Raw genomic sequence first — 57,671 nt, forward strand, 5'->3', positions numbered from 1 at the left:
CCGGTCGCCCGGCCCGTGATGCCGGATCTCTCCGGCGGCTGCGGTTGCGTGGTGCGGATCCTTAGGGTCCGGCTAAGACCCCTCACCTTCCACGCGGGTGCGGACAAGGTCCGCAGGAAACAGGCCGCAAGGGCCAGCTTCCATTTTCTGCAATCAGACCTTCTCGACTTGAGCGTATTCCAGCTCGACCGGCGTTGCGCGGCCGAAGATCGACACTTCCACCTTCAGGCGCGAACGTTCTTCGTCCACATCCTGAACCGTGCCGTTGAACGAGGCAAACGGACCGTCGGAAACGCGGACCTGCTCGCCGATCTCGAAGGTAATGGAGGCCTTCGGCCGCTCGACACCTTCCTGAACCTGACCGAGAATGCGCTCGGCTTCATAATCCGGAATCGGAACGGGCTTATTGTCGGAGCCGAGGAAACCTGTGACCTTCGGCGTATTCTTGATCAGGTGGTAGGCTTCGTCGGTCAGATTGGCACGAACCATGACATAGCCCGGGAAAAACTTGCGCTCGGAATCGACCTTGCGGCCGCGACGCACTTCCACCACCTTTTCAGTCGGCACGAGGATCTTCTCGAACAGATGCTCAAGCCCCTTCTGGCGAGCCTTGTTCTCGATGTCTTCAGCCACCTTCTTTTCAAAATTTGAATATGCGTGGACGATGTACCAACGTGCCGCCATTTTCATCTCCACCCGTATCAGTTGCCGGTATTCAGCACGAAGCTCAGAGCCCAGCCGATCAGCTGGTCAGCGGCAAAGAAAAACAGCGCGGCGAAAACCACCATCACCAGCACCATGACCGTCGAGATCATGGTCTCGCGGCGCGACGGCCATGTAACTTTCGACGTCTCGGAGCGAACCTGCTGCAGAAACGCAAACGGATTGGATTTGGATGCCATCGACTGCCCACGCAATTACGGCGCGTAAAGCTGAAACTATCAGCCCCACGCACCGCGTGTCTGTTGAACCCTAAATAAACACCGATTTCCGAATACACAAGGGGGAAACCGAAGTTTAACGAAATTACTTACCACCAATCAATCCCCGACCGGAAATGCCGCGAGCATGTCCGCGCTGTCCCGCATCCAGGAAAATGGCAGGGGCAGTAGGGCTCGAACCTACGACCTGCGGTTTTGGAGACCGCCGCTCTACCAACTGAGCTATACCCCTTCATACAGATCATTCAGCGCCAGGGCCAAGGCCCGCAAATCGCTGCTGAAAAGCATGGCGCTCCCTTTAGGACGACGGCACGGGATTGGCAAGCACGATTTTCGATTTTCAAAGCCATTCTCCTGATATGCGAGCGATCGGCCTTTCAATCGGGTAATCACGATCCGTTTAGACCTTCACGTACTTCCGCCAATCGTGCTCCTCCTTAAAGCCCAGCACATCGCGGATCTTGCGGTTGGAGAGCAATCCCTCATATTCGCCGATCTCGCGGGTGAAGGGCACGTTCGGAAAGAATCGCTTCGCGAGTTCCTTCGACGGCGTATTGGCCGAGACGGTATCGTTGGCGGCGTTGAAGACCTGGTAGCCGAGACCGTCCTTCTCGATGCAGAGATGGCAGATCTGCCCGAGGTCGCGGGCATCGATATAGCTCCAGGCGATGCGCTTGCGCATCTCGGGATTGGCGAAATAGGTCGGAAACTTCTCGTATTCGTCAGGCTCGATGACGTTGCCGATGCGCAGCGCATAGATGTCGAAGCCCGAACGTTCGGCAAAGGCGCGCGCCGTCTTTTCGTTGACCACCTTGGAAAGGCCGTAGGAATCCATCGGATTGACGTCATAATCCTCCTCCAGCGGGAACTGATGGAAATCGCGATGGCCTTCGGCGAAGCAGACGCCGTAAGTCGTCTCGCTAGATGCGACGATGACCTTGCGGATGCCGAGTTTCACCGCCGCCTCGATGACATTATAGGTTCCCATCGTGTTGATGCGGAAGGTTTCGTTGTCGGGCTTGATCAGGATGCGCGGGATGGCGGCGAAATGCACGACGGCGTCGAAGGGCTGCACGCCCCTGCCGGCGTCGAGATCGGGAAAATCGCGATGCATCGAGAACGCGTTGAAGACCTGGCCGCTATCGGTGATGTCGGCGATGAGATTGGTGACGCCGGGGCTATCCAGCGGCACGAGATCGAGGTTGTGAACCTCGTAGCCGGCATTGACGAGCCACGGCACCGCATGGCGACCTGCCTTGCCCGAACCGCCGGTGAATAGAATACGTCTCTTCATGGAATATCCTCCGCGTCATGAAATCGGAGGCATAGATAGACGCTTCCGCGCGAAGAGCAAGCGAGCGTCCCGCAAGGGTTCACCCCCGCGTCGCCAGGAGCATCCTATCCGGGAGCACCTGACCGCGTACTTCCGATCACCGCAGAACCCTGCGATGCTCGGCAAAGGTCGTCACTTGACGACACTTACCTCGCCAATCTGCACGACGGCAGACTGAACAACTTCTTGCGGAATTGCAGCGATGAAAAACATCGTGAAAACATACATCGCGAATATCGTAGCAGCGAATGTGGCCTTTGGAATCATCCGGGCTCTCCTCTTTGCAAGAAGGAGTCTGGACTACAATGGTCCAATCACAAACCGGTTTCTGAACGTGAGATGAACAAAATACTGTGACAGGGCAATTTAACGATATTTTTACAACACCTGTTAAACCTACAGGAAGCCATGAAAATGAAAAACCCCGCTGTTTCCAGCGGGGTCTTCATAATTGCGGATAACTCGAAAGTTACTCGACGATCGACGCGACGATACCGGCGCCGACGGTGCGGCCGCCTTCGCGGATGGCGAAACGCAGCTTTTCTTCCATCGCGATCGGAACGATCAGCTCGACCGATACCGTGACGTTGTCGCCCGGCATGACCATCTCCGTACCTTCCGGCAGCGTCACGATGCCCGTCACGTCGGTCGTGCGGAAGTAGAACTGCGGACGATAGTTGGTGAAGAACGGCGTATGACGGCCACCCTCTTCCTTCGTCAGGATGTAGGCTTCAGCCATGAACTTCTTGTGCGGCTTGACCGAACCCGGCTTGCACAGGATCTGGCCACGCTCAACGCCATCACGGGTAACGCCGCGGATCAGCGCGCCGATGTTGTCGCCAGCCTGGCCCTGATCGAGCAGCTTGCGGAACATTTCAACGCCGGTCACCGTCGTCTTCGTCGTCGGGCGGATGCCGACGATCTCGACTTCTTCGCCAACCTTGACGATGCCACGCTCGACGCGGCCGGTCACAACCGTGCCGCGGCCAGAGATCGAGAACACGTCTTCGATCGGCAGCAGGAACGGCAGGTTGATCGGACGCTCAGGCGTCGGGATGTAGGCGTCGACAGCGGCCATCAGTTCGCGGATCGCGTCTTCGCCGATCTTCTTGTCCGAATCTTCGAGAGCAGCAAGTGCGGAACCCTTGACGATCGGGATATCGTCGCCCGGGAAGTCGTAGGACGACAGCAGTTCGCGCACTTCGAGCTCGACCAGTTCGAGAAGCTCGGCGTCGTCAACCTGGTCAACCTTGTTCAGGAACACCACGATTGCCGGAACGCCGACCTGGCGGGCGAGCAGGATGTGTTCGCGCGTCTGCGGCATCGGGCCGTCAGCAGCCGAGCACACCAGGATCGCGCCGTCCATCTGGGCAGCACCGGTGATCATGTTCTTGACGTAGTCGGCGTGGCCGGGGCAGTCGACGTGGGCGTAGTGGCGCGCCGGCGTCTCGTACTCAACGTGGGCCGTCGAAATCGTGATGCCACGCGCCTTTTCTTCCGGAGCCGCGTCGATCTGATCGTACGCCTTGTACTCACCGAAGTACTTCGTGATCGCTGCCGTCAGAGACGTCTTACCGTGGTCAACGTGGCCAATCGTGCCAATGTTGACGTGCGGCTTGTTGCGCTCAAACTTACTCTTTCCCATTTGAATGCTTCCTGTGAACGAAAATGGTGGCCCCGGCGAACCGGTTTAGTGCCGCCGTTTAAGGCTTTCGGCGACATTGCGCAAGACTTAATTGCAGACGCCAAACTTGGCCTGACAGCGCATATGGGAGACAATTCGCCGCCTGCAAGGCGATTCGCCGAAGCCCCCTCGAAAATCGCTGAAATCTTAGAGAAAATCGCATTGACCGCCAGAGACGCGCTATAGACGTTCGGCGTCGAGCGCCCTTCCCTACCAGTCGATAATCGCAATCGTCAGCTTCTCCGCCAGCGCCGGAGATATCTCGGGGACTATCACAGCAGCGGTCGAATAAAGTAGCGTAACGGAAACTGGAGCGGGTAGCGGGAATCGAACCCGCGTATTCAGCTTGGAAGGCTGCTGCTCTACCATTGAGCTATACCCGCGGGGTGGTCCGATCCGATGACGAATGGTGGAGAGAGTTGGATTTGAACCAACGTAGGCTGAGCCAACGGATTTACAGTCCGTCCCCTTTAACCACTCGGGCATCTCTCCAGTTTCGTCCGGATCGCAAGACCAAGTTCGTCAGACTTCGAAGCGTTGCCGCCCGTCGTCTGCGCCGCGTATATGACCGGAGCATTTCAGTCTGTCAACACGATGACAACGGAAAAAACACGAAAAATTTCATTCGCCACCGAAAGCCGGCATATGAAAGAAAGCCTATGCGGCAGCGAGCGCCATGGCTATAAAGCTGCATGAGCAAAGACAACAAATCCGGCGGCAAGACCGCGACAGACCCATCCGCCAAGGATACGCATTACGCCACTCTGCGGCGCGCCCACCGCGACGCCAAGCGCGAACGCGGGGAGATTCCGACACCTCAGCCGCAGAAGCGCAAGCGCGGCGGCGATGACTGGAAGCCGCCGGCGCTTGCGCCCGACCAAGTGCATCTCTATGGCCTGCATACGGTGCGTGCAGCGCTCGACAATCCCGAGCGCAAGAAGATCAAGCTGTTCGTGACGCAGAACGCGCTGGCGCGCCTCGAAGTCGACGTCGAGGCGCTCGGAATTCCCTTCGAGATCGTTTCGCCGCAAGAGATCGACAAGGTGCTCGGCCCCGAGGCGATCCATCAGGGCGTCATGCTGGAAACACGGCCGCTTCCGGTACGCCGGCTCGAAGCACTGAAGGAAAGCCCTCTCCTGCTCGTCCTCGATCAGGTGACCGATCCGCACAATGTCGGCGCGATCATGCGCTCGGCCGTCGCCTTCAATGCCGGCGCGGTGATCACCACGCAGCGACACAGCCCGACCGAATCGGGCGTGCTCGCCAAGTCCGCCTCCGGCGCGCTGGAACTGATACCTTATATACAGGTCACCAATCTCGCCGATGCGCTCGGTGAATTGCACAAGCTCGGTTTCTCCACCATCGGCCTTGATTCGGAAGGGCCGGCGCCACTCGAAGGCACCTTCTCGGGCGAGAAAGTGGCGCTCGTGCTCGGCTCCGAGGGCAAGGGACTTCGGCAGAAGACGCGGGAAACCGTCAACGCACTTGCCCGTCTCGACATGCCGGGCTCGATCAAATCGCTCAACGTCTCGAATGCAGCTGCAATCGCGCTTTATGCGGCGCGGCTCCACCTGAAGGCATAGGCTGACCCGCAGGCAATCATTCAAAGTACTACAACGTCCTTGCGCGTCTGAAGAGACGCACGGCGCTGTCGTCGCGACAAAGGGGAATTGTCATGATCCGTTTTATTCCCGGGCTCGCGGCTTCGGCAGCACTCCTTGTCTGCGGTCTCGCATACGGGCAGGATATCGATCCCGATATTCTCAAAGCGCAAGCCGGAACTTATCTCATTGCCCCGGAAGACGGTGCGGCTGGATGCCGGCTGACGCTGGAAACCGACGAAGCGATCGGCGGCTATTCGCTCTCCGGACAGGACTCCTGCATCAAGCCGCTGCCGGCACTTGCGGAAGCCTATTCGTGGAATTTCGACGGCAATGGCGGCGTTATCCTGATCGATGCGACGCGCAAGATGCTCGCCCGTTTTGTCGAAAACGAAGGCCAGCCGATGAAGACGGAGGGTGATGCGCCGTTTTTGCTGATCGCGGCCCCTGACGGCTTCGATCGCCTGCCGACCGTCACCAGCCTTGCCGGGACATGGACGATGCAAAGACCGGACGGCGAAAGGCTCTGCGGCGTGACGCTCAACGGCCATGTCGATGCGGACGGCAACGCGCCGCTATCACTTTCCGAGGATTGCACTGCCAATGTCGCCAGGCTGAAGCTCGCAGTCTGGCACATCGAGGGTTTCGGGCTGACGCTGATGGGCAGTGACGGTTCGTCGCTTGGCTTCGACATGCGCGCCGACGGCATTTTCGACAAGTCGAAAGAGGAAGGCGGCAAGCCGCTTTCGCTCGTCCGCCGCTAACCCGCAGCCAGGCTTAGATGTCGGAAAAATCTACTTTTACCTTGGAATGACGCCCTGGAGCACTATGATCGGGCGATGACCGGTTGTTGCCACCGGCTCAGAAGCAAGAAGGAACGATCCCTATCATGGCCATTCGACCGCTGATTTTCGGTATCCTCTTCATCGCGGTCTTCGTCGTGATTATCCTCAGCATCATCTGGGTGGACACCTCGCACCCCGTCCACCAGCCCGATCCCCTGTCACCGATGGTGCCCGGCCCCGCGACGCCGGGACCGGTGCAATAATTCTGGCAGGAACGCGGACGGAGATCAGGATCGAGGCGAGCGTCAACGAGCCCGTCACTTACTAAAGTAACGGCCCGGATGATCCGGGCCGTTATCGTCAGCTGCGATAGAGCCAGAACGGCATTCCGCGATCGCGATCGCGCCACTCGCGGCGCTCCTGCCAACGCTCGGCACGCCACCGCCGCCAGTGACGGCGATTATCGCGCCAGTCGGACCGGCGCCAATCGCGCTCATGGCGCCAGCCACGTTCGTCACGGTCGCGATCACGTCGCCAGCCACGATCGTCACGGTCGCGATCGCCTCGCCAGCCATCACGAATTTGAACGATATCGCCCTGCGTCGACACCGTCGGCCGCTCGCCCGACATGGCAGCTGCCGGTGCGACGGACGCAAAAGCCGCACCGATGGAAATGGTTGCGGCGAGAAAGAGATGAGCGAGTTTCATGGCTGTTTCCTCATTGATGATGAGGCGAAGATAGGCGGGCGCGGCTGAATTGGCGGTGAAGCAGCCCTTCACGCGCGGTTCATCGAACGATATGAACCTTCTGAAAGATCTGCTGGCGCGATTGATCGGAACAGCGTCGAACCCAGGCTATGGTTTAGAAAGGCGGTATCGTGGGGAAAGATGGTGCAGCTGACCGGATCATTCTGGAACCAGTCCGCCTTCGTTCCTGACGGAACTACGACGCGACAGCCTCCGCTTAGCTGCTCTCTTCGGCTCGCCGAGCCGAAGCTCACGGAGCGTAGGCTGGTGCCCCCGCCAGGGTTCGAACCCGGGACCCCCTGATTACAAATCAGGTGCTCTACCAACTGAGCTACAAGGGCGTTAGTTGCCCCAACTAGCAGATTCTATAATTCTGTAAAGGGAAAATCCGTGTCTGCGCGGACAGCTCGGCTGCAGCTCAAAACGCTTCGCAATAGAAAACGTCCTTGTCGCGCAAGGCCTTTATCCTTTAGCTAGGGCAGCATCATAAAGGGCATTGCATGGGCCGTTCATTTCAGACGCTTTCCTTTCTCGCCTCACCAACGACGGAGGCGCTTGCCGCGCGCGAGGAGTTGATTGGCATCTATGGCGACGTCCCGGCTGACGAAGCCGACGTCATCGTCGCGCTCGGCGGCGACGGTTTCATGCTGCAGACGCTGCACAACACCATGAATTCCGGCAAGCTGGTTTACGGCATGAATCGCGGCTCGGTCGGTTTCCTGATGAACGATTATCGGACCGACCGGCTTCAGGAGCGCATCTGCGTCGCCGTCGAAAACGTCTTTCGGCCATTGCAGATGACGACGGCCAACGCCGACGGCACCAACTCGACGGCGCTCGCCATCAACGAAGTCTATCTTTTTCGCCAGTCCTATCAGGCCGCTAACCTGAGGGTCATGGTGGACGGGCGCGTCCGTCTGGAGGAACTGATCTGCGACGGGCTGATGGTGGCGACACCTGCCGGATCGACGGCTTATAATCTTTCCGCCCATGGCCCGATCCTGCCGCTCGAGGCGCCGCTACTCGCCATGACGCCGGTCAGCGCTTTCAGGCCGCGGCGCTGGAGGGGCGCTCTGCTGCCGAACAAGGTGACCGTCGATATCGACATTCTCGAGCCGGAGAAGCGGCCGGTGAACGCAGTGGCCGACAATACCGAGGTCAAGTCGGTGCTGCATATCCGCATCGCCCAGTCGGAGCATGTGACGGCGCGCATCCTTTCTGATCCCGACCGCTCCTGGTCCGACCGTATTCTCGCCGAGCAGTTCAAGGATTGAGACGATGGCAATGCGACGGATATTGATGACCAGCCTCCTGCTTGCGGGATGGAGCATTGCAGCGGAGGCTACTCCGGCGCAGGATACCCTCCTGCCGGCATCGGTGATTTTCGCGACCAGCACCGGCTATTGGGAGGACGACGGCAACGCACCTGATGTCGAGCGGGCGCCGACGGGCGCCGAGGGCGTTGCCAACCCCGAAGGAGAAGGGACGCCGCGCCACGGCTACTACAAGCTCTTTGCCGTGCGCCAGCCGGACAGAACCTCGAAGGTCTATCTGCAGCAGATTGCCCAGACCGAGACCGGCCCGGCGATCGCCTCGACCATCGAGTTGCAGGAGTTCAGCGACCTGAAGCCTTACGTGACCGATATCCGCCCGGAGAATTCGAACGGCATCATCAAGCAGCCGGGGCTCTTCGCCACGGTCTATCTGAAGACAGACCCTGCCGCGGAGCCGGATGGCTGGACCGTGCTGATCGACGAATTCGGCGACATCACCGTCGAGAAGGCGACGAATTGAACGGCTGGGACGTGTTCACAGGGGCATCCAAGAGATGAAACTGGGCTTTCGCGACGGCGTCCTCTACGACGAGAAAAGGTCGAACTGGGACGCCGCCGGCCCCAGACCCATCAACTGGTCTCTCTGGTACCCCGCCGCCGATGACGCGCAAAGCGACGTCCCGGAAAGAAGCTGGTTCCAGAAGGCGGCCGTCGCCCGCGATGCCCCCATCCGGCCGGAGGCCGGGCCCTATCCCCTCGTCCTGTTGTCGCATGGCACCGGCGGATCCGCGGCTGGACTGGAGTGGCTGGCGCGACGCCTGGTCGATCGCGGATTTGCAGCGCTCGGCGTCAGCCACCACGGCAATACCGGCATCGAGCCCTATCGCGCTGAAGGCTTTGCCTGCCTTTGGGAGCGGGCGCCGGATCTAAGCTACATGCTCGACCATTGCGATGCGTGGCTCAGCGATCTCTCAGGCCATATCGATACGAACAGTGTCTTCGCAGCCGGATTTTCGGCCGGAGCCTATGGCGTGACGCTGCTTCTTGGCGCTGTCGCCCAGTTCTCGCAGTTCGAACCGTCCAGGATGAAGCCGGGTGGCGCGCGCGGACCGAGGGAATTTCCCGACCTTGCCGATCATATCCCGGCATTGCTGCGCACCAGCGATGTGTTTCGCAATTCGTGGTCCCGCATGTCGAAGTCCTACCGAGACGACAGAATCAAGGCCGCACTCCTTTGCGCGCCGGGCCGGTCCGTTCTCGGCTTCAGCGAGGAAAGCCTGAAAGCCGTCGATGCGCCTGCCCTTATCCTGGTCGGTGATGCCGACCAGGCGGCACCCGCCGAAGAATGTTCATCGTGGCTGCATGCGCGGCTGCGGCGCGGCGCTCTTAAAATCTTCGGCGGCGGCCTTGGACATTATGTCTTCGTGCCAGAGGGCACGGCGCTCGGCCTCGCCTTTGCGGCAGAACTCTTTACCGATCCCCCCGGCATCGAGCGCGCAGCCATTCATGACGAGATTGCCGATCTGTCGGCAGCGCTGTTTCAAGACAGCGGCATTACAGCGCCGCGCGTCTTTTCAGACGCGCAAAGGACGCTGTAACATTTTGAATTGCTGCATAATGGTTTGAGCAAAAAGGAAAGCCCCGTCTCCGGGGCTTTCCAACTCAATCCATTGTCAATCCGATCAGTCGACATCCTCGACGACCGCGTCGGCGGCGCCGCTGATGCGGTGGGCAAGTGCTGCTTCCATGAACTCGTTCAGGTCGCCGTCGAGAACGTCGTCCGGCGCGCTGCTGGCGACACCAGTGCGCAGGTCCTTGACCATCTGATAGGGCTGCAGCACGTAGGAGCGGATCTGGTGACCCCAGCCGATCTCCGTCTTGGAAGCGGCTTCGGCACTGGCGGCGTCCTCACGCTTCTTCAATTCGGCTTCATACATGCGGGCACGCAGCATGTCCCAGGCCTTGGCGCGGTTCTTGTGCTGCGAGCGCTCCTGCTGGCACTGTACGACGATACCCGTCGGGATATGCGTGATGCGCACGGCCGAGTCGGTGGTGTTGACGTGCTGCCCGCCGGCGCCCGACGAACGATAGGTATCGATGCGGCAGTCGCTTTCGTTGATCTCGATCTGGATCGAGTCATCGACAACCGGATAGACCCAGATCGACGAGAAGGAGGTGTGCCGGCGCGCATTGCTGTCGTAGGGCGAGATGCGCACCAGCCGGTGCACGCCCGATTCCGTCTTCAGCCAGCCATAGGCATTGTGGCCCTTGACGAGCAGGGTCGCGGACTTGATGCCCGCCTCTTCGCCGTCATGGACTTCGAGAAGCTCGACCTTGAAGCGCTGGCGTTCGGCCCAGCGGGTGTACATGCGCAAAAGCATGTTCGCCCAGTCCTGGCTTTCGGTGCCGCCGGCGCCGGAATGGACTTCGAGATAGGTGTCGTTTCCATCGGCTTCGCCGGAGAGCATGGCTTCCACCTGGCGCCGCGCGGCCTCGGCCTTCAAAGCCTTCAGCGCGTCTTCGGCTTCCTTGACGACGCACTCGTCGCCCTCTTCCTCGCCAAGCTCGATCAACTCGATATTGTCATTCAGCTGCTGCTCGAGCTGTTTGACGCCGTTGATGCCGTCATCGAGCTGCTGGCGCTCGCGCATCAGCTTCTGCGCTTCGGAAGCGTCGTTCCAGAGGTTCGGATCCTCTGCCTTGTTGTTCAACCAGTCCAGCCGTCTTATCGCCTGGTCCCAGTCAAAGATGCCTCCTCAGCAGGGTGATAGCCTGCTTGGTTTCATCGACCACGTTTTCGATTTCCGCTCGCATTTTCCTGCTTCTCTGTCTCGGTCTTCTTCAGGTGCTGGTGACATAGAGACGCCCACCGCGGATGTAAAGGGCCGCGGCGGGCGTGTGAAATTCAGGCCTCAGTCAGAACAGGCCGGGCGTGCCGGTCTGGACGGCCTGGTTCGCCTGCGGCGACGTTTTCAGGATTTCCTCCGGCGCCATGGTGCTGTCCATTCCGATGACGGAGAAGCTGTCGGCCGGGCCGGTACCGGGCTTGAAGGCCTCGATGATGGTGTTCGGATCGCCGTCGACGGCGGCCATGCCGGTCTTGCGGTCGATCGGGATCAGGTTCATGCCTGATGGAATGACGAATTTCGATTCCGGCGTGTCCTTGACGGCCACCTGCATAAATTCGTTGAAGATCGGGGCGGAGAGACCGCCGCCGGTGCCGCCGCGGCCGAGCGGGCCCGGCGTATCGAAGCCCATATAGAGGCCTGCGACCAAATCCGGCGTGAAGCCGACGAACCAGGCATCCTTCTCGTCGTTGGTGGTGCCGGTCTTTCCGGCGACGTCGCGACCGCCGAGATCGATCTTGCCGGCAGCGGTGCCGCGCTGGATGACGCCCTGCATCATCGAGGTGATCTGGTACGCGGTCATCGGATCGAGAACGGTTTCGCGATTGTCGACGACATTCGGCTCTTCCTGGTTCTGCCAGTCGCCGGCGTTACAGCCCTCGCAGAGACGCTCCTCATGCCTGAAGATCGTCTTGCCGTAGCGGTCCTGGATGCGGTCGATCAATGTCGGCTTGATCTGCTTGCCGCCATTGGCGATGACCGAGTAGGCCGAGACCATGCGCAGCACTGTCGTGTCGCCGGCGCCGAGCGACATGGAAAGAACCGGCAGCATGTGATCGTAGATGCCGAAGCGCTCGGCATATTCGGCGACGATGTTCATGCCGAGATCGTTGGCGAGGCGCACCGTCATCAGATTGCGCGAATGCTCGATGCCCGAACGCAGCGTCGACGGGCCGCCGGATTCGCCGCCGTAGTTTTCCGGCCTCCAGACTTGGCCGCCCGAGACGATTTCGATCGGCGCATCCATGATGACCGAGGCCGGCGTATAACCATTGTCCATCGCCGCGGCATAGACGAAGGGCTTGAACGAAGAGCCCGGCTGGCGCATCGCCTGGGTGGCGCGGTTGAATTCGGACTGGGCATAGGAGAAGCCGCCGACCATGGCGAGCACGCGGCCGGTCTTCGGATCCATGGCGACCAGGCCACCCTGCACCTTCGGCGGCTGCTGCAGGCGATAGGAGGTCGACGCGTCATCACCGAGCTTTGCGACATAGACAACGTCACCGGGGGACACGGCGCCGACCGGCGATTTCGTGGTCTTGCGGGCGCCGTCGGCCGAACGGAAGGCCCACTGCATGTTCTTGGCGTCGATCGTGCCGCGCTGGCGATCGGCCGCAACCTTGCCACTGCCATCCTTGGCCGGCTGCAGGCCGATGTCGACGGTGCTGTCTGACACGGCGAGTACCACGGCAAGCCGCCATTCCGGCACATCGGACAATGCGGGGATATCGGCTAGCGCCTTGCCCCAATCACCGCTTGCATCGATCTGCTTGATCGGGCCGTGGAAACCGCGGCGCTCGTCGTAAGTGACCAGACCGTCCTGCAGCGCCTTGCGGGCAGCGACCTGCATCTGCGGATCAAGTGACGTGCGCACCGAAAGGCCGCCCTCATAGAGGACTTTTTCGCCGTACTGGTCGATCAGCTGGCGGCGCACGGCTTCGGCGAAATAATCCGAAGCAAAGAGCGAGGGGCCGGTGGTGCGGGCGGTGACACCAAGCGGCTGCTTCTTGGCTTCCTCGCCGTCGCTCTGGCTGACATAGCCGTTCTCGACCATCCGGTCGATCACCCAGTTGCGACGCTCGAGTGCAGCTTCCGGATGGCGGAACGGATGATAATTGGCAGGACCCTTCGGCAGCGATGCCAGGTAGGCGGCTTCGGCGACGGTCAGTTCGGTGACGGATTTGTTGAAATAGGTGAGTGCTGCGCCGGCGATGCCATAAGAATTCAGACCGAAGAAGATCTCGTTCAGGTAGAGTTCGAGGATCTTGTCCTTGCTGTAGGCCTGCTCGATACGGAAGGAGAGGATCGCTTCCTTGATCTTGCGGTCGATCGTCTGGTCCGAGCTCAAAAGGAAGTTCTTGGCCACCTGCTGGGTGATTGTGGAGGCGCCGACCGGGCGGCGGCCGGAACCGAAATTCTGCAGGTTGACGAGGATTGCGCGGCCGAGACCGGTCAGATCAACGCCCGGGTGATTATAGAAATTCTTGTCTTCGGCCGACAGGAAAGCCGCCTTCACACGGTCGGGAACCGCCTGGATCGGTAGGAAGAGACGCTTTTCCTTGGCATATTCGGCCATCAAAGCGCCGTTGCCGGCATGGACGCGGGTCGTCACCGGCGGCGCGTAGCTGTTCAGAACGGCATAGTCCGGGAGATCCTTCGCGACATTGGCGAGATAGATGGCAATACCCGCCGCCGCGACCAGAAACAGGACGCAGGCCATTCCGAAGAAATATCCAAAAAGTCTAACCATATTTCAGCTACCGGTCTTTTCGATCTTCAATCGGCGCAGACGCAACGATTGTAAAGATCAAGGCAATTTGCACGTTGCGCGGCTTACTCCATGAGCGCTACCGCCACAAGCCGATTCCGCGCTCAAGGCTTACGAAACATAAGCCGGAGTAACGGCGCGAATGTGAGCAAAATAGGGCTGTCTGCGCCGCATTCACCGCCGCGGCCGCGTTTCATTAGAACTGTCACATCCAAGCAACGCCTGTTCCCGCCGCCAATCTGAGGTGTCTTGCTCAGAATTTGATTCATGCGGCGCACTTAAATCTTTGTTTTTATGAATCTTTGTTTTATGCGGGCCGCCGTGCCGCAACCACTACAGATTTTTGGACGGCGGCCGTCAGCCGCCATTCGCCATGACGGCGGCGCGGTATCGCTTGACTGCGTCGGTCAAGAGACCGGCGATCCTGCCGCGCCAGGCCTCGTCGAGCAGCAGTTTCTCGTCCTCGGCATTCGAGAGGAACCCGATCTCGAGAAGGATCGACGGCACGTCAGGGGCCTGCAGCACGCGGAAGCCGGCATGACGGTGCGGATTGTTGATGGTGGAGACCTGATCCTTGAAAGAATTCAGCACACTCTCGGCCAGCGAGATGGAGAAAGCCTGGGTCTCGCGCCGCGTCAGATCGAGCAGGATGTCGGCGACCTCGGGCGGCTCGGCGACCGCCTCCTTGCCGGCGATCTGATCGGAGAGGTTTTCACGTTCGGCAAGGTCGGCGGCCAGCTTGTCGGATGCCTTGTCGGAGATCGTGTAGACGGTGGCGCCGCGGATATCCTTCTGCTTCAGCGTATCGGCATGCAGCGAAATGAACAGGCCGGCATGGTTCTGGCGGGCGATCAGCACACGCTGCGAAAGCGACAGGAACTCGTCATCCTCGCGCGTCAGGAAAGCCTTGATACCCGGCTCCTTGTTTAGCCGGTCGGTCAAGGCCTTGGCGAAGGCGAGCGTTACCTGCTTTTCCTCGGTCTTGGTGTCGACGCCGATCGCGCCAGTGTCGATGCCGCCATGGCCGGCGTCAACGGCGATGATGAAATCGCCAGGAGCAGCCTTTTGCGGTGCCGGAATAGCGCTCGTCGTCTGAGCCGCCTCAGACCGATCGCTCCAGGATTGCGTCTTCACCAGTTCGGCAAAGGCCTTCTTGTCGATCATCTCCGCATCGAGCACGAGGCGATGGCCGTTGCCCGTCTCATCGGCCTGCACCTTGGCAAGCGCCAGCTTCACCGGCCCTGCCGTCGTCAGCACGATGCGGGCGCTCTCTTCGTCCATCTTGCCGTAGCGGATATCCTTGAACAGGCCGCGGGCGGCAAGATCTTTCGCCGGAAAACCGAAGGCGGTCGCCGGCAAGTCAACGACGATGCGTTCCGGATTGGCGATATAGTGGACGGAGAAACGCGGCTCGCGATCGAAATCGATGACGATGCGGGTCCTTGCGTCGTCGCCGACGATGCGCGCGCCATAGGCAAGCAGCGGATCCCTGGCCTCGACAGAGCTGGCAGCGGCCGGCAGGAGACTAGCAGTCAAAAGCGCCGCCAGAACCCGCCTTGCGAATGTCGATCGCCGCGCTGCGGATTTCGCCGCGATCCGAGCCCTCTTAAACAATAAACCGCCACACCCTATCTGTATTGCGATGGACCCGACGCGGCTGCGGCCAACGTCCTGTGACGAAACACCCGCTTCAGCCTGCCGAATCGCGATCACTTTATCCCAGCTTGTATGCGTTGCGAAATCCATCAATATTATGGCACATTTGGCTTTCCCCTTGCTATTGTGACACAGAAAACATACAACGAATTTCAGGGTAAAGTGTTGACGGGATAGAGTCGCCGCAAAGGCTGCCAGCCAGATCAGGACCTGGCGCCACACCGGTCATCGTCCGCCGTCTCATGTGCTTAATCCCTAGAACTCGATCCTGATTTTCCGGCTTATTGTCGGAATTCATTGGTGGATCAGCCACCACGCTCTCAGGGAGCAAACTCATCGGACCCGAACGGGTCTTCGTATTTGTCGATCACGCTTGGTTGTTGATGGTTTCGCAGCAGGTTTTATCTGAAGTGTACAGGCCCCGGACCGAAATGGTTCCGGCTGCGGTCTGGCTGCTGCCCTCCCCCTCGCATCAGGCGCGACTTTCATTATCCGGCGCGGCTACAGTGGACCGCATTCTTTCTGTCTCAACAGCAGTCGGGAATGCGCTCTCGCGGCCACGCCGAGGAGCACAGCTTTCATGGCAGACAAAATGCTTATCGATGCGTCTCACGAGGAAGAGACGCGCGTCGTTGTCGTTCGCGGGAACCGCATAGAAGAATTTGACTTCGAGTCCCAGCACAAGAAGCAGATCCGCGGCAACATCTATCTTGCAAAGGTAACGAGGGTCGAACCCTCGCTGCAGGCCGCCTTCGTCGATTACGGCGGCAACCGGCACGGCTTCCTGGCCTTCGCCGAAATCCATCCCGACTATTATCAGATACCGCTTGCCGACCGTCAGGCACTGCTTCGGGCCGAAGCCGAGGAGCATCGCCGCGACGAAGATGTCGAGCATGTCGAAACCGCACCGATGGTCGATCTTTCCAAGCAGGATCAGCCGGATGTCGGCATCGTTCCGGCAGAGGCGCCGGAAACGGCTGCCGTAACGGAAGAGACCGCAGCGGTAGAGGCCGCGGCATCACCCGAGGCCACCGAGGAAGCGCCGGCCAAGAAGGCAAGGCCGCGCCGCAGCCGCAAGAAGGTCGTAGAACCGGTTACCGAAACGACCGCGACCGAGGATGCTGTTCCCACAGACGTCGAAGCCGAAGGCGCTTCGAGCGTCGACAATGAGGATGACGGTTCGACCGGCGGCGCGATGGCTGCGATGGTGGAAACCGACTCGATTTCCGAGGACGTCGATACCAGCAAGCGTCGCCACGATGACGACGACGACGATGACGATCACGGTGAAGAGGAAGTCATCGAATCCGTCGGCGCCGAAGACGCGATGGAAGAAGTGCCGGACCGCGTGCAGCGCAAGCCGCGCAAGCAGTACCGCATTCAGGAAGTGATCAAGCGCCGCCAGATCCTGCTCGTGCAGGTCGCCAAGGAAGAGCGCGGCAACAAGGGTGCAGCCCTTACAACCTATCTCTCGCTCGCCGGCCGCTATTCTGTGCTGATGCCGAACACGGCGCGCGGCGGCGGCATTTCCCGCAAGATCACCAACCCTGCCGACCGCAAGCGCCTGAAGGAAATTGCGCGCCTGCTTGAGGTGCCGCAGGGCATGGGCGTCATCCTTCGCACCGCCGGTGCCAACCGCACCAAGGTCGAGGTCAAGCGCGACTTCGAATATCTGATGCGCCTCTGGGAGAATGTGCGCACGCTGACGCTGGCGTCCACGGCTCCCTGCCTCGTCTATGAGGAGGGCTCGCTGATCAAGCGTTCGATCCGCGACCTCTACAACAAGGATATCAGCGAAGTCATCGTTTCCGGCGAAGAAGGCTATCGTGAAGCGAAAGACTTCATGAAGATGCTGATGCCGAGCCATGCCAAGGTGGTTCAGCCCTACCGCGACATCCATCCGATCTTTTCGCGTTCCGGCATCGAGGCTCAGCTCGACCGCATGCTGCAGCCGCAGGTGACGCTGAAGTCTGGCGGCTACTTGATCATGAACCAGACCGAAGCGCTGGTCTCGATCGACGTCAACTCCGGCCGCTCGACTCGCGAACATTCGATCGAAGACACCGCGCTGCAGACGAACCTCGAGGCTGCAGACGAAGTCGCCCGCCAGCTTCGCCTTCGCGACCTTGCCGGCCTGATCGTCATCGACTTCATCGACATGGAAGAGAAGCGCAACAACCGCGCCGTCGAGAAGAAGCTGAAGGAATGCCTGAAGAACGACCGCGCCCGCATCCAGGTCGGCCGGATCTCGCATTTCGGCCTGCTCGAAATGTCGCGCCAGCGCATCCGCGCTTCGGTTCTCGAATCGACCACGCAGGTCTGCTCGCATTGCGGCGGTAGCGGCCATGTGCGTTCGCAGTCCTCCGTCGCCCTGCATGTCCTGCGCGGCATCGAGGAATATCTGCTGAAGAACACCACGCACAACATCACCGTGCGCACCACGCCTGACATCGCGCTCTACCTGCTCAACCACAAGCGCCAGACGATCGTCGATTATGAGAGCCGCTTCGGCGTCGCGATCATCATCGATGCGGACGGCTCGGTCGGCGCGCAACATTTCGCGATCGATCGCGGCGAGCCGGTGGAAAACCCGGTCAAGATCGAAACCCTCTTCAACTTCGCAGCCATTCCTGAGGATGACGACGACGATATCGTCATCGAAGTGGATGAGGAGGAAGACGAGGAACTCGAGGAAAAGCCGGTCGTTGCCGAGCGGCCCGTCGCGGCACGCGCGGAAGGCGAAGCTGACGGCAACCGCAAGCGCAAGCGCCGCAGGCGCCGCCGCGGCCGCAACGGCAATTCCGAACAGCCGGTATCAGCAGGCGAAGCTGGCGACGAGGATGAGGAAGGCGACGACGAGGGCGGCGAAGGTGATGAAAACGCCGAGGCCACGCCCGAGACACGCGCTGAAAGCGAGGAATCGCAGCGCCGCAAGCGCCGGCGTCGCGGCAAGCGTGGCGGCCGCCGCAATCGCGCCGAAGATGGCTCCGAACTGACGGCCGGCGAAGCCGGTGAAGACAATGGCGGCGACGAAGACGAAGGCGATGACGTTTCGAACGACGGCGCTCCGAGCGAAGCCGTAGCGGTCGAGGCGATTGCCGAACAGGCCGACGAAGGCCAGGCCGCGATGGCAGCCGTCGAGAGCGCGCCTGTCATAACCGAAGAGGTAAAGCCCGCCCGCGCCCGCGGCCGCCGCAAACCGGCCGCAACGCCGGTCGAGGAACCGGTTGCAGAGACGGCCCCTGTGGCCGAGGCCGAACCGGAATTGGTGGAAGCCTCCGCCGATCTCGAAACATCAGTTCAGGAAGAAGCAAAGCCGGTTCGCGCCAACCGCGAATCCAACATCTCCTCCTCCGAGCCGACGGTGAAATCCACCCGCGTCGAGAATGGCGAAGGCGATGACGGCAAGCCGAAGAAAGCCGGCTGGTGGCAGCGCCGTGGCTTCTTTTGAACGCTAATTTTCGGACGTAAACACTGAAATCCGGCCGCGGCGACGCGGCCGGATTTTCGTTTATGACGAGGGCTCGTGGCCGAGCTTGAATAACGTGGCGCAGATGTGTATATTTCGTGATATTCATACACATGAGGCGTGATCGTGCGGACGAATATAGATATCGATGATGCCTTGCTCGACGCGGCAATGACCGCCACCGGACTGGCGACAAAAAAGGCCACCGTCGAACAAGCTTTGCAAAATCTTGTCGAGAGGCACCGCCGTGGCAATGCCATCGCAAACCTTGCAGGAATAGGTTGGGAAGGCGACCTCGACGTGATACGTCGCGACCGGCCCGACGATAAACGGTGATCGTCGTCGACAGTTCGGTCTGGATTGCGCATCTGCGTGGGGTAGAAAGCGCCGCCAGATGGCGGCTGCAGAACATCGAGGATCCGCTGGATATTGTTGTCGGAGACCTGATCCTTTTGGAAGTGCTTCAGGGCGCGCGCAATGAACGCCATGCATCAGTGATCGAAGAAAGCCTACGCCAGTTCACAGTCAGCCCGATGCTTGGCGACAGCCTCGCCGTCAAGGCGGCTCGCAACTATCGCCTGCTACGAGAACGCGGCATCACGGTGCGCAAGACCATCGATGTGATCATCGGCACCTTCTGCATTGAGGAAGGCTATGCGCTCTTGCACGATGATCGCGACTTTGATCCGATGACCGAGCATCTCGGCCTCAAGATCGCCTGACTTCAGAGAGCCCGATCGGACAGATCGGTTGCTCCCCATGGAAAGTGCGGAATAGGTGCTCTCGCCATCCTACCATCCCGACAGATGAGCGGCATCAACGACCGCCATCGAGGGTAACGAGACGGCGCAAAGCGCTTCTATATCGCTTGGTTCAACGCAGCGAAGCGCGATCATCATCCCTCGGCGGCGATCAGGCGGCCGGGGGATACAGCAGGTCGACGATGTAGCTGGCGTCGAAGCGGGAATCGAGCATGCCGTAAGTGGAGCGCCAACCGCCGGCAAGACGCGTCTCGATGAAGGCATCGGCAATGCGCCCTGCCCCAAGGCGATAGAGTTCGGCTGCACCGGCGGCGAGCGCCAGCTGCTCGACGAGAAGGCGCGCGGCGCCCTCATCCTGTTCGCACAGCGCGATTGCGGCGCGCAGCACGTCGATGGTCTTCTTGCCGGCCGGGCCGAGATCGCGGGCAAGGCCGGCAAAGACCGTTTCGAACAGATCCTTGCCGCGGTTGAGCACGCGCAGCACGTCAAGCGCCATGACGTTGCCGGAGCCTTCCCAGATGGCGTTGACGGGAGCCTCACGGTAATGGCGGGCGATCGGGCGCTCTTCGATGTAGCCATTGCCGCCGATGCATTCCATAGCCTCGTAGATCAGCGCGGGCGCGATCTTGCAGCACCAGTATTTGGCGACCGGCGTCATGACACGGGCATAGGCCGCTTCCTCGGCATTGCCGCGCGCCTTGTCGAAGGCGTCGGCAAGACGGAAGGACAGTGCCGTCGCGGCGGCAACATCGAGCGCCATGTCGGCGAGCACGCGCGTCATGATCGGCTGGTTGACGAGCATCTTGCCGAAGACGCTGCGGCCGCGGGTGTGGTGCACGGCTTCGGCGAGCGAGGCGCGCATCATGCCTGACGAGGCCAGGGCGCAGTCGAGCCGGGTCAGCGTCACCATGTCGAGGATGGTGCGAATGCCGGCATCCGGACCACCGAGCAGGAAACCGAACGTGTCTGAGAATTCGACCTCGGAAGAGGCGTTGGAGCGGTTGCCGACCTTGTCCTTCAACCGCTGGAACTGCAGCCCGTTGGCGGAACCATCCTCCAGAAGGCGCGGCACAAGAAAGCAGCCCATGCCCTCCTTCGTCTGCGCCAGCATGATGAAGGCATCGCTCATCGGCGCCGACATGAACCATTTGTGCCCGGACAGCCGGTAGATGCCCTCGCTGACCTTTTCGGCAGCGCTCCTGTTGGCGCGCACATCCGTGCCGCCCTGCTTTTCCGTCATGCCCATGCCGATGGTCACGGCGGATTTCTGCATGGCGGGCTTGTTCGACGAATCATATTTGCGCGAGAGGATTTTCGGCGCCCAGTCCTTCTGGACCGCGGGCGAAGCCGAGAGTGCCGCAACGGAGGCGCTCGTCATCGTCAGCGGGCAGAGATGGCCGGATTCCAGCTGCGCCGTCAGATAAAACCGCGCGGCGCGAACCTTATGGGCCTCGTCCTTGGCGTCGGTATCGGCCTGGGGATCCCAGACGGAGGAATGCAGACCGACCGACATGGAGCGGCGCATCAATGCATGCCAGGCGGGGTGGAATTCGACGACGTCGAGGCGCTCGCCACGCGGACCGTGGGTGCGCAGCTGCGGCGCGCCCTGGTTCGCCATACGCGCCATCTCCTGCGCCTCCGGCGAGGTGACGTAGCGGCCCATGTTTTCCAGGTCTTCGCGGATGCCGCGCGGCAGGGCCGCCGTCAGGTCGACGATCAGCGGATCGGACCGATAGGCGTTGATGCCGGACCACAGGCTCGGCTGGTTGAGTTCTGCGAGTTTGTCGTCAGTCCGGTTGGCGGAGGTCATAATTCGCTTCTAGTGTAAGAACCCGGCAAAGGGAAACCGGAAGTTATGATTCGGTTCATTCTGCTCTATCGGAATTCGGGCGAAAATGCATGGGGACATAAGCCTTTGCCCACAGCACATGCTTGCCCCGGCGGGCAGCACTCTTTATAGACCCGCCAGAGACAGCAAGAGGCAGGTTCATGGTCTTTTTCCCCCACCGCCACCTCATCGGCATCAAGGGCCTCACCGAGCAGGATATCACCTGCCTTCTCGACAAGGCGGACGAGGCCGTCAAGATCAGCCGCCAGAGAGAAAAGAAAACGTCGACGCTGCGTGGGCTGACGCAGATCAACCTCTTCTTCGAGGCATCGACCCGCACGCAGGCCTCCTTCGAGCTTGCCGGTAAACGGCTCGGCGCCGACGTCATGAACATGTCGGTCGGCAATTCCTCTGTGAAGAAAGGCGAAACGCTGATCGATACGGCGATGACGCTGAATGCGATGCGCCCCGATGTGCTGGTGATCCGGCATTCGAGCGCGGGTGCGGCCGCCCTTCTCGCCCAGAAGGTCTCCTGCTCAGTCGTCAATGCCGGCGACGGGCAGCACGAACATCCGACCCAGGCGCTGCTCGACGCGCTGACGATCCGCCGCGCCAAGGGCAAGCTGTCGCGCATCATCGTGGCGATTTGCGGCGACGTGCTGCATTCGCGGGTGGCGCGCTCCAATATCCTGCTGCTCAACGCGATGGGCGCCCGCGTCCGTGTCGTCGCGCCCGCAACCCTCCTGCCTGCCGGCATCGCCGAGATGGGCGTCGAGGTCTTCCATTCGATGGAGGACGGGCTGAAGGACGCCGATGTGGTGATGATGCTGCGGCTGCAGCGCGAGCGCATGTCCGGCGCCTTCGTGCCTTCGGTGCGCGAATACTATCACTTCTACGGGCTCGACGCCGAAACGCTGAAAGCGGCGAAGGAGGATGCGCTCGTCATGCATCCCGGCCCGATGAACCGCGGCGTTGAGATCGCTTCGGAAGTAGCGGACGGGCCGCAGAGCGTGATCGCCGAACAGGTGGAAATGGGGGTCGCGGTGCGCATGGCCGTCATGGAGACGCTGCTCGTCTCGCAGAACCAGGGTCCCCGAAGCGATGGAATGATGGCATGAGCAACCCGATCGTCCTCAAGAACGTCCGTATCATCGACCCGTCGCGCAATCTCGACGAGATCGGGACGATCATTGCCGAAAACGGCGTGATTCTCGCCGCCGGCCACAAGGCGCAGAACCAGGGCGCACCTGATGGCGCCGTCATCCGCGACTGCACGGGCCTTGTCGCGACGCCCGGCCTCGTCGATGCGCGCGTCCATGTCGGCGAACCCGGCGGCGAACACCGCGAAACGATCGCCTCGGTGAGCCGGGCGGCAGCCGCCGGCGGCGTCACCTCGATCATCATGATGCCGGACACCGATCCCATCATCGACGACATCGCGCTCGTCGAATTCGTCAAGAAGACGGCGCGGGATACGGCCGCCGTCAACGTCTATCCGGCAGCCGCCATCACCAAGGGCCTTGCCGGCGAGGAGATGACGGAGATCGGCCTGCTGATGCAGGCGGGCGCAGTTGCCTTCACCGATGCGCATTCCAGCGTCCACGACACACAGGTGCTGCGCCGGATCATGACCTATGCGCGCGAATTCGGCGCTGTCGTGTCCTGCGAGACGCGCGACAAATATCTCGGCGCCAACGGCGTCATGCATGAGGGGCTTTTTGCCAGCTGGCTCGGGCTTTCCGGCATTCCGAGGGAAGCCGAACTCATCCCGCTCGAACGCGATCTGAGGATCGCGCAGCTGACGCGCGGCCGTTATCACGCCGCGATGATCTCGGTGCCGGAATCGGTCGAGGCGATCGAGCGCGCCCGTGGTCGCGGCGCCAAGGTGACCTGTGGCATCTCGATCAACAATCTGGCGCTCAACGAAAACGACATCGGCGAATACCGCACCTTCTTCAAGCTCTATCCGCCGCTGCGCCCGGAAGACGACCGGGTGGCGATGGCCGACGCCCTTGCGAGCGGCGCGATCGATATCATTGTCTCTTCGCATGACCCGCAGGACGTCGATACGAAGCGCCTGCCCTTCGGCGAGGCGGAGGACGGCGCGATCGGCCTCGAAACCATGCTTGCGGCAGCGCTCAGGCTTCACCATGGCGGCCAGGTGAGCCTGATGCGCCTGATCGACGCCATGTCGACCCGCCCTGCTCAGATTTTCGGCCTCAATGCCGGGACGCTGAAGCCGGGCGCTGCGGCCGATATCGCGCTGATCGATCTCGATGAGCCTTGGCTTGTCGCCAAAGACATGCTTCTCTCCCGCTCGAAGAATACGCCGTTCGAGGATGCGCGCTTCAGTGGGCGGGCGGTCGCGACATACGTCTCGGGAAAGCTTGTCCACGCAATTTAGAACCGACACGATCGCCGTCCATCCCCCAGCGGGAGAAGGCTGACTCGAGGATAGGCCACGGAGAGGCTGAGGGGGCATATGTTATCCAATCTCATGTCATGGCAAATCACGCTGCCGATCGCGCTTGCCGCCGCCGTTATCGGTTATCTCTTCGGCTCGATCCCATTCGGCCTGATCCTCACGCGCGCCGCCGGCCTCGGCGACGTGCGCAGCATCGGCTCCGGCAATATCGGCGCGACCAATGTGCTGAGAACAGGAAACCGGACGCTCGCCGCGGCGACGTTGCTGCTCGATGCGCTGAAGGCATCGGCCGCGGCCTGGGTCGTCGGCTATTTCCTCGGTGAGGAAGCCGCAATCATCGCCGGCTTCTTCGCCTTTATCGGCCATCTTTTCCCGTTCTGGATCGGCTTCAAAGGCGGCAAGGGTGTCGCCACCTATATCGGCACGCTGCTCGGCGTTGCCCCGATCATGGTCGTGCTCTTCGCCGCCGTCTGGCTGGCGGTCGCTTTCACCACCCGCTACTCCTCACTGTCGGCGCTGGTTGCCATGCTTGTCATTCCAGTTGCACTGTGGATATTGGGCAATGAAAAGGTTGCAGCTGTCATGGCGATCATGACCCTCATCTCCTACTGGAAGCATAGAGCGAATATTTCGCGCCTGATGGGCGGGACGGAAAGCAAGATCGGGGCAAAGGGATAATGGATGCGCTAAGCGCCGGACCGAAAGGCGTCGTGCTGACCGAGCGGCAAAGAATTGCCTGGCTGCGCCTCATCCGTTCCGACAATATCGGCCCTGCCACCTTTCGTGACCTCATCAATCATTTCGGTTCGGCCGAGGCAGCACTTGCCGCATTGCCGGAGCTTTCGGCGCGCGGCGGCGCGACACGGGCAATCCGCATCGCCAGCGAGGCCGAGGCGCATCGGGAGCTGGAGGCGGCACGTCGCTTCGGCGCCCGCTTCGTCGGCATCGGTGAACCGGACTATCCGCAAGCGCTGAAGCAGATCGACGGCGCGCCGCCGCTTCTGGCCGTCAAGGGCGCGCTGGCCGCTGCCAAACGACCGGCCGTCGGTATCGTCGGCTCGCGCAACGCCTCGATCGCAGGCGCGAAATTCGCGGCGATGGTGGCGCGCGACTGCGGCCGGGCTGGATATACCGTGGTCTCCGGCCTGGCGCGCGGCATAGACACCGCTGCCCACCGGGCAAGCCTCGACACGGGCACGATCGCAGCACTCGCCGGCGGCCTCGACCAGCCCTACCCGCCGGAGAATATCGGCCTGCTCGAAGAGATAACCGGCGGCAATGGCCTGGCGGTGAGCGAGATGCCCTTCGGCTGGGAACCCCGCGCCCGCGACTTCCCACGCCGAAACCGGCTGATCGCCGGCATCGGGCTCGGCCTCGTCGTCATCGAAGCGGCGACGCGTTCGGGTTCGCTGATCACGGCGCGGCTTGCCGGCGAGTTCGGCCGCCTGGTGTTTGCCGTGCCCGGTTCGCCGCTCGATCCGCGCTGCCATGGCACCAACGGCCTGCTGAAGGACGGCGCTTCGATCGTCACCGCACCCGCCGATGTCGTCGAGGCCCTGGCGCCGCTTGCGCAATTCGACCTGTTCCCATCATCGATGGCGGAGGAACGGGCACCTGACGGCAAGCCAATGTCGGTGCCACCAGACGATTCCGATCGAAGCCGCATCATCGATGCGCTCGGGCCGACGCCGGTCGAGATCGACGACGTCATCCGCCATACCGGCCTGTCAGCATCCGCGGTCTATCTCATCCTTCTGGAACTCGATATATCAGGCAGGCTGCACCGGTATCAGGGCGGTCTCGTCTCGCTTTCCGATTGAACCTGTGAAAACCTTTTATAGACTATCTGTAATTGTATTCCGTCGATACTCTCCCTTCGGCTGCAGAAGACACAAGAGGTAAAATTATAGCAAACCCCTTGACCGCGGCGATTTCCCTGTCCATGTCGGAGGGCCGATATCCATGTTGCGGTGTGTGTCGCGCTGGCTTCAACGCTGGCGTCGTTTCCTTTTTAGAGAATCATCATGAATGTTGTAGTGGTGGAATCGCCTGCCAAGGCCAAGACGATCAATAAGTATCTGGGTCCGGGATACAAAGTGCTCGCCTCCTTCGGCCATGTGCGCGATCTGCCTGCCAAGGACGGCTCAGTTCTTCCTGATCAGGATTTCGAAATGCTTTGGGAGGTCGATAGCGCCTCCGCCAAGCGGATGAAGGACATTGCCGACGCGGTGAAGTCCGCCGATGGCCTGTTTCTCGCGACCGACCCGGATCGCGAAGGCGAAGCGATTTCCTGGCACGTTCTCGACATGCTGAACAAGAAGCGCGTGCTGAACGGCAAACCGGTCAAGCGCGTCGTCTTCAATGCGATCACCAAGAAGGCGGTGCTCGACGCGATGGCCGATCCGCGCGACATCGACGTGCCGCTGGTCGATGCCTACCTCGCGCGCCGCGCGCTCGATTATCTCGTCGGCTTCAATCTTTCGCCGGTACTGTGGCGCAAGCTGCCCGGCGCACGTTCGGCCGGCCGCGTTCAGTCGGTGGCGCTTCGCCTCGTCTGTGACCGTGAATCCGAGATCGAGCGCTTCATTTCCGAAGAATACTGGAACATCTCGGCGCTTCTGAAGACGCCGCGCGGCGACGAGTTCGAGGCGAGGCTGGTTTCGGCGAACGGCAAACGGCTGCAGCCGCGCGCTATCAGCAACGGCGAGGATGCCGGCCGGCTGAAGGCCTTGCTCGAAGGTGCGAGCTATGTCGTCGACACGGTCGAGGCGAAACCGGTCAAGCGCAACCCGGGACCGCCGTTTACGACCTCGACGCTGCAGCAGGCCGCCTCCTCCAATCTCGGCTTCTCCGCTTCGCGCACCATGCAGATCGCGCAAAGGCTCTATGAGGGCGTCGATATCGGCGGCGAGACGGTCGGTCTCATCACCTATATGCGAACCGACGGCGTGCAGATGGCGCCAGAGGCGATCGACGCGGCGCGCAGCGCCATCGTCGACCAGTTCGGCCAGCGCTACATGCCGGAAAAGCCGCGCTTCTACTCGACCAAGGCGAAGAACGCCCAGGAGGCGCACGAGGCGATCCGCCCGACCGATTTCGACCGCTCGCCCGACCGTGTGCGCAAATTCCTCGATGCCGACCAGATCCGGCTCTACGAGCTGATCTGGAAGCGCGGCATCGCCAGCCAGATGGCGTCGGCCGAGATCGAGCGCACGACGGCTGAAATCACCGCCGACAACAAGGGTGAGAAAGCCGGTCTGCGCGCCGTCGGTTCGGTCATCCGCTTCGATGGTTTCATCGCCGCCTATACCGACCAGAAGGAGGACGGCGAGCAGAGCGACGACGGCGACGAGGATGGCCGCCTGCCGGAGATCAACGCGCGCGAGACGCTCGCCAAGCAGAAGATCAATTCGACGCAGCATTTCACCGAACCGCCGCCGCGCTATTCGGAAGCCTCGCTGATCAAGAAGATGGAAGAGCTCGGCATCGGCCGCCCCTCCACCTATGCCGCGACGCTCGCGACACTGCGCGACCGCGATTATGTGACGATCGACAAGCGCAAGCTGATCCCGCAGGCCAAGGGCCGGCTGGTGACCGCTTTCCTCGAGAGCTTCTTCACCAAATATGTCGAATACGACTTCACCGCCGATCTCGAAGAGAAGCTTGACCGGATTTCCGCCGGCGAGTTGAACTGGAAGCAGGTGCTGCGCGATTTCTGGAAGGATTTCTTCGCCCAGATCGAGGACACCAAGGAACTGCGCGTCACCAACGTGCTCGATTCGCTGAACGAGGCGCTGGCACCCCTCGTCTTCCCGAAACGGGAGGACGGCAGCGACCCGCGCATCTGTCAGGTCTGCGGCACCGGCAACCTGTCGCTGAAGCTCGGCAAATACGGCGCCTTCGTCGGCTGCTCGAACTATCCGGACTGCAACTACACCCGCCAGCTCTCCTCCGAAAACGGCGGAGAAGCGGACGGCGCAGCGCTCAACGAGCCGAAGAACCTCGGCACCGATCCGACGACCGGCGAGGAACTGACGCTGCGTTCCGGCCGCTTCGGCCCTTATATCCAGCGCGGCGACGGCAAGGAAGCCAAACGCGCTTCGCTGCCGAAGGGCTGGAAGCCCGAGGACATCGATTATGAAAAGGCGATGGCGCTGATCTCGCTGCCGCGCGATATCGGCAAACATCCCGAATCGGGCAAGATGATCTCGTCCGGCATCGGTCGCTACGGGCCGTTCCTCCTGCACGACGGCTCCTATGCCAATCTGGAAACCGTCGAGGACGTGTTCTCGGTCGGCCTCAACCGCGCCGTGACTGTTATCGCCGAAAAGGCGAAACAGGCCCCGGGCCGGGGTGCGCGCGGCACGCCGGCGGCGCTGAAGACGCTCGGTGATCATCCTGATGGCGGCGCCATCACCGTTCGCGACGGCAAATACGGCCCCTATGTCAACTGGGGCAAGGTCAACGCCACGCTGCCGAAGGGCAAGGATCCCCAGGCGATCACCGTCGAGGAGGCGCTTGCGCTGATCGCCGAAAAGGCCGGCAAGGCGCCTGTGGGCAAAGCGGCCAAGGCGAAAGCCAAGCCGAAGGCGGCAGCCGCCGAAGCCAAGACCACCAAGACGGCCGCCAAGCCGAAAACAACGAAGGCGAAAGCGCCCGCGAAATCGAAAAAGGGCTGACGTGAGCAGGATACCGCGCGAGAGAACGAACCCTGCGGGCAAGCGTCCGGGCAAGATCGGCCGCAAGGATGCTCCCGCCGTCGAGCCGCTGAACATCGTCCACGGCGCGCTGCCTTCGCGCGAGGTGGTCCTACGCTTCATCGCCGATCATCCGCAGAAAGCGTCCAAGCGTGAACTCGCCAAGGCTTTCGGCCTAAAAGGCGATAGCCGCGTCGAGCTCAAGCAGATGCTGCAGGAGCTCGAACAGGAAGGCATGCTGCAGAAGAACCGCAAGTCGCTGATCCGTCCCGGTGCGCTGCCGCCTGTCACCGTTCTCGATATTACCACACGCGATAAGGACGGCGACCTGATCGGCCGGCCGGCGGAATGGCCTGAGGACCAGGGCGTGGCACCCGCCGTCGCCATCCGCCAGCAATCGCCGGCAGGCCGCCAGGGCAAGGGCAAGGCGCCCGTCGCCGGGCTCGGCGACCGCATCCTGGCGAAGATCTTCCCGGCTGTCGATCGCGGCGGTCCGGCTTATACGGCGCGGATCATCAAGGTGATCGACAGGCGCCGCGGCGCCTCGATGGGCGTCTTCCGTACGGCACCCGGCGGCGGCGGCCGGCTGCTGCCGATCGAACGGCGCGGCGAGGAGATGGTAATCGATCCCGACTTCACCGGCGGCGCCACGGACGGCGATCTGGTCGAAGTCGAAATCGCCCGTCTCGGCCGTTTCGGCCTGCCGCGCGCCAAGGTGCTTTCCGTAGTCGGTTCCGTCGGTTCGGAAAAAGCGATCTCGATGATCGCGATCCATGCGCACGGCATCCCGCATGTCTTCCCGCCGGCCGTCATCGCCGAGGCGGAGGCCGCAAGGCCCGCCAGCATGTCGCATCGCGAGGATTGGCGCGACGTACCGCTGATCACCATCGACCCGGCCGATGCCAAGGACCATGACGACGCTGTTTATGCCGAGCCCGATCCCTCGCCCGAGAATCCCGGCGGCGTCATCGTCACCGTCGCGATCGCCGACGTCTCCTGGTATATCCGACCCAATTCGCCGCTCGACCGCGAGGCGCTGAAGCGCGGCAATTCGGTCTATTTCCCGGATCGTGTCGTGCCGATGCTGCCGGAGCGCATCTCCAACGATCTCTGCTCGCTGAAAGAAGGCGTCGACCGCCCGGCGCTCGCCGTGCGCATGAGCTTTTCCGGGGAAGGCCGCAAGATCGGCCATACTTTCCATCGCATCATGATGAAGAGTGCGGCCAAGCTGTCCTACCAGCAGGCGCAGGCAGCCATCGACGGGAACCCGGACGATCAGACCGGACCGATGCTTGAGCCGATCCTGAAGCCGCTCTGGCACGCCTATGAGGTGATGAAGCGCGGACGCGACCGGCGCCAGCCGCTGGAACTCGATATGCCGGAGCGCAAGATCCTCCTGAAGCCCGACGGCACGGTCGATCGGGTCGTCGTGCCGCCACGGCTCGATGCGCATAAGCTGATCGAAGAGATGATGATCCAGGCGAACGTCTGCGCCGCCGAGACGCTCGAAAAGAAGCGTCAGCCGCTGATCTACCGCATCCATGACGGCCCGACGCTTGCCAAGCAGGAGATCCTGCGCGAGTTCCTGGCCACGCTCGGCATCTCGCTTGCCAAGGGCGGCAACATGCGCGCCAACAACTTCAACGGCATTCTGGCGAAGGCGGACGGCACGCCGCATCAGACCATGGTGAGCGAGATGGTACTGCGTTCGCAGAGCCAGGCGATCTACGGCCCGGAGAATATAGGCCATTTCGGCCTCAACCTGATGAAATACGCCCACTTCACCTCGCCGATCCGCCGCTACGCCGATCTCATCGTGCATCGCGCCCTCGTCGGCTCGCTCGGCTTCGGCGAAGGCGGCATCACGCCCGAAGAAGAGGCGGCGCTCGACGATATCGCGGCCGAAATCTCGACCTTCGAGCGCCGGGCCATGGCAGCCGAGCGCGAAACCGTCGACCGGCTGATCGCGCACCACCTCAGCGGCCGCGTCGGCGAGGAATTTGCCGGGCGGGTTTCGGGCGTAACGAAATCGGGGCTTTTTATCGCCCTGCCAGACTATGGCGCCGACGGTTTCGTCCCTATATCTACGCTCGGCAGCGACTATTTCATCTATGACGAGGCGCATCAGGCCCTCTCCGGTGAAAAGACCGGGCTTGGCTATCGCCTGGGCGACAGCGTCACCGTGAAACTTGCCGAAGCGATCCCGCTTGCCGGTGCACTGCGTTTCGAGATGATCAGCGAGGGCCGCGAAATGCCGGCGGCGGTGCGTTCCTTCCACAAGGCGGGGCGCCGCGACAGGGGCCAGGTTCGCAAGAAACCCGGAACGAGGCCGCCGCGCGGACGGCACTAAAGCGCGTCGCAATCTTTCAGATTGGCTCCCCGCGCTGTAGGTCCTTGTTTTCACGCATGTCGTAATCGCGAAACCGCTGCAGAGTTTCGCGCGACGTGTTTAGATCCGAAGAGGAACATGCGATGAGCACACCGACCGATCCGGCCGCCGCCCGCTACGGCGATACGCCCGAGGTCGAGCGTCCGCTTGGGCGCTCCATCATGCGCGGGCTGATGAACCGCTGCCCGGCCTGCGGCAACGGCAAGCTCTTTCGCGCCTTCCTGAAGCCGGTCGATCATTGCGCCACCTGCGGCGAGGCGATGCATCACCAACGCGCCGACGACCTGCCGCCCTATATCGTCATTCTCGTCCTCGGCCACGTCGTGGTCGGTGGCTATATGCTGACCGACCTGACTTTCGTGCTGCCGGTCTGGGTCCATCTGGCCATCTGGGCGCCAATCACCGTCATCACCGCGCTTGCCTCGATCCAGCCGATCAAGGGCGGGGTCATCGGCCTGCAGTGGGCGCTGCGCATGCACGGCTTCGGTGGCGAGAGCGACGGTCCGGACGATTATGACATCCCCGGCCGGCCGAATTAGCGCCTTCACCTTCCAGACATATTTAACGTGTAGTGCCAGCCCTCCACCGACCACCACCCAAATGCGGGAGCCGACGATCCTCAAGACCTGACATGGTAAGCATTTCTTGCCCGAACGGGCTTTACATTCCGCAGATGGTCACTCACATCGGAAATACTGCGAAGCGGCATCCGTCACCTGGATTTGGCACGTCCGTGTCTATCTATCTGACGGGATCGGCCGATTCGTTCGCGCACCTCTCTAAGGATGGATAAATGTCTCAGCCGAGAACCGGCACACCGGGCGATGTCGAAGAAATCCATTGGCCTTCTCTGGTGGCAGCCATCTCGTCCATATCAGCCGTTGGCATAGCAATCGGCCTCGGTCTGCCCCTCCTCAGCATCATCCTCGAAAAACGTGGCATCTCGTCCACCCTGATAGGGCTGAACACGGCGATGGCCGGGGTCGCGGCGATGGCCGCCGCACCGATCACCACCAAGCTCGCCCATAAATATGGCGTGGCTCCGACAATGATCTGGGCCGTGCTGATTTCGGCGCTGAGCGCGCTGGGTTTCTATTACGCCCAGGATTTCTGGATGTGGTTTCCGCTGCGTTTCGCCTTCCACGGCGCGACGACGACGCTGTTCATCCTCTCCGAATTCTGGATCAACGCCGCTTCGCCGCCTTCCAAGCGCGGCTTCGTGCTCGGCATCTATGCGACGGTGCTTTCCCTTGGCTTCGCGGCCGGACCGCTGCTCTTTTCGATCCTCGGCAGCGACGGCATCTTCCCCTTCCTGATCGGCGCCGGCGCCATCCTGCTTGCCGCCATCCCGATCTTCATCGCTCGCGACGAAAGCCCGGTGCTCGAGGAAAAGCCAGAGCTGCATTTCATGCGCTACGTTTTCCTGGTGCCGACGGCGACGGCAGCGGTCTTCATCTTCGGCGCTGTCGAAGCGGGCGGGCTGTCGCTTTTCCCGATCTTTGCCGTGCGCGCACATTTCACCGAATCGCAGGCCGCACTGCTGCTCACCATGATGGGCGTCGGCAACGTCATCTTTCAGATCCCACTCGGCCTGCTTTCCGACCGCATCGCCGACAAGCGGCCGCTTCTGGCCGGCATGGCGCTGATGGGCTTCATCGGCTCGATGATGTTGCCGCTGTTGCTCGACAACTGGCTGCTGATGGCCGGGCTCCTGCTTTTCTGGGGTGGCTGCGTCTCAGGCCTCTATACGGTCGGCCTCAGCCATCTCGGCTCGCGGCTGACGGGCTCCGATCTTGCAGCGGCCAATGCTGCCTTTGTCTTCTGTTATGCGATGGGAACCGTGGCCGGGCCGCAGGCGATCGGCGCGGCGATCGATGTCGCTGGAAATAACGGTTTTGCCTGGGCGATTGCCGCTTTCTTCGGTCTTTACGCCCTACTTTCCGGCATCAGACTGATGTTCATTCGAAAACGGGCTTGACTTTTCGAGCGGGATTCGTAGTTTCGCGCCAGGATTTGCCGTGGAGCCCATCCGGCTTCCACGGCTTTCATTTTCTTAAAGGCAGGACGACCATGGCCAAGGCTACAACAATCAAGATCAAGCTGCTGTCGACGGCCGACACCGGTTTCTTTTACGTCACCACGAAGAACAGCCGTACGATGACGGACAAGATGACGAAGACGAAGTACGACCCGGTTGCGAAGAAGCATGTCGAGTTCAAGGAAACCAAGATCAAGTAATCACTTGGCCTGACGGATTTCAAAAAAGCGCGCGCCCTCGGGTTGCGCGTTTTTTATTGCCCGGATTAATCGTCTTTAAAAAATGATAGCGCAAACAGAAAAACGCCGCCCTTCCATCTTCGGGAAGTGGCGACGTTTTCTTGAAAGGGGGTCGGCCAGCATGCAAAACGGCACGAGGAACCGCTAAAACTTGCCTACTAGCCGACCGACCCCACGACCCAGGAGATGCGGCGGACCTGAGCATCATGGGGTATCGACAACTCCTCAACGGGAGCGCTTCTCTTATGAGCCGATAATTTGCGCAAAAATGAAAGAAAATCAACAAATTCTTAATGGTGAATGTTTGCAGCTTGATTCTATGGTTAAAAGTCCAGATTTGGGACATACAAAGATTTATCCGCTCTGCTTGGACTCGAAGCGTAGCGCCTGACGTTTTGAAGAAATTCGACAATATAACTGAACAACTTACGCCTCCCCTCCCCCTACGTGAGGTGATGTCGCCGCAATCTATTTGACCCTGTCAGCGGCAGGCAGTTTTTATAGTCTCCCCTTTATTTTGACCTACGACCTGACACTCTCAAGACTATCGCGCGGCAACACATCCGCAGCAACGCGGCGAGTCCATTTTTGGGCTATTGAGTTGCGAAATTTTAGCCCTGCATTGCACAGGCGAAAATTAAAAATCGGTAACAATTGGCTTACCGCAGTGGAAAACTCGCAAATGGCACATATGGCGGCAAGTGATTCGTCACGCGGCCGCGGCGACCACACGGTTGCGGCCGGTATTCTTGGCCTCGTAAAGGGCCAGATCCGCCTGTTTCATCAGCTGGCCCGGGGTCAGCACCGACGCAATACGCGAGGCGATGCCGAAGGAAGCAGTGACATTCAGCGCTTCGCCGGAGTGTTTCAGCATGAAGGGCGCGCTTTCGATCGCCGCACGAAGGCGCTCGGCGACAGCGGCGGCAATTTCCGGCGAGGTGTCGGGCATCACGACGACGAATTCTTCACCACCGTAGCGGCAGGCGAGATCGGCGCCGCGGATGGTCGAACGGACGCGATTTGAAAATTCCCGCAGCACCTCGTCGCCGCCATCATGGCCGTAGGTGTCGTTCACATGCTTGAAACGGTCGATATCGGTGATCAGCACCGAAAGCGGCCGGCCCCGCGCCATCGAACGGTTGAAGAGCACGTTCAGGTGATTGTCGAGATAGCGCCGGTTATAAAGGCCGGTTAGCGGATCGGTCACGGCAAGCTCGATCGTCTGCTTGACGCTGGCGCGCAGGCGGTCGTTATAGCGCTTGCGGCGGATCTGCGTCAGGCTGCGGGCAACCAGTTCGTTGGGATCGACCGGGCGGATGATGTAGTCGTTGACGCCGAGATCGAGCGCGCGCACGACCATTTCGTCGACGCCCTGCTCGGTGATGATCAGGATCGGCAGGAAGCGGGTGCGCTCCAGCGAGCGCAGCTGCGAGCAGAGGCGAAGCGGGTCGTAATCGTCGAAGTTGGCGTTGACGATGACGAGATCGAACGCGCTTTCGGCCGCCTCGAAGAGGGCGGCCTGCGGATCGGAGAGGGCAAGCACGTCGGCGACGGGCTTCAGCGCCTTGATGATGCGCTCCTGCGAATTGGCGCGGCCGTCGACGAGCAGGACCTGAGCGGTCTCGTCGGCGCGGCCCTCGCCTGCCCGTGTGAGGTCATCGATGCCCATCGTATGGGCAGTGTCGGCGCGGATACGCAGCTCATCGCTCAACGTCTTCAGCCGCAGCAGGCTCTTCACCCGGGAGACCAGCTGCAGATCGTTGACCGGCTTGGTAAGAAAATCGTCAGCGCCAGCTTTCAGGCCGCGTACACGATCGGTCGGCTGGTCGAGCGCGGTGACCATGACGACTGGAATATGGGCGGTCTTCTGGCTGGCCTTCAGCCGCTCGCAGACCTCGAAACCGTCTATGCCGGGCATCATGATGTCGAGCAGGATGAGATCGACCTGGTTGCGCTCGCAGATCGCCAGTGCCGTGTAGCCGTCCGCTGCGGTCATCACGTCGAAATACTCCGCAAGCAACCGCGCTTCGAGCAGCTTCACGTTGGCCGGAATATCGTCAACCACCAGTATTCGCGCAGTCATCAGCGTCTTTCCGATGCGTCAGGCATCGCCCAGATAGGTCTTGATCGTCTCGATGAATTTCGGAACCGAGATCGGCTTGGAAACATAGGCCTCGCAGCCGCCCTGGCGGATCCGCTCTTCGTCACCCTTCATCGCGAAAGCCGTAACGGCGATGACGGGAATCACGTGCAGCTCGTCGTCTTCCTTCAGCCATTTCGTGACTTCGAGGCCGGAGACTTCGGGAAGCTGAATATCCATCAGGATGAGGTCGGGGCGATGCTTGCGCGCCAGATCGAGCGCCTCCATACCATTTCTGGTCTGGATCGTCGTATAACCGGACGCCTCGATGAGGTCGCGAAAGAGCTTCATGTTGAGCTCGTTATCTTCTACAATCATCACCTGTTTGGGCATGACAAGCTGTCCCTACGTCCGTTCGCGCAGCGGTTCGTCCCATGAGAAAGGCACATGCGGACAAATAGCTCCGTGAAACCGATAGCGCACGCTACCGGTATTTGGTTGAAGAAAAGGTAACTTACCCAGCGAAATGCAAAGCAACTTCAAGACTTCGAAACAACAGGCCGCCGACCCGCACGAGACGGCGATCGCCGTGCTCGGCTGGCTTGCCGACGATCCCGACATGTTCGGCCGCTTCCTCGCCCTGACGGGTGTGGCGCCCGGCCAGGTGCGCAACGCCGTCGACGATCCCGGATTCCTCGCCGGCATGATGGATTTCCTGATGAACCATGAACCGACGGCGATGGCCTTCTGCGCGGCGAGCGGGATCAGCCCGGAGACGGTGACGGCGGCCTGGCGGCATTTCTCTTCACCGGGCCTCGATTCCGGAGAATACTGACCGTGACCTCCGGGGAATTCGACATCTCGCATATCCGCCTCGGCGAACGGCCTTTGATCGTCTGCGACGTCGACGACGTCGTGCTGCAGTTCATCGGTCCCTTCCAGCTTTTCCTTCAGAGCCAGGGTTGCGCGTTTCTGCCGCGATCGTTCCGGCTGCACGGCAACATCGTCTCGCAAGCCGACGGCGTGGAGATCGAGGATCAGGAGGTCAGCCGGCTGATCGAGGAATTCTTCGAAGCCCAAGAGCTGTGGCAGACGCCGCTCGACCGCGTCGTCGAAACGCTCGACCGGCTTTCGGAAGAGGCCGATATCCTTTTCCTGACAGCCATGCAGCCGCGGTTCCAGAACCAGCGCCGTCGCCTGCTCGACAGGATGGGCCTGCTCTTTCCGCTGCTTGCCACCGAACAACCCAAAGGGCCGATCGTTCACGCATTGCATGCCAGCCGCTCCCTTCCCGTCATCTTCATCGATGATATGGCGCGCAATCTGCATTCCGTCAGGGATCACGTCGCCGATTGCCTGCTGATTCACCTGATGCCGAACTCGCCCGTCCATCGCTTCGCCCCGGCGGCCGCTAACGACATCACCCGCGCCACCGACTGGACGCATGCGGCCGCGCTGATCGAGGCGCATTTTGTTTCCGGCACCTTCACACGCGCAGTTCCAGCCGCATGAGCGGACGGCCGTCCTTGCGCCGCGCAACCGTCTCGAAACCGGCGGCATCGAAGATTGCCGTCGAACCGATGCAGAGCGTCACGGATTTCGACTGCTTCACATGATCGATCGGACTGGCTTCGAGCAGCCGCGCTCCCTGGCGCCGCGCATGGTCGATTGCGCCGGCAAGCAGGCGATGGCTCATTCCCTTGCCGCGCAGTTTGGGCAGCAGGAAGAAGCAACTGACGGCCCAGATGGACGGATCATGCGCATCGCCCTCTTCCAGCGGCCGCGAGACGGTGCGCGGCGAATTGAACTGCGGCACGTCATGGCGCGGCCCGACCTGCACCCAGGCGACCGGCGCGCCGTCGGCATAACAGAGGATGCCAGGCGGCGGACCCGCCTTGATCCGCTCCCGCATATGCGCCTTGCGTTCGTCGGCCGCCATCTTCGTCCTCACCGCATGCGGCAGACGCAACGCGACGCACCAGCAGTTATAGAAGGCACCCTGCGGCCCGAACACGACTTCGAAATCGTCCCAGCGTTCTGGCGTTACCGGCTCGAAACGAAGATCGTTATCCAAAGGCAAAGCTCCCGCCCTCACTTGAGACTCGGAAGCTTAAGGCGTAATGTCCCGGCGTTCAATCTTTGTTCTCATCATGACGCCTGCGCCTGCCAAGACACCCGGCTTCTGTCGCGACTGCCTTGCCGAGCAGAAGGGCGAGGCGCGCCCTTGCGTTTCCTGCGGCAGCCCCCGTCTCGTGCGCCACCGCGAACTCTACGCCTTGACGCTTGCGCATATCGATTGCGACGCCTTTTATGCAGCGGTGGAGAAACGCGACAATCCGGAACTTGCCGACAAGCCTGTCATTATCGGCGGCGGCAAACGCGGTGTGGTTTCCACCGCCTGCTATATCGCCCGCATCCACGGCGTGCGTTCGGCCATGCCGATGTTCAAGGCGCTGGAGGCATGCCCTCAAGCGATCGTCATCCGCCCCGACATGGAGAAATATGTCCGGGTCGGACGGCAGGTGCGCGCCATGATGCAGGATCTGACGCCGCTGGTGCAGCCGCTATCGATCGACGAGGCCTTCCTGGAACTCGGCGGCACCGAGAGGCTGCATCACGATCCTCCGGCGCGCACGCTGGCCAAATTCGCCCGTCGCATCGAAAGGGAGATCGGCATCACCGTTTCCGTCGGGCTTTCCTATTGCAAATTCCTCGCCAAGGTCGCCTCCGATCTGCAGAAGCCGCGCGGCTTTTCGGTCATCGGCCGCGAGGAAGCGGTCGAGTTCCTGGCGCCGCGTCCCGTCACCACCATCTGGGGTGTCGGCAAGGCCTTTGCGGCAACACTGGAGGCGGACGGCATTCGTACCATCAGCCAGTTGCAGCAGATGGAGGGAAACGACCTGATGCGCCGCTACGGCAGCATCGGCCAGCGGCTCGCACGGCTGTCGCGCGGCATCGACGACCGCGAAGTGCATCTCAATGATGCCGCCAAGAGCGTTTCGTCCGAGACGACCTTCTTCGATGACATCTCGCGTTATGACGATCTGGTGCCGATCCTGCGCAACCTCTCCGAAAAGGTCTCCTGGCGGCTGAAGAAAAACGGCATTGCCGGCCAGACCGTGGTCTTGAAGATGAAGACCGCCGATTTCAAATCGCGCACCCGCAACCGCAAGCTCGAAGACCCGACCCAGCTTGCCGACAGGATCTTCCGCACCGGGCTCGAGCTTCTCGAAAAAGAGACGGATGGTACGAAATTCCGCCTGATCGGCATCGGCGTCACCGATCTCGGCGACACCGCCCGTGCCGACCCGCCCGATCTAATCGACCAGCAATCGGGCCGGCGGGCGGCAGCCGAAGCGGCGATGGACAAGCTGCGCGACAAGTTCGGCAAGAAGACGGTCGAGACCGGCTATACATTCGGCAGCGGCAAGCGCGATCACTAGAGCATGATGCCGAAAAGTGTGAGCGGTTTTCGGACGACATCATGCTCTAACTATATAATGTAGAACAGGATTCAGATTTTAGGCCGAGCCGGCCTAAAATCATCCTGTTCTAGCGCATAACCCCGAAAATCGGAATCGATTTTCGGAAAGGATTATGCGCAGATTCAAAGCGATAGAGCGTCCTTAGCGCGTCTGAAGACGCGCGGCGCTCTAGCGCGTGAAATCTGCGCGTGGTCCGGCCTATAAAATCTTCCTTAAACTTCGTCCCATAATGTGCCGGGCAAGTATTGCGTATGGTTGGGTATCATGTTCTCGCGTCTCGTCTTCGGCCTCGGCTTGCTGTCGGCCACCGCACTCGTGCACCCCGCTCTTGCTGCGGATGTGCGCACGCTGCAGATCATCGTCTCGAAGGACAAGCAGTCGCTTGCGGTCTATGATGGCACCGAGGTCGTTGCAACCTCGAAGGTCTCGACCGGCAAGGACGGCCACACGACGCCGAGCGGCATCTTCTCGGTGCTGGAAAAGCAGAAATACCACGAATCCAATCTCTATTCGGCGGCGCCGATGCCGTTCATGCAGCGGCTGACCTGGTCCGGCATAGCGCTGCACGAATCCAATTCGGTGCCGCGCTATCCGGCCTCGCATGGCTGCGTGCGCATGCCCGGCGCCTTCGCAAAAATGCTCTACGGGATGACCGACCGCGGTGTCCCCGTCATTATCAGCGACGGTGAACTGGTGCCGCAGCCGATCGACCATCCGACTCTTTTTCATCGGCAAGCACCAGCGGCGATGCCGCTGCTTTCGGATGTCGAACTGCGGCCCTCCATGCCCCACAGCCCCGAGAAGCCTGTGCAGGTGGCAATGAACGACACGGCGGCGATGCCGATGCCGGCAGCGCCGCCGATTGCAGCGCCCGAACCCGAGCCGCCGTCCGAGCCGATCAGCATGCTCGTTACGCGCCGGACGCTGCGCGAGACGGTGATCGACATCCAGACCCTGCTCAACCAGCTCGGCTTTTCCGCCGGCAATCCGGACGGCTTGCTCGGTCCGTCGACCGTGCAGGCGATCAAGGCTTTCAAGACATTGCGGCCAACGGAATTCGCCGCCGACAGGAACCTGGTCTCCGACACGCTCCTCAGGGAAGTCTATGCCGCGGCTGGCAAGGGCGAGCCGCCGAACGGCGTCATCATGGTGCGGCGGGCCTTCAAGCCCCTCTTCGAAGCGCCGGTGACGATCGCCGATCCGGGACTGGCGCTCGGCACGCATTTCTTCACGTTGCATGCCGTCGATGCAAAGGCCGGCACAGCGGACTGGCTCGGCACCACGCTTGAGAACAATCTCTCCCGGGAAGCGATGAAGCGGCTCGGCATCACCAATCAGGAAAGCTCGATCATCACAGGTAAGCCGATCGCCCGTTCGCTCAGCCGGATTAGCATCCCCGATGAGACCCGCCGCAAGATCGAAGCGCTCATCGCGCCGGGCTCGACGCTGACGATCTCCGATACCGGCCTCGGCCGGGAGACCGGCGAAGGCACGGATTTCATCACCATCACCCGCGGGTGATCAGACAAGCTCGACGTCGACGACGCCGGGGGCGGCGCGAAGGGCGGCGGCAATCTCCGGCGTGATGCGGTATTTCTCCGGCAGCACCACCTCCACCTCACGTTTGCCCTCCTCCTTGATGACGATGAAGGAAACGAGGCCGTCGCCCTTGGCATTCAAATGGCCGGCAACCATTCTCAGCGGTCCGGAATCTCGGACATAGACGCGCAGCGCCTTCTGCATCTGCAGCGACTTTTCCTCCAGCGACTGGATTGTCTGGATCCGCAGGCCGATGCCCTCCGGCCGCTCCTCGCCCGTCGCGGTCAGCACGAAGGATTTTCCCGACTCGAGCACGTCGCGATACTGGTTCAGCATTTCCGAAAACAGCACCGCTTCGAACTGGCCTGAAGAATCCGAAAAGACGATGATACCCATCTTATTGCCGGTGCGGGTCTTGCGCTCCTGCTTCGAGATGACGGTACCGGCAAGGCGCGCATTGGCCGCGCCCTGTTTGATGGCGGCGGAAAACTCGGCAAAGGTCTGCACCCGCATCTTCTGCAGGATGTTGTTGTAGGAATCGAGCGGGTGGGCCGTCAGATAGAAGCCCAGCACCTGGAATTCCTTGAGCAGCCGTTCGGAGGGGAGCCAGGGCGAGAACGGCGGCAGCGAGATCTTCTCAGGCCCCGACGTCAGCGTGCTGCCGAAAATGTCCGACTGGCCGCTCAGCTTGTTCTCCTGGGCACGCTGGGCATAACCGAGAACACGGTCGAGGCCGGCTGCCAGCTGGGCGCGGTCCATGTCAAAACAATCGAAGGCGCCGGCATAGATCAGGCTTTCGAGCACGCGACGATTGACCTGGCGCGGATCGATGCGCAGGCAGAAATCCTCGATGCTGGCAAAGGGCTTGTCGCCACGCACCTCGACGATATGGTCGACGGCGGATTCGCCAACGCCCTTGAGGGCGGCGAGCGCGTAATAGATGCGGTTGTCGCCGGTCTCGAAATGGCGGAAGGAGGTCTGCACCGAAGGCGCGATCACCTCGATGCCGAGGCGTTTGGCATCCTGACGGAAATCATTGACCTTTTCCGTGTTGGACATGTCGAGCGTCATCGAAGCCGCGAGGAATTCGACCGGATAATGCGCCTTCATGTAGGCCGTCTGGTAAGAGACGATGGCATAGGCGGCGGCGTGCGACTTGTTGAAGCCGTAATTGGCGAACTTCGCCAGCAGTTCGAAGATATTGTCGGCCTGCGGCTTCGATACGCCATTCTTGACCGCGCCGACGACGAAGCGTTCGCGCTGCTGGTCCATCTCGGCCTTGATCTTCTTGCCCATGGCGCGGCGCAGAAGGTCGGCTTCGCCCAGCGAATAGCCTGATAGTACCTGGGCGATCTGCATCACCTGTTCCTGGTAGACGATGACCCCTTGCGTTTCCTTGAGCAGGTGGTCGATCATCGGATGGATCGATTCCAGCTCTTCGTCGCCGTGCTTGCGGGCATTGTAGGTCGGGATATTCTCCATCGGACCCGGACGATAGAGTGCCACCAGCGCGATGATGTCCTCGATGCAGTCCGGCTTCATGCCGATCAGCGCCTTGCGCATGCCGGCACTTTCCACCTGGAACACGCCGACCGTCTCGCCGCGCGACAGCATCTCGTAGGTCTTCTTATCGTCGAGAGGAATGGCCGCGAGATCGACCTTGATACCGAGCTTGGCGACGAAATCGACCGCGACCTTCAGCACGGTCAGCGTCTTCAGGCCGAGGAAGTCGAACTTGACGAGGCCCGCCTGCTCCACCCATTTCATGTTGAACTGGGTAACCGGCATATCCGAGCGCGGATCGCGATACATCGGCACCAGTTTGGAAAGCGGCCGGTCGCCGATGACGATGCCGGCGGCATGGGTCGAGGCATGGCGGTAAAGCCCCTCGATCTTCTGGGCGATGTCGAGCAGCCGCGCGACAACGGGTTCTTTCGCCGCCTCTTCCTGCAGCTTCGGCTCCTCCTCGATCGCTTTGGACAGCGGCGTCGGGTTGGCCGGGTTGTTCGGCACGAGTTTGCAGATCTTGTCGACCTGGCCGTAGGGCATCTCAAGCACGCGGCCGACGTCGCGAAGGGCGGCGCGCGCCTGCAGCGAACCGAAGGTGATGATCTGCGCCACCTGCTCGCGGCCATATTTGGCCTGGACGTAACGGATTACCTCTTCGCGGCGATCCTGGCAGAAGTCGATGTCGAAGTCCGGCATCGAGACGCGTTCCGGATTGAGGAAGCGCTCGAAGAGCAGCGAAAAACGCAAGGGATCGACGTCGGTGATCGTCAAGGCATAGGCGACCAGCGAACCGGCACCCGAACCACGGCCGGGACCGACCGGAATGTCATGCTGCTTGGCCCATTTGATGAAGTCGGCAACGATCAGGAAGTAGCCGGGGAAACGCATGCGCTCGATGACGCTGAGCTCGAAATCCAGTCGCTCGCGATAATCCTTTTCCTCATAGCCCGGCGACATGCCGAGCGTCGAAAGCCGCATATCCAGCCCTTCGACCGCCTGGCGGCGCAGCTCGCCCGCCTCGGCGCGTTCGGCCTCCTCGGCATCGTCGGTCGCACCCGTGAAGCGCGGCAGGATCGGTTTTCGCGTCTTCAGCACGAAGGAGCAGCGCCTGGCGATCTCGATCGTATTTTCCAGCGCTTCCGGCAGGTCGGCGAAGAGCTTGACCATCTCGGCCCGGCTCTTCAGATAGTGATCCGGCGTCAGGCGAAAGCGGCTGTCATCGGAGACGATGGCGTTGTGCGCGACCGCCATCAGCGCATCATGAGCGTCGTAATCGTCGCGAGTCGGAAAGAAAGCCTCGTTGGTCGCAACCAGCGGCAGGTCGTGGGCATAGGCGAGCCCGATGATCTTCTGCTCGTGCCGCTTGTCGTAGGTGCCGTGCCGCTGCAGTTCGACATAGAGCCTGTCGCCGAAGAGGCGCTTCAGCGTGAGCAGCCGGGCTTCCGCCTGAGCGGGATGGCCTTCCTTGATCGCCACGTCAACCGGCCCGGTCAAGGCGCCGCTCAATGCGATCAGTCCTTCCGTGCCTGCCTCCTCCAGCCAGGAGGCGCTGATATGAACAGCCTGGTTGCTCTCGCCGCCGAGATAGGCCCGGCTGACGAGATCGACCAGCCGTTCGTAACCGGCATCCGTCGCGGCAAGAAGAACAATCGACGGCAGCTTGACCAGAGCCTGCTGACCGCCGCGCTTTTCCGTTTCCAACCCGTCTCCCATATCGATCGAGACCTGGCAGCCGATGATCGGCTGCAGGCCGTCTTCCATCGCCTTCTGGGAGAATTCGAGGGCGACGAACAGATTGTTGGTGTCGGTAATCGCAATCGCCGGCTGGCTGTCGCCGGTCGCCTTGTAGAGGATCTTCTTCAGCGGCAGTGCGCCCTCGAGAAGCGAATAGGCGGAATGGACCCTCAGGTGGATGAAACTCGGCGTGCCGCCGGTCGCCTCGCCCGTTGAACCCTTTGCCGTATCCGCCATGACATGCCTTCCCAATCACCCGAATGAATCGGACGCATTGTCGGCATAGAGGGCGATGATGTCCAGAAGAAGTCCCGCGTCCGGACCGCATGATTGCCATACGGTCCCCTGAAAACTTTAGAGCGCCATGACGATGAGCGAGAAGCTGGCAACGAACATTGCGATGGAGGTGAATGCTGCGATATCACGGATCATGTCAGTCATCGGGCTCTCCTTTACTCGTTATGTTTTCAATTTGTTCCATGTATGTTCTGTTGTCAACAGGAATCTTTTCCTTCTTTCTTGTGTTTGAAAATCCCAGGAAATAGGTGACGAATTGGCTAGGGGCCGGCGCTCGATGTGATCGGCAGCAGCCTTGCCCTTTCCCGATCCGCCGCAGATCGGGCATGGTGCTCAGGCGGCAGACCTCTTCAGGGCGACTCTTTATTTCTGGCATATGTTCCCTTTTTGTTCTTTACATGCCGCGGCACATTTGCCAGCATCTAGCTGAGAGGAGAATGGCATGTTGGATATTGCGATATTGAACGAATTCGTCGTAGAGGCGAAGGCTGCGACCTATGTCGGCGGCGGCGTAGCGCGCTTGCCCTGCCGGCCGGGTGCCCACGATATCGGTTACGAACGCGGCGACTGGCGCTATCTCGACAGCTATTTCGGCGGGACCGATTTCGCCGGACAGGAAGTGGTGTGGCTTGCCGACGAGCCGGTCTGGGCGATGAATTATTTCGGCTGCGTCATTGCGCCTGAACTCATCGACGGCACAGCAGCCGGAGCAGTGATCAAGGCTGCACTTTCGGCGATGTATCACGAGGGCCGGTTTCTTGACGGGATGGAATTCGACCATCCGTTCGGCCGCTATATCGACAGCAGCGAAGGCGGCTGCGAGCGGTTCATCGGCCACGAATGCATCATGGTCGATGGCCAGAAGGCCTATATGCTCGACTATCGCGGCGGATTGATCATCCCTTGATCTGATCTGGGCCTCAGAAATCGACGATCTTGCCGTCCGAAATCGTTACGCGCCGATCCATGCGGCGGGCGAGTTCGTGATTGTGGGTGGCAATGAGGGCAGCAAGGCCGGACTGGCGCACCAGCGCTTCCAGCGCGTCGAAGACGTAGCTTGCCGTTTCGGGGTCGAGATTGCCGGTCGGCTCGTCGGCAAGAAGCAGGGTCGGCGCATTGGCGACGGCGCGGGCAATTGCAACGCGCTGCTGCTCGCCGCCGGAAAGCTCGCCCGGGCGATGCGAGCCACGATGGCCGATGCGCATATAATCGAGCAGCTGGCCGGCCCGCTCTCCGGCTTCCTTCCAGGAAAGCCCGGCGATCAGTTGCGGCATCATGATATTTTCGAGCGCAGAGAATTCCGGCAGCAGATGGTGGAACTGATAGACGAAGCCGATTTCGCTGCGGCGGATGGCGGTGCGTTTCTCGTCGCTCAGGCCATCACAGGCATGGCCGTTGATGTTGACCTCACCACCGTCCGGATGCTCCAGCAGACCGGCGACATGCAGCAGTGTCGACTTGCCGGTGCCGGAAGGGGCGACGAGAGCGACAATCTCCCCCTTCGATATCGAAAAATCTACGCCCTTCAGGATTGAGAGCAGCGTACCGCCCTGCCCGTAATGGCGCTCGACGCCGGTAAGCTGGAGAACGACGTTGCGTTTCATGAAGGCGGCATTCCTTATTCGTAGCGCAGGGCCTGCACCGGATCGAGCCTGGAGGCACGCCAGGCCGGGAAGATGGTCGCGATGAAGGAGAGCGTCAGCGCCATGACGACGATCGAGATCGTTTCGCTCAGATCCATCTCGGCCGGCAGCTGGCTCAGGAAATAGACCTGCGGATTGAAGAGTACGGTGCCTGAAATCCAGGAGAAGAACTGGCGGACGGATTCGATGTTGACGCAGACGAGAACGCCGAGCAGCACACCGGCAATAGTGCCGACGATGCCGATCGCCGCCCCGGTCATGAAGAAGATGCGCATGATCGCGCCGGCGCTGGCGCCCATGGTGCGCAGGATGGCGATATCGCTGCCCTTGTCCTTCACCAGCATGATGAGGCCGGAGATGATGTTCAGCGCGGCGACGAGCACGATCAGGGTCAGGATCATGAACATGACGTTGCGCTCGACCTGCAGCGCCGAGAAGAAGGTCTGATTGCGTTGGCGCCAGTCGGTGATGGCGATCTGGCGACCGGCCGCTTCCTCCACCTTGGGCCTCAGATCGTCGATATCGTCGGGATTGTCGACGAAGAGCTCGATCGACTGCACCAGTCCCTCGGCATTGAAATAGAGCTGCGCTTCCTCGAGCGGCATGAAGATGATCGAGGAGTCATATTCCGACATGCCGATCTCGAAGAGGCCGGAGATCTTGTAGGATTTGATGCGAGGGCTGACGCCCATCGGCGTAATGTCGCCATCTGGTGACGTCAGCGTAATGAGATCGCCAACGCGCAGACCGAGTTGGTCGGCCATGCGGCTGCCGATCAGCACGCCATCGCCGGAGGCATAACCCACCATGTCGCCTGATTTGATGTTGTCGGAGACCGTCTTGAGCTTGGTCAGATCCTCGGCGCGGGCGCCGCGCACCAGAGCGCCGGTGCTGCCGCCGGCCTGGGCGGAGGCGAGCACCTGGCCTTCCACGAGCGGTAGCGCCATCTTGACGCCGGGTACGGCGGCGAGCTTGCTGCTGAGGACAGGATAATCGGTGAAGGGGCCGTCGACCGGCTGGACGATCATGTGGCCGTTGATGCCGAGGATGCGCGAGACGAGCTCGGTGCGAAAGCCGTTCATCACGGCCATGACGATGATCAGCGTCGCAACGCCGAGCATGATGCCGACGAAAGAGAAGCCGGCGATGACCGATATGAAGGCTTCCTTGCGGCGGGCGCGCAGATAACGCCACGCCACGAGGCGTTCAAAGGTGGAAAATGGCTTGCCAGCCGGACCCAAGCCGGATTTCGAACTCCGGTCCACTGCTGCCTCTGCCATTTCGCCTCCGTTTCCTTAAGCCACGAACCGATTGATCGCCGCTTCGATGGTCATCGTTTCGCGGGCGCCGGTCTTGCGGTCCTTCACTTCCACTTCGCCGTTTGCGACCGCGCGCGGGCCGGCGATGATCTGGACGGGCACACCGATCAGGTCGGCGGTCGCGAATTTCGTGCCGGCCCGGTCGTCGGTATCGTCATAGAGCACATCCTTGCCGGCCTTGCTCAGCGCGGCATAGATCAGCTCGCAGGTATCGTCACAGGCCTGATCGCCCGCCTTCATGTTGATCACAACGACATCGAAGGGCGCGACCGATGCCGGCCAGATGATTCCGTTATCATCATGCGATGCTTCGATGATGGCGGGAACAAGGCGTGTCGGGCCAATACCGTAGGAACCCATGTGAACGAAGTGTTCCTTGCCATCAGGTCCCTGCACTTTCGCGCCCATCGGCTCGGAATATTTCGTGCCGAAATAGAAGATATGGCCGACCTCGATGCCGCGCGCCGACAGGCGGTCACCTTCGGGAACGGCGTTGAAAGCCGCCTCGTCGTGCATTTCCGAGGTCGCCGCATAGAGCGAGGTCCATTTGTCGAAGATCGCCTGCAGGCCCTCGACACTGTCGAAATCGGTGTGTTCGCCAGGAATATCGAAGTCGACGAAATCCTTGTGACAGAAGACTTCGGATTCGCCGGTATCGGCGAGGATAATGAATTCATGGCTGAGCTTACCGCCGATCGGGCCGGTGTCGGCGCGCATCGGAATGGCGCGCAGGCCGAGCCGGTCGAAGGTTCTGAGATAGGCGGCGAACATCTTGTTATAGGAATGCTCCGCCGCTTCGCGCGTCAGATCGAAGGAATAGGCATCCTTCATCATGAATTCACGCGAGCGCATGGTGCCGAAGCGCGGACGGATCTCGTCACGGAACTTCAGCTGGATATGATAGAGATTGAGCGGCAGGTCCTTGTAGGACTTGATGGAAGAGCGGAAAATATCCGTCACCATCTCTTCGTTGGTGGGACCGTAGAGCATCGGCCGATCCTGACGGTCCTTGATGCGCAGCATCTCCTTGCCGTAGGCGTCGTAGCGGCCGCTTTCCTGCCAGAGTTCGGCCGATTGCAGGGTCGGCATCGACAGCTCGATGGCGCCGGCGCGGTTCTGCTCGTCGCGGATAATAGCGTTGACCTTGTCGAGCACGCGCTTGCCGAGCGGCAGCCAGGAATAAATGCCCTGTGACTGCTGGCGGATCATGCCGGCACGCAGCATCAGCCGATGGGAGACGATTTCCGCCTCCTTGGGGTTTTCCTTGAGGATGGGCATGAAATAACGGGACAGACGCATGGCGGATTCCGGAGCAGTTGAGATCCCGCAGCAGGCGGAATCGAAAGACCATTGTTAATGTCGGGAGCGTTCATAGCCGCTTCGCGGCAGGAAGGAAACCCGCAACGGATGCCGGCAACCTCCCGGAAGCGCATGTTCGCACCCGCAAAATGAAAGGGCATGAAAAAGCGCGTGTTTATAAGGGCTTGAACGAAAATCTTGTCAACAGAAAAATTTTGCTAGAGTGTAGCAAAAATGCAAAAAAAGCAGATGACAAAGCCCAATGTTTGAGCTAGTTTTAGCTCACAAAACAGGCAGGAAGTTAAATTCTTGCCGAATTCGCGGTCAAGTCTTGGGAGGATCAGATCTTAGGCGCGCTCGTCGCAGCCCCGGCAACGGTTACAGATCACGCGATACTTAAAACAAGGCTTTTAGCCTTGTTTTTTTTTGGCTTTTCGGCCTTGATCCCAACCAAAAATCCAGCCGGGCTTCCGTAAGGGAATAACCGTCATTCCGTTACGCGAGCTCTTTGCCGCAACAGCATGACAGTGGTATGACGAAGTTCGATTTCGATAGGTTTACATCTGCTCAAAGTTTGAGCAAAAGCTACGCTCAGTAGAAGCTGGGGGCGAGTTGCGGCAGGGCATCGAAGCCCCAGCCGAAATAGGTGTCGCAGACATACCAGAGGCCGTAGATCAGAGCCGAGATCAGTGTCGTCAGCGAAAACACGAAAGCGGCGCGAAACCGGGCGGGCGCACTCGGAACGGTGCCGAGCAAGACGTCGTTGTCGTCCGCCTGGGTGCGCAGGCCAATCGGCAGAACGGCAAAAAGCGTCATCCACCAGATGATGAAGTAGACGGCAAATCCCTGAAGAAAGATCTGGAGCATTGTGGTTCCCGTTGATGCCGCGCTGCTGCATTCCTTAAATCGGAATCGATTTAAGGAATGCAGCAATTTAAATTGTTACAGCGTCCTTTGCGCGTCTTAAAAGACACGCGGCGCTGTAATATCGCGTCCTTATACGGCAGAATGGCGACTAGCTCAAAGCGGGCGAAGCGTTTAGCCGCCTGCGGGTCACTCTGCCGCAGCAGGGCTCAGGCCTGTTCGAGTTCGATCAGCGTGCCGAAGAAATCTTTGGGATGCAGAAAGAGCACCGGCTTGCCATGGGCGCCGGTCTTCGGCTGGCCATCGCCAAGCACCCTGGCACCCGCCTCTACCAGCCGGTCACGGGCGAGAAGAATATCGTCCACCTCGTAGCAGATATGGTGCATGCCGCCGGACGGGTTCTTTTCGAGGAACGCTGTGATCGGCGAGGTAGCCCCGAGCGGCTGCAGCAACTCGACCTTAGTGTTCGGCAATTCGACGAAGACGACGGTGACGCCGTGTTCCGGCAGAGCCTGCGGCTGCGATACGGCAGCACCCAGCGTATCGCGATAGGCCGCCGTCGCCGCGGCCAGATCGGGCACGGCGATGGCGATATGGTTGACCCTGCCGAGCATGCTCAGACCTTGGTAACGAAGGCGGTGACAAGAGGTTTCTTGCCCCAGGTGTTATTCGCGGCCGAGCGGATGGCGCGGCGCACGGCCTCCTGCAGCATGTCGATATCCTTGCGGCGGGCGCGCGGAATGCTCTCGATGGCGCTGACCGCCGCGTCGAAGAGCGTATCCTCCATATCCTCGCCCTCATCATCGTAGGTCGGCAGGCCGATCGAAATGAGGTCGGGTTCGCCGACGATGTCATAGCGGGCATCGAGCACGACGTTGACCGCGACATGGCCGACATAGGAGAGCTTCTTGCGCTCGCCGATACCCATCTCGTCGAAATCGCCGATCAGCGTGCCATCCTTATAAATCCGGCCATGCGGCGCCTCGCCGATCACCTCGACGGGACCCGGCGCCAGCCGCAGGATGTCGCCATTGCGCACCCGCGGCACCAGCCCGATGCCGGATTGCTCGGCAAGCTCCTTGTGGGCCGTCAGATGTATCGCTTCACCATGCACCGGCACGACGATCTTCGGCCGCGTCCACTCATACATCCGCTGCAGCTCGTTGCGGCGCGGATGGCCGGAAACGTGGACCAACGCCTCGGTATCCGTAATGATGTGCACGCCTTGCTCGACGAGGCCGTTCTTGATGTCCTGGATCGCCTTCTCGTTGCCGGGAATGGCGCGCGAGGAAAAGACGACGATATCGCCCGCCGCAAAGGCCACATTGCGCATCTCGTCCCGGGAGAGCTTGGCAAGGGCTGCCCGCGCCTCGCCCTGGCTGCCGGTGAGGATGACGACGACCTTGTCACGCGGAATATAGCCGTATTCCTCCTCGGAGATGAAGGGCTTCACGCCTTCCATGAGACCGACATCCTGGGCGACGTCGACGACGCGCTTCAGCGAACTGCCGAGCAGCAGCACTTCGCGGCCTGCCGCCTCGGCCGCCTCGGCTACGGTGCGGATACGCCCGACATTCGACGAGAAGGTGGTGATCGCCACCCGGCCCTCGGCATCCTCGATGATCTTGCGCAGGCTTTCGGACACATCCTTCTCGGAGGGCGAGACGCCGTCGCGCAGCGCATTGGTGGAGTCGCACATCAGCGCCAGCACGCCCTCGTCGCCGAGCTGGCGGAAACGCGTCTCGTCAGTCAGGGGCCCGAGCGAAGGCTCGTGGTCGATCTTCCAGTCACCGGTATGGATGACATTGCCGACCGGCGTGCGGATCATCAGCGACATCGGCTCGGGGATCGAATGGTTGACGGCGACGCCTTCGATGCTGAAGGGGCCGACATTGATCGTATCGCCGGCCTTGAACGGCGTCACCGGCACTTCGCCGATCTTAGCCTTCTCGAAATTGCGCTTGGCTTCCAACAGACCAGCGGTAAAACCAGAGGCATAGACCGGCACGTTGAGGCCGGGCCAGAGGTCGGCGAGCGCACCATAATGGTCTTCATGCGCATGGGTGATGATGATCGCCTTGAGGTTCTTTCGTTCGCTGGCGAGGAAGCGGATATCGGGCAATACGAGGTCGACACCCGGCAGGTCTGGCCCCGGAAAAGTGACGCCACAATCGACCATGATCCACTGGCGATGCTCGGGCGGGCCGTAGCCGTAGAGAGCGAGATTCATGCCAATCTCACCGACACCGCCCAGAGGCAGGAATACCAGTTCGTCCTGTTTCGCCATAATTTTCGTTTTTTCCGCTATCCAAAAAACACATCACCGGCAGCAATGGGCATTATCCTGCCAGCGCCGGTATCGAGCATCAACAAGCCATTATCATCAATTCCGGCGAATTGTCCGGAAATCGATCGGTCCGGCAAATTGACCGTAATCTTTTCGCCGATGCCGCAGGCGATCGCGCGCCAGAGCGCCGTGATCTCGCCGATGCCGCGGCCCTCGTCCCATATTTCAAGCACTTCCGCCGTGGCGGCGAAGAGATGCGCGAAGAGTTCCTCCGGCGACGCCGCACTTCCCTGCTGGCGCAGGCAGGTAACGGGGTAGAGCGGATTGTCGGGCATTACCGAGATATTGATGCCGATGCCGACGATCAGCGCGTAACGTCCGTCCGGCAGCCCCTCGCCTTCGACGAGGATGCCGCAGGTCTTCTTTCGGCCGATGAGGATATCGTTCGGCCATTTGACCTCGAGCGGCTCGGCGCCCAGTGGCAGCACCCTGCGGATCGCCTGGTGCACGGCAACGGCGATCGCCAGCGGCAGAGAACCAAGGCGCTCCATCGGCGCCGGGTCGATCAGAAGAAGGGAAGCGTAGAGATTGCCGCGCTCAGAAACCCAGAGCCTACCGCGGCGGCCGCGGCCGCCCGTCTGCCTCTCGGCGGTCACCCAGAGATTGCCGCCATCGCCCGCCCGAGCCCGGGCGAGGCATTCGCTATTGGTAGACGATGTTTCCGACAGAGCCTCGTGCCTGAAATCGCCGAGCGATATCCGGCGCCGTCCGTCGGAAGCCATCAAAAGAGCGTCGCAGCGGCAAGCTCTGCCGCGCCGCCGATCGGGCCGCCGATGAGGACATAGGCGGTGACGAAGAGACCGGAGAGACCGAAGACCAGACGCAGCGCTCCGGAGACACGGGCGAATTCGCCGGTCGCCTCATCGAACCACATCAGCTTGATGACACGCAGATAGTAGTAGGCGCCGACGACCGAAGCGAGAACACCGATGATGGCGAGCGCATAGAGCTTGGCTTCGATGGCGGCAACGAAGACGAAGTACTTCGCGAAGAAGCCGGCGAGCGGCGGGATGCCGGCAAGCGAGAACATCAGCGCCGTCAGCACAACGGCCATGAACGGGTTGGTTGTAGAGAGGCCGGCGAGATCGTCGACATTCTCGACGACGGTGCCGTCCTTGCGGCGCATCGATATGATGATCGCAAAGCTACCGAGCGTCATCACCATGTAAATGACCATATAGAGCATCACGCCGGTGACGCCGGTCTGGTTGCCGGCGGCAAGACCGACCAGCGCATAACCCATGTGGCCGATCGAGGAATAGGCCATCAGCCGCTTGATATTCTTCTGGCCGATCGCCGCAAACGAACCGAGCAGCATCGAGGCGATCGATATGAAGACGACGACCTGCTGCCAGTCCGCCAGAACCGGCTGGAAGGCGGTGATGACGATACGGGTCATCATCGCCATGGCGGCGACCTTGGGTGCTGCGGCCAGGAAGGCGGTGACGGGTGTCGGCGCACCTTCGTAAACATCCGGCGTCCACATATGGAAGGGAACGGCCGAGATCTTGAAGGCGATGCCGGCGAGGATGAAGACCAGGCCGAAGATCAGGCCGAGCGAACGCGCGCCCTCGACGGACAGCGCCTGGGCAATTTCGGAGAAGTGGGTGTGGCCGGTGAAGCCGTAGACCAGCGACATGCCATAGAGCAGCATGCCGGAGGAAAGCGCGCCGAGGACGAAATATTTCAGGCCGGCTTCGGTCGATTTCAGGCTGTCGCGGTTGATCGCGGCGACGACGTAGAGCGCCAGCGACTGCAGTTCCAACGCCAGATAGAGCGAGATCAGGTCGTTGGCCGAGATCATCAGCAGGATGCCGAGGGTCGCAAGCACCAGGAGAACCGGGAACTCGAACTTGTCGAGCTGATTTTCGCGGGCATGGCCGATCGACATGAAGATGGCGACCAGCGAACCGATCAGCGCCACCAGCTTCATGAAGCGCGAGAAGCCGTCGGCCATGTAGACCCCGCCATAGGCAAGGCCTTCTGCGGGCACGAAGAGCAGCCACAGGCCGGAGGCCAGCAGCAGGACGATGGCGAGGCCGGTGACGAGAAGGCCCGACCGCTCGCCGGAGAAGACGCCGACCATCAACAGGACAAGGGCGCCGACCGCGAGGATGAGCTCCGGCGCGGAAAGATGCAGACTGAGGAGAATTGTTTCAGCGGTCATGTCCAATAAGTCCCGTCATCATTTCATCGACAGCGCAACGTTCTGCGCTGCGTGCACGGCGGCCGTGTAGTTGTTGACCAGCAGATCCACCGAGGCGGCTGTCGCATCGAAGACCGGAGCAGGATAAACGCCGAAGAAGATAGTCAGCGCGACCAGCGGGTAGAGGATCAACTGCTCGCGTGGAGAAAGATCGAGCAGCGCCTTCAGCTTTTCCTTTTCCAGCGCGCCGAAGAGCACCCGGCGATAAAGCCAGAGCGCGTAAGCGGCCGAGAGGATGACGCCGGTGGCGGCAAAGAGCGCTACCCAGGTATTGACCCGGAAGACACCGATCAGCGTCAGGAATTCGCCGACGAAGCCCGACGTGCCGGGAAGCCCGACATTGGCCATGGTGAAGACCATCATCGCCACGGCATATTTCGGCATATTGTTGACCAGGCCGCCATAGGCGTTGATCTCGCGGGTGTGGGTGCGGTCGTAGACGACGCCGACGCAGAGGAAGAGCGCGCCGGAGACGATGCCGTGCGAGAGCATCTGGAAGATCGAGCCTTGGACGCCCTGCATGTTAGCAGCAAAGATGCCCATGGTCACGTAGCCCATGTGGGCCACGGAGGAATAGGCGATCAGCTTCTTGATATCGTCCTGCATCATCGCCACCAGAGAGGTGTAGATGATGGCGATGACGGACATGGCAAAGACGAGCGGCGCGAAATAATCGGACGCGACCGGGAACATGCCGAGCGAGAAACGGATGAGACCGTAGCCGCCGAGCTTCAAAAGCACGCCGGCCAGGATCACCGAGCCAGCCGTCGGCGCCTGAACGTGGGCATCGGGAAGCCAGGTATGGACGGGCCACATCGGCATCTTCACCGCGAAGGAGGCGAAGAAGGCAAGCCATAACCAGGTCTGCAGCGCCGGCGGGAACTTGTAGGCGAGCAGTGCGGTAATATCGGTCGTGCCGGCCTGCCAGTACATCGCCATGATGGCGAGCAGCATCAGCACCGAGCCGAGCAGCGTATAGAGGAAGAACTTGTAGCTCGCATAGACGCGGTCCTTGCCGCCCCAGACGCCGATGATCAGGAACATCGGAATGAGGCCCGCCTCGAAGAAGACGTAGAAGAGCACGATATCGAGCGAGACAAAGACGCCGATCATCATCGTTTCGAGGATGAGGAAGGCGATCATGTATTCCTTCAGGCGCTTCTCGATCGAGAGCCAGCTCGCCAGCACACAGAAGGGCATGAGGAAGGTCGACAGGATGACGAACAGCATCGAGATGCCGTCGACGCCGACGTGATAGCCAATGCCGGTGCCGAGCCAATTATGCTTCTCGACCATCTGGAAGCCGGGATTGGCATTGTCGAAGCCGATCCAGATTACGAGCGAGACGACGAAGGTGAAGACGGTGGTGATCAGCGAGATCCACAGCACGTTCTTCCGGCCGGTTTCGCTCTCGCCGTTCATCAGCAGCAGGAGCACCACGCCGACGAGCGGCAGGAAGGTGACCGTTGAAAGAATAGGCCAATCGGTCATCAGAAGGAACTCCCGAGCATCATCCAGGTAACGAGCGCCGCAATGCCGATCAGCATGGCGAAGGCGTAGTGATAGAGGTAACCGGTCTGCAGGCGGACCACGCGATCGGTGACGGCGACGACGCGGGCGGCGACGCCGTTCGGGCCGTAGGTGTCGATGACGCCGACATCACCCTTTTTCCACAGGAAGCGGCCGAGCGCCTTGGCGGAGCGGACGAAAAGGAAGTCGTAGAGTTCGTCGAAATACCACTTGTTCAACAGGAACTTGTAGAGCACGCGGTGCTGCTGCGCGAGGATACGCGGCGTCTGCGGCGAGCGGATATACATGTACCAGGCAGTGACGAAACCGAGCACCATGGCGATGAACGGGCTCAAAGCCACCAGCGCCGGAACATGGTGGAACTCTTCGACCAGTTCGTTCTCGGCGCCGGTAAAGAGCGCACCCTTCCAGAACTCGGCATATTCCTCGCCATAGAACCGGCCTTCGAAGATCACGCCTGCAAGCACCGCACCGATCGCCAGGAGATAGAGCGGCACAAGCATGACCTGCGGAGACTCATGCACGTGGTGCATCACCTCGTGCGAGGCGCGCGGCTTGCCGAAGAAGGTCATGAAGATCAGGCGCCAGGAATAGAAGCTGGTGAACAGAGCCGCGATGACCAGCAGCGCGAAGGCGAAGCCCGAGACCGGCGAATGCGATGCATAAGTCGCCTCGATGATCACGTCCTTGGAGAAGAAGCCGGCAAAGCCGATCGGCGTGAAAGGAATGCCGACGCCGGTGATTGCCAGCGTGCCGATGATCATCAGCACCGCAGTAACTTTAATATGCGGCCACAGGCCGCCCATGTAGCGCATGTCCTGCTCACCATCGACGGCATGGATGACCGAGCCGGCGCAGAGGAAGAGCAGCGCCTTGAAGAAGGCGTGGGTGAAGAGATGGAAGATCGCTGCGCCATAGGCCCCGGCTCCGAGTGCCACGAACATATAGCCGAGCTGCGAGCAGGTGGAATAGGCGATGACACGCTTGATGTCGTTCTGGACGAGAGCGACGGTTGCCGCAAAGAAGGCGGTGATCGCGCCGATCACGGTAACGACGACCAGCGCATCGTGCGACAGTTCGAAGAGCGGCGACATGCGGGCGACGAGGAAGACGCCGGCGGTGACCATGGTGGCGGCATGGATGAGGGCCGAGACCGGGGTCGGGCCTTCCATGGCGTCCGGCAGCCAGGTGTGCAGCAGGAACTGCGCCGACTTGCCCATCGCGCCCATGAAGAGCAGCAGGCAGATGCCGGTCAGCGCATGCGCCTTGTCGAGCTGCATGCCGAAGAGGTTGAGGATCACCTCGCCCGCTTCGCCGCCGCCTTCATGCGGGGCGAAGTTCGAGGCATTGGCGAAGATCGTGTCGAGGTTGATCGAGCCAAACAGCACGAAGACGCCGGCAATGCCCAGCACGAAGCCGAAGTCGCCGACGCGGTTGACGATGAAGGCTTTCATCGCCGCGGCCGTCGCCGAGGGCTTCTTGAACCAGAAGCCGATCAGCAGATAGGAGGCGAGACCGACACCTTCCCAGCCGAAGAACATCTGGGCAAGGTTGTCAGCGGTCACCAGCATCAGCATGGCGAAGGTGAAGAGCGAGAGATAGGCGAAGAAGCGCGGGCGATGCGGATCGGTATGCATGTAGCCGATCGAATAGACATGCACCAGCGTCGAGACCGTGTTGACGACGATCAGCATCACTGACGTCAGCGTATCCACTCGCAGCGACCAGGAGACGTCGATGCCGCCGGACTGGATCCAGCGCAGCACCTCGACCTTGATCGGACCGCCTTCGGCATGGCCCATGCCGACGGTGAAGAAGACGACCCAGGACAGGATGGCGGCGATGATCATCAGGCCGCTGGTGACGTATTCCGAAGCCTTGGCGCCGATCGCGCGGCCAAAAAGGCCGGCGACGATCGCACCGATCAAGGGAAGAAAGACGATAGCCTTATAGAGGAACATGAGCCACTCAGCCCTTCATCATATTGACGTCTTCGACCGCGATCGAGCCGCGGTTGCGGTAGAAGACAACGAGAATTGCAAGACCGATCGCCGCTTCGGCTGCCGCGACCGTCAGGATGAACAGCGCGAAGACCTGGCCGACGATGTCGTTCAGGAAGGAGGAGAAGGCGACCATGTTGATGTTGACGGCAAGCAGGATCAATTCGATCGACATCAGGATGACGATGACGTTCTTCCGGTTCAGGAAGATGCCGAAGACGCCGAGCGTGAAGAGGATGGCGCTGACCGTCAGGTAGTGGGAAAGTCCGATGACCATGTTCTTTGTTCCTTGACCTGCCTTTAGACGCCCTGCCCGGGCTTGACCGAAACCACCTCGACGGCGGTGGCGGGCGTGCGGGCAACCTGCCTGGGAATATTCTGCCGCTTGATGTTGGTGCGGTGTCTCAACGTCAGCACGATCGCGCCGATCATGGCGACCAGGAGCACCAGACCGGCGATCTGGAAGAAATAGACGTAGTTGGTGTAGAGCACGTCGCCGAGGGCGGCCGTATTGGTGCGCTCGCTCAGCGCCGGGATCGGCATGGCGACTGATTTGGC

At 61.1% G+C, this 57,671-nt stretch carries 49 protein-coding genes and 4 tRNA genes (1 of these 53 cut by a window edge); 23 read left to right on the plus strand and 30 right to left on the minus strand.

The genetic code is table 11. The features are described from left to right. Nucleotides 1-153: 153 nt before the first annotated feature. The 8 genes from nusG to RWK44_RS19560 all read right to left on the minus strand — a co-directional run bounded on the left by nusG (nt 154) and on the right by RWK44_RS19560 (nt 4,450). Nucleotides 154-684, minus strand: a complete 531-nt coding sequence (gene nusG / locus RWK44_RS19525; RefSeq protein ID WP_003547516.1) for a transcription termination/antitermination protein NusG — start codon at nt 682-684, stop codon at nt 154-156. 17 nt (nt 685-701) lie between these two features. Beyond that, a complete protein-coding gene (secE, locus tag RWK44_RS19530) occupies nt 702-902 on the minus strand; it encodes a preprotein translocase subunit SecE (protein ID WP_003547514.1) in 201 nt (66 codons plus the stop codon). A 195-nt stretch (nt 903-1,097) separates the two neighbouring features. Beyond that, a tRNA-Trp gene (locus RWK44_RS19535) sits at nt 1,098-1,173 on the minus strand. A gap of 168 nt (nt 1,174-1,341) precedes the next feature. Then, nucleotides 1,342-2,235, minus strand: coding sequence for an NAD-dependent epimerase/dehydratase family protein (locus tag RWK44_RS19540; protein ID WP_168282624.1), 894 nt, complete (start codon nt 2,233-2,235; stop codon nt 1,342-1,344). 171 nt (nt 2,236-2,406) lie between these two features. Continuing rightward, on the minus strand, nt 2,407-2,541 hold the full coding sequence (locus RWK44_RS19545) for a hypothetical protein (protein WP_003547509.1): 135 nt from the start codon (nt 2,539-2,541) through the stop codon (nt 2,407-2,409). A 202-nt stretch (nt 2,542-2,743) separates the two neighbouring features. Continuing rightward, nucleotides 2,744-3,919, minus strand: coding sequence for an elongation factor Tu (tuf, locus tag RWK44_RS19550; RefSeq protein WP_020049533.1), 1,176 nt, complete (start codon nt 3,917-3,919; stop codon nt 2,744-2,746). 348 nt (nt 3,920-4,267) lie between these two features. Further along, nucleotides 4,268-4,341, minus strand: a tRNA-Gly gene (locus RWK44_RS19555). A gap of 24 nt (nt 4,342-4,365) precedes the next feature. Continuing rightward, nucleotides 4,366-4,450: transfer RNA gene (locus tag RWK44_RS19560), tRNA-Tyr, on the minus strand. A gap of 200 nt (nt 4,451-4,650) precedes the next feature. On the opposite strand from RWK44_RS19560, the gene rlmB reads away from it, so the two are divergent. The 3 genes from rlmB (at nt 4,651) to RWK44_RS19575 (ending at nt 6,607) form a co-directional block, all read left to right on the plus strand. Beyond that, nucleotides 4,651-5,541, plus strand: a complete 891-nt coding sequence (rlmB, locus tag RWK44_RS19565; protein ID WP_168254907.1) for a 23S rRNA (guanosine(2251)-2'-O)-methyltransferase RlmB — start codon at nt 4,651-4,653, stop codon at nt 5,539-5,541. A gap of 92 nt (nt 5,542-5,633) precedes the next feature. Beyond that, on the plus strand, nt 5,634-6,323 hold the full coding sequence (locus RWK44_RS19570) for an AprI/Inh family metalloprotease inhibitor (protein ID WP_168286296.1): 690 nt from the start codon (nt 5,634-5,636) through the stop codon (nt 6,321-6,323). Nucleotides 6,324-6,448: 125 nt separating this feature from the next. Beyond that, nucleotides 6,449-6,607: a hypothetical protein gene (locus RWK44_RS19575; RefSeq protein WP_020049529.1), complete on the plus strand. Its 159-nt coding sequence runs from the start codon at nt 6,449-6,451 to the stop codon at nt 6,605-6,607. A gap of 97 nt (nt 6,608-6,704) precedes the next feature. Here RWK44_RS19575 and RWK44_RS19580 read toward each other — a convergent pair whose 3' ends face one another. Next, complete coding sequence (locus RWK44_RS19580; RefSeq protein ID WP_221946207.1) at nt 6,705-7,124, minus strand: hypothetical protein; 420 nt, start codon at nt 7,122-7,124, stop codon at nt 6,705-6,707. Between the two features lie 232 nt (nt 7,125-7,356). Then, a tRNA-Thr gene (locus tag RWK44_RS19585) sits at nt 7,357-7,432 on the minus strand. A gap of 159 nt (nt 7,433-7,591) precedes the next feature. Between RWK44_RS19585 and RWK44_RS19590 the strand changes: the two genes are divergently transcribed. Genes RWK44_RS19590 through RWK44_RS19600 form a run of 3 tightly spaced genes read left to right on the plus strand, consistent with a single transcriptional unit; the run spans nt 7,592 to nt 9,963 of the window. Beyond that, nucleotides 7,592-8,365, plus strand: a complete 774-nt coding sequence (locus tag RWK44_RS19590) for an NAD kinase (protein ID WP_025394132.1) — start codon at nt 7,592-7,594, stop codon at nt 8,363-8,365. Between the two features lie 4 nt (nt 8,366-8,369). Then, entirely contained in the window at nt 8,370-8,885 is a 516-nt protein-coding gene (locus RWK44_RS19595; RefSeq protein ID WP_131664200.1) for a hypothetical protein, read from the plus strand. 34 nt (nt 8,886-8,919) lie between these two features. Continuing rightward, nucleotides 8,920-9,963, plus strand: coding sequence for an alpha/beta hydrolase family protein (locus tag RWK44_RS19600; protein WP_131664201.1), 1,044 nt, complete (start codon nt 8,920-8,922; stop codon nt 9,961-9,963). Between the two features lie 84 nt (nt 9,964-10,047). Here the strand turns inward: RWK44_RS19600 and prfB are convergent. From prfB to RWK44_RS19615, 3 genes are all read right to left on the minus strand, one after another. Continuing rightward, nucleotides 10,048-11,179 (minus strand): peptide chain release factor 2 gene (prfB, locus tag RWK44_RS19605; RefSeq protein WP_316029282.1). Its coding sequence is split into 2 segments (ribosomal slippage): nt 10,048-11,109 and nt 11,111-11,179, totalling 1,131 coding nucleotides; the frame shifts between segments, so codons are not numbered across the junction. A 102-nt stretch (nt 11,180-11,281) separates the two neighbouring features. Beyond that, nucleotides 11,282-13,741: a penicillin-binding protein 1A gene (locus tag RWK44_RS19610; protein ID WP_131664203.1), complete on the minus strand. Its 2,460-nt coding sequence runs from the start codon at nt 13,739-13,741 to the stop codon at nt 11,282-11,284. 375 nt (nt 13,742-14,116) lie between these two features. Further along, nucleotides 14,117-15,373: an N-acetylmuramoyl-L-alanine amidase gene (locus RWK44_RS19615; RefSeq protein ID WP_316029283.1), complete on the minus strand. Its 1,257-nt coding sequence runs from the start codon at nt 15,371-15,373 to the stop codon at nt 14,117-14,119. 622 nt (nt 15,374-15,995) lie between these two features. On the opposite strand from RWK44_RS19615, the gene RWK44_RS19620 reads away from it, so the two are divergent. The 3 genes from RWK44_RS19620 (at nt 15,996) to vapC (ending at nt 19,606) form a co-directional block, all read left to right on the plus strand. Beyond that, on the plus strand, nt 15,996-18,866 hold the full coding sequence (locus RWK44_RS19620; protein ID WP_131664205.1) for an Rne/Rng family ribonuclease: 2,871 nt from the start codon (nt 15,996-15,998) through the stop codon (nt 18,864-18,866). A gap of 144 nt (nt 18,867-19,010) precedes the next feature. Continuing rightward, nucleotides 19,011-19,220, plus strand: a complete 210-nt coding sequence (locus RWK44_RS19625; RefSeq protein WP_003547469.1) for a type II toxin-antitoxin system VapB family antitoxin — start codon at nt 19,011-19,013, stop codon at nt 19,218-19,220. After that, nucleotides 19,217-19,606, plus strand: a complete 390-nt coding sequence (vapC, locus tag RWK44_RS19630; protein WP_131664206.1) for a type II toxin-antitoxin system VapC family toxin — start codon at nt 19,217-19,219, stop codon at nt 19,604-19,606. The genes RWK44_RS19625 and vapC overlap by 4 nt, the downstream gene beginning before the upstream one ends. Nucleotides 19,607-19,796: 190 nt before the next feature. On the opposite strand, the gene RWK44_RS19635 is transcribed toward vapC, so the two are convergent. Then, a complete protein-coding gene (locus RWK44_RS19635) occupies nt 19,797-21,455 on the minus strand; it encodes an acyl-CoA dehydrogenase family protein (RefSeq protein WP_168282634.1) in 1,659 nt (552 codons plus the stop codon). 179 nt (nt 21,456-21,634) lie between these two features. Here RWK44_RS19635 and RWK44_RS19640 point away from each other — a divergent pair, with 179 nt between their 5' ends. From RWK44_RS19640 to rpmG, 9 genes are all read left to right on the plus strand, one after another. Further along, nucleotides 21,635-22,591: an aspartate carbamoyltransferase catalytic subunit gene (locus RWK44_RS19640; RefSeq protein WP_316029284.1), complete on the plus strand. Its 957-nt coding sequence runs from the start codon at nt 21,635-21,637 to the stop codon at nt 22,589-22,591. Then, nucleotides 22,588-23,877 (plus strand): dihydroorotase, encoded by a 1,290-nt coding sequence (locus RWK44_RS19645; RefSeq protein WP_020049518.1) that lies wholly within the window; start codon nt 22,588-22,590, stop codon nt 23,875-23,877. The genes RWK44_RS19640 and RWK44_RS19645 overlap by 4 nt, the downstream gene beginning before the upstream one ends. Nucleotides 23,878-23,955: 78 nt before the next feature. Continuing rightward, nucleotides 23,956-24,576, plus strand: coding sequence for a glycerol-3-phosphate 1-O-acyltransferase PlsY (gene plsY / locus RWK44_RS19650; RefSeq protein WP_316029285.1), 621 nt, complete (start codon nt 23,956-23,958; stop codon nt 24,574-24,576). Further along, nucleotides 24,576-25,718 (plus strand): DNA-processing protein DprA, encoded by a 1,143-nt coding sequence (gene dprA / locus RWK44_RS19655; protein ID WP_168282642.1) that lies wholly within the window; start codon nt 24,576-24,578, stop codon nt 25,716-25,718. The genes plsY and dprA overlap by 1 nt, the downstream gene beginning before the upstream one ends. 204 nt (nt 25,719-25,922) lie before the next feature. After that, nucleotides 25,923-28,577 carry a type I DNA topoisomerase gene (topA, locus tag RWK44_RS19660; protein WP_221946212.1) on the plus strand — a complete coding sequence of 885 codons (2,655 nt, stop codon included), beginning with the start codon at nt 25,923-25,925 and terminating at the stop codon, nt 28,575-28,577. A 1-nt stretch (nt 28,578) separates the two neighbouring features. Further along, the gene (rnr, locus tag RWK44_RS19665; RefSeq protein WP_131664212.1) at nt 28,579-30,945 is read left to right on the plus strand and encodes a ribonuclease R; all 2,367 of its coding nucleotides are present in this window, start codon (nt 28,579-28,581) and stop codon (nt 30,943-30,945) included. Between the two features lie 122 nt (nt 30,946-31,067). Further along, nucleotides 31,068-31,523, plus strand: a complete 456-nt coding sequence (locus tag RWK44_RS19670) for a DUF983 domain-containing protein (protein WP_027665387.1) — start codon at nt 31,068-31,070, stop codon at nt 31,521-31,523. A 254-nt stretch (nt 31,524-31,777) separates the two neighbouring features. Continuing rightward, nucleotides 31,778-32,962 carry an MFS transporter gene (locus tag RWK44_RS19675; protein WP_025394117.1) on the plus strand — a complete coding sequence of 395 codons (1,185 nt, stop codon included), beginning with the start codon at nt 31,778-31,780 and terminating at the stop codon, nt 32,960-32,962. Nucleotides 32,963-33,054: 92 nt separating this feature from the next. Beyond that, the gene (gene rpmG / locus RWK44_RS19680; RefSeq protein WP_003547442.1) at nt 33,055-33,222 is read left to right on the plus strand and encodes a 50S ribosomal protein L33; all 168 of its coding nucleotides are present in this window, start codon (nt 33,055-33,057) and stop codon (nt 33,220-33,222) included. A gap of 748 nt (nt 33,223-33,970) precedes the next feature. Here the strand turns inward: rpmG and RWK44_RS19685 are convergent. Further along, the gene (locus RWK44_RS19685; RefSeq protein ID WP_316029286.1) at nt 33,971-35,344 is read right to left on the minus strand and encodes a PleD family two-component system response regulator; all 1,374 of its coding nucleotides are present in this window, start codon (nt 35,342-35,344) and stop codon (nt 33,971-33,973) included. An 18-nt stretch (nt 35,345-35,362) separates the two neighbouring features. Further along, on the minus strand, nt 35,363-35,734 hold the full coding sequence (locus RWK44_RS19690; protein ID WP_003547430.1) for a response regulator: 372 nt from the start codon (nt 35,732-35,734) through the stop codon (nt 35,363-35,365). Nucleotides 35,735-35,867: 133 nt separating this feature from the next. On the opposite strand from RWK44_RS19690, the gene RWK44_RS19695 reads away from it, so the two are divergent. Both RWK44_RS19695 and RWK44_RS19700 read left to right on the plus strand, forming a co-directional pair. Continuing rightward, on the plus strand, nt 35,868-36,176 hold the full coding sequence (locus RWK44_RS19695; RefSeq protein ID WP_003547422.1) for a DUF3572 domain-containing protein: 309 nt from the start codon (nt 35,868-35,870) through the stop codon (nt 36,174-36,176). Between the two features lie 2 nt (nt 36,177-36,178). Beyond that, nucleotides 36,179-36,853, plus strand: coding sequence for a hypothetical protein (locus RWK44_RS19700; RefSeq protein WP_020049510.1), 675 nt, complete (start codon nt 36,179-36,181; stop codon nt 36,851-36,853). Here the strand turns inward: RWK44_RS19700 and RWK44_RS19705 are convergent. Continuing rightward, a complete protein-coding gene (locus RWK44_RS19705; protein WP_316029287.1) occupies nt 36,828-37,415 on the minus strand; it encodes a GNAT family N-acetyltransferase in 588 nt (195 codons plus the stop codon). The genes RWK44_RS19700 and RWK44_RS19705 overlap by 26 nt on opposite strands. A 76-nt stretch (nt 37,416-37,491) precedes the next feature. Between RWK44_RS19705 and RWK44_RS19710 the strand changes: the two genes are divergently transcribed. Continuing rightward, entirely contained in the window at nt 37,492-38,784 is a 1,293-nt protein-coding gene (locus RWK44_RS19710; RefSeq protein WP_316029312.1) for a DNA polymerase IV, read from the plus strand. 306 nt (nt 38,785-39,090) lie between these two features. Then, nucleotides 39,091-40,347, plus strand: a complete 1,257-nt coding sequence (locus RWK44_RS19715; protein ID WP_168282650.1) for a L,D-transpeptidase family protein — start codon at nt 39,091-39,093, stop codon at nt 40,345-40,347. Here RWK44_RS19715 and dnaE read toward each other — a convergent pair whose 3' ends face one another. Beyond that, nucleotides 40,348-43,845 carry a DNA polymerase III subunit alpha gene (gene dnaE / locus RWK44_RS19720; protein WP_131664218.1) on the minus strand — a complete coding sequence of 1,166 codons (3,498 nt, stop codon included), beginning with the start codon at nt 43,843-43,845 and terminating at the stop codon, nt 40,348-40,350. Between the two features lie 502 nt (nt 43,846-44,347). On the opposite strand from dnaE, the gene RWK44_RS19725 reads away from it, so the two are divergent. After that, nucleotides 44,348-44,812 (plus strand): DUF5680 domain-containing protein, encoded by a 465-nt coding sequence (locus RWK44_RS19725; protein ID WP_131664219.1) that lies wholly within the window; start codon nt 44,348-44,350, stop codon nt 44,810-44,812. Between the two features lie 13 nt (nt 44,813-44,825). Here RWK44_RS19725 and RWK44_RS19730 read toward each other — a convergent pair whose 3' ends face one another. From RWK44_RS19730 to RWK44_RS19785, 12 genes are all read right to left on the minus strand, one after another. Beyond that, the gene (locus tag RWK44_RS19730; protein ID WP_020049504.1) at nt 44,826-45,509 is read right to left on the minus strand and encodes an ABC transporter ATP-binding protein; all 684 of its coding nucleotides are present in this window, start codon (nt 45,507-45,509) and stop codon (nt 44,826-44,828) included. Between the two features lie 14 nt (nt 45,510-45,523). Continuing rightward, complete coding sequence (locus RWK44_RS19735) at nt 45,524-46,828, minus strand: lipoprotein-releasing ABC transporter permease subunit (protein WP_131664220.1); 1,305 nt, start codon at nt 46,826-46,828, stop codon at nt 45,524-45,526. A 15-nt stretch (nt 46,829-46,843) separates the two neighbouring features. After that, a complete protein-coding gene (gene proS, locus RWK44_RS19740; protein ID WP_316029288.1) occupies nt 46,844-48,166 on the minus strand; it encodes a proline--tRNA ligase in 1,323 nt (440 codons plus the stop codon). Between the two features lie 591 nt (nt 48,167-48,757). Next, entirely contained in the window at nt 48,758-49,033 is a 276-nt protein-coding gene (locus RWK44_RS19745; protein WP_316029289.1) for a DUF1467 family protein, read from the minus strand. A gap of 206 nt (nt 49,034-49,239) precedes the next feature. Further along, nucleotides 49,240-49,644, minus strand: coding sequence for a methylmalonyl-CoA epimerase (gene mce / locus RWK44_RS19750; protein WP_018494112.1), 405 nt, complete (start codon nt 49,642-49,644; stop codon nt 49,240-49,242). Nucleotides 49,645-49,646: 2 nt separating this feature from the next. Next, nucleotides 49,647-51,317 (minus strand): ribonuclease J, encoded by a 1,671-nt coding sequence (locus RWK44_RS19755; protein ID WP_131664221.1) that lies wholly within the window; start codon nt 51,315-51,317, stop codon nt 49,647-49,649. Between the two features lie 17 nt (nt 51,318-51,334). Continuing rightward, on the minus strand, nt 51,335-52,099 hold the full coding sequence (locus tag RWK44_RS19760; RefSeq protein WP_029872842.1) for a biotin--[acetyl-CoA-carboxylase] ligase: 765 nt from the start codon (nt 52,097-52,099) through the stop codon (nt 51,335-51,337). Further along, nucleotides 52,099-53,544, minus strand: coding sequence for an NADH-quinone oxidoreductase subunit NuoN (gene nuoN / locus RWK44_RS19765; RefSeq protein ID WP_316029290.1), 1,446 nt, complete (start codon nt 53,542-53,544; stop codon nt 52,099-52,101). Before nuoN ends, RWK44_RS19760 begins: the two co-directional genes overlap by 1 nt. A gap of 18 nt (nt 53,545-53,562) precedes the next feature. After that, complete coding sequence (locus tag RWK44_RS19770) at nt 53,563-55,074, minus strand: NADH-quinone oxidoreductase subunit M (RefSeq protein WP_077976234.1); 1,512 nt, start codon at nt 55,072-55,074, stop codon at nt 53,563-53,565. Continuing rightward, nucleotides 55,074-57,074 carry an NADH-quinone oxidoreductase subunit L gene (gene nuoL, locus RWK44_RS19775; protein WP_077976233.1) on the minus strand — a complete coding sequence of 667 codons (2,001 nt, stop codon included), beginning with the start codon at nt 57,072-57,074 and terminating at the stop codon, nt 55,074-55,076. The genes RWK44_RS19770 and nuoL overlap by 1 nt, the downstream gene beginning before the upstream one ends. Before the next feature lie 7 nt (nt 57,075-57,081). Beyond that, complete coding sequence (gene nuoK, locus RWK44_RS19780; RefSeq protein ID WP_003547388.1) at nt 57,082-57,390, minus strand: NADH-quinone oxidoreductase subunit NuoK; 309 nt, start codon at nt 57,388-57,390, stop codon at nt 57,082-57,084. A gap of 23 nt (nt 57,391-57,413) precedes the next feature. Continuing rightward, nucleotides 57,414-57,671: the 3' end of an NADH-quinone oxidoreductase subunit J gene (locus RWK44_RS19785; protein WP_003547387.1), read on the minus strand. The gene runs 357 nt beyond the window's last position; 258 of the gene's 615 nt are visible here — the last part of the coding sequence; its start codon lies beyond the right edge, outside the window; its stop codon occupies nt 57,414-57,416.

This window comes from Rhizobium sp. 25PS6 (assembly GCF_032464655.1).
In the GTDB taxonomy this organism is placed as follows: domain Bacteria; phylum Pseudomonadota; class Alphaproteobacteria; order Rhizobiales; family Rhizobiaceae; genus Rhizobium; species Rhizobium laguerreae.

Bases quoted from the DNA above. Each gene is read 5' to 3' on its own strand.
- RWK44_RS19595 (WP_131664200.1), top strand. From the start codon at position 8,370: ATGGCAATGCGACGGATATTGATGACCAGCCTCCTGCTTGCGGGATGG.
- plsY (WP_316029285.1), top strand. From the start codon at position 23,956: ATGTTATCCAATCTCATGTCATGGCAAATCACGCTGCCGATCGCGCTT.
- RWK44_RS19575 (WP_020049529.1), top strand. From the start codon at position 6,449: ATGGCCATTCGACCGCTGATTTTCGGTATCCTCTTCATCGCGGTCTTC.
- RWK44_RS19540 (WP_168282624.1), bottom strand. From the start codon at position 2,235: ATGAAGAGACGTATTCTATTCACCGGCGGTTCGGGCAAGGCAGGTCGC.
- RWK44_RS19620 (WP_131664205.1), top strand. From the start codon at position 15,996: ATGGCAGACAAAATGCTTATCGATGCGTCTCACGAGGAAGAGACGCGC.
- RWK44_RS19715 (WP_168282650.1), top strand. From the start codon at position 39,091: ATGTTCTCGCGTCTCGTCTTCGGCCTCGGCTTGCTGTCGGCCACCGCA.
- RWK44_RS19590 (WP_025394132.1), top strand. From the start codon at position 7,592: ATGGGCCGTTCATTTCAGACGCTTTCCTTTCTCGCCTCACCAACGACG.
- RWK44_RS19760 (WP_029872842.1), bottom strand. From the start codon at position 52,099: ATGGCTTCCGACGGACGGCGCCGGATATCGCTCGGCGATTTCAGGCAC.
- RWK44_RS19640 (WP_316029284.1), top strand. From the start codon at position 21,635: ATGGTCTTTTTCCCCCACCGCCACCTCATCGGCATCAAGGGCCTCACC.
- dnaE (WP_131664218.1), bottom strand. From the start codon at position 43,845: ATGGCGGATACGGCAAAGGGTTCAACGGGCGAGGCGACCGGCGGCACG.
- RWK44_RS19695 (WP_003547422.1), top strand. From the start codon at position 35,868: ATGCAAAGCAACTTCAAGACTTCGAAACAACAGGCCGCCGACCCGCAC.
- nuoL (WP_077976233.1), bottom strand. From the start codon at position 57,074: ATGTTCCTCTATAAGGCTATCGTCTTTCTTCCCTTGATCGGTGCGATC.
- RWK44_RS19690 (WP_003547430.1), bottom strand. From the start codon at position 35,734: ATGCCCAAACAGGTGATGATTGTAGAAGATAACGAGCTCAACATGAAG.
- topA (WP_221946212.1), top strand. From the start codon at position 25,923: ATGAATGTTGTAGTGGTGGAATCGCCTGCCAAGGCCAAGACGATCAAT.
- mce (WP_018494112.1), bottom strand. From the start codon at position 49,644: ATGCTCGGCAGGGTCAACCATATCGCCATCGCCGTGCCCGATCTGGCC.
- RWK44_RS19710 (WP_316029312.1), top strand. From the start codon at position 37,492: ATGACGCCTGCGCCTGCCAAGACACCCGGCTTCTGTCGCGACTGCCTT.
- RWK44_RS19600 (WP_131664201.1), top strand. From the start codon at position 8,920: ATGAAACTGGGCTTTCGCGACGGCGTCCTCTACGACGAGAAAAGGTCG.
- RWK44_RS19610 (WP_131664203.1), bottom strand. From the start codon at position 13,741: ATGGTTAGACTTTTTGGATATTTCTTCGGAATGGCCTGCGTCCTGTTT.
- rpmG (WP_003547442.1), top strand. From the start codon at position 33,055: ATGGCCAAGGCTACAACAATCAAGATCAAGCTGCTGTCGACGGCCGAC.
- RWK44_RS19570 (WP_168286296.1), top strand. From the start codon at position 5,634: ATGATCCGTTTTATTCCCGGGCTCGCGGCTTCGGCAGCACTCCTTGTC.
- tuf (WP_020049533.1), bottom strand. From the start codon at position 3,919: ATGGGAAAGAGTAAGTTTGAGCGCAACAAGCCGCACGTCAACATTGGC.
- RWK44_RS19675 (WP_025394117.1), top strand. From the start codon at position 31,778: ATGTCTCAGCCGAGAACCGGCACACCGGGCGATGTCGAAGAAATCCAT.
- RWK44_RS19645 (WP_020049518.1), top strand. From the start codon at position 22,588: ATGAGCAACCCGATCGTCCTCAAGAACGTCCGTATCATCGACCCGTCG.
- RWK44_RS19545 (WP_003547509.1), bottom strand. From the start codon at position 2,541: ATGATTCCAAAGGCCACATTCGCTGCTACGATATTCGCGATGTATGTT.
- RWK44_RS19685 (WP_316029286.1), bottom strand. From the start codon at position 35,344: ATGACTGCGCGAATACTGGTGGTTGACGATATTCCGGCCAACGTGAAG.
- RWK44_RS19735 (WP_131664220.1), bottom strand. From the start codon at position 46,828: ATGGCAGAGGCAGCAGTGGACCGGAGTTCGAAATCCGGCTTGGGTCCG.
- RWK44_RS19725 (WP_131664219.1), top strand. From the start codon at position 44,348: ATGTTGGATATTGCGATATTGAACGAATTCGTCGTAGAGGCGAAGGCT.
- RWK44_RS19730 (WP_020049504.1), bottom strand. From the start codon at position 45,509: ATGAAACGCAACGTCGTTCTCCAGCTTACCGGCGTCGAGCGCCATTAC.
- nusG (WP_003547516.1), bottom strand. From the start codon at position 684: ATGGCGGCACGTTGGTACATCGTCCACGCATATTCAAATTTTGAAAAG.
- secE (WP_003547514.1), bottom strand. From the start codon at position 902: ATGGCATCCAAATCCAATCCGTTTGCGTTTCTGCAGCAGGTTCGCTCC.
- dprA (WP_168282642.1), top strand. From the start codon at position 24,576: ATGGATGCGCTAAGCGCCGGACCGAAAGGCGTCGTGCTGACCGAGCGG.
- nuoK (WP_003547388.1), bottom strand. From the start codon at position 57,390: ATGGTCATCGGACTTTCCCACTACCTGACGGTCAGCGCCATCCTCTTC.
- nuoN (WP_316029290.1), bottom strand. From the start codon at position 53,544: ATGACCGCTGAAACAATTCTCCTCAGTCTGCATCTTTCCGCGCCGGAG.
- RWK44_RS19755 (WP_131664221.1), bottom strand. From the start codon at position 51,317: ATGGCGAAACAGGACGAACTGGTATTCCTGCCTCTGGGCGGTGTCGGT.
- rlmB (WP_168254907.1), top strand. From the start codon at position 4,651: ATGAGCAAAGACAACAAATCCGGCGGCAAGACCGCGACAGACCCATCC.
- proS (WP_316029288.1), bottom strand. From the start codon at position 48,166: ATGCGTCTGTCCCGTTATTTCATGCCCATCCTCAAGGAAAACCCCAAG.
- RWK44_RS19670 (WP_027665387.1), top strand. From the start codon at position 31,068: ATGAGCACACCGACCGATCCGGCCGCCGCCCGCTACGGCGATACGCCC.
- RWK44_RS19745 (WP_316029289.1), bottom strand. From the start codon at position 49,033: ATGCTCCAGATCTTTCTTCAGGGATTTGCCGTCTACTTCATCATCTGG.
- RWK44_RS19770 (WP_077976234.1), bottom strand. From the start codon at position 55,074: ATGACCGATTGGCCTATTCTTTCAACGGTCACCTTCCTGCCGCTCGTC.
- RWK44_RS19635 (WP_168282634.1), bottom strand. From the start codon at position 21,455: ATGACCTCCGCCAACCGGACTGACGACAAACTCGCAGAACTCAACCAG.